General features: G+C 55.8%; 54 protein-coding genes (1 of these 54 running past the window's edge). 23 read left to right on the top strand and 31 right to left on the bottom strand.

Features of this window, described 5'->3' with window-relative positions:
* From SIK97_RS22620 to SIK97_RS22555, 13 genes are all read left to right on the top strand, one after another.
* A protein-coding gene (locus tag SIK97_RS22620) for a winged helix-turn-helix domain-containing protein (RefSeq protein ID WP_032751173.1) crosses the window boundary here: on the top strand, window positions 1–168 show its 3' end. 516 nt of this gene lie to the left of the window's left edge; 168 of the gene's 684 nt are visible here — the last part of the coding sequence; its start codon lies beyond the left edge, outside the window; its stop codon occupies window positions 166–168.
* A gap of 327 nt (window positions 169–495) precedes the next feature.
* Entirely contained in the window at window positions 496–972 is a 477-nt protein-coding gene (locus SIK97_RS22615) for a glycine zipper 2TM domain-containing protein (protein ID WP_032751172.1), read from the top strand.
* 121 nt (window positions 973–1,093) lie between these two features.
* Window positions 1,094–1,471, top strand: coding sequence for an SHOCT domain-containing protein (locus SIK97_RS22610; protein WP_032751171.1), 378 nt, complete (start codon window positions 1,094–1,096; stop codon window positions 1,469–1,471).
* 607 nt (window positions 1,472–2,078) lie between these two features.
* Window positions 2,079–2,675: a LuxR C-terminal-related transcriptional regulator gene (locus SIK97_RS22605; RefSeq protein ID WP_032751170.1), complete on the top strand. Its 597-nt coding sequence runs from the start codon at window positions 2,079–2,081 to the stop codon at window positions 2,673–2,675.
* Between the two features lie 89 nt (window positions 2,676–2,764).
* A complete protein-coding gene (locus tag SIK97_RS22600; RefSeq protein WP_049080510.1) occupies window positions 2,765–3,295 on the top strand; it encodes a fimbrial protein in 531 nt (176 codons plus the stop codon).
* A gap of 77 nt (window positions 3,296–3,372) precedes the next feature.
* Entirely contained in the window at window positions 3,373–4,107 is a 735-nt protein-coding gene (locus tag SIK97_RS22595) for a fimbria/pilus periplasmic chaperone (RefSeq protein WP_032751168.1), read from the top strand.
* A complete protein-coding gene (locus SIK97_RS22590) occupies window positions 4,088–6,676 on the top strand; it encodes a fimbrial outer membrane usher protein (RefSeq protein ID WP_057173446.1) in 2,589 nt (862 codons plus the stop codon). The genes SIK97_RS22595 and SIK97_RS22590 overlap by 20 nt, the downstream gene beginning before the upstream one ends.
* A gap of 5 nt (window positions 6,677–6,681) precedes the next feature.
* Window positions 6,682–8,070, top strand: a complete 1,389-nt coding sequence (gene stbD, locus SIK97_RS22585) for a fimbrial usher protein StbD (RefSeq protein ID WP_047722937.1) — start codon at window positions 6,682–6,684, stop codon at window positions 8,068–8,070.
* Window positions 8,036–8,776: a fimbria/pilus periplasmic chaperone gene (locus SIK97_RS22580; RefSeq protein WP_047722938.1), complete on the top strand. Its 741-nt coding sequence runs from the start codon at window positions 8,036–8,038 to the stop codon at window positions 8,774–8,776. The genes stbD and SIK97_RS22580 overlap by 35 nt, the downstream gene beginning before the upstream one ends.
* Window positions 8,777–8,984: 208 nt before the next feature.
* Window positions 8,985–9,335: a transcriptional regulator gene (locus tag SIK97_RS22575; RefSeq protein ID WP_032751164.1), complete on the top strand. Its 351-nt coding sequence runs from the start codon at window positions 8,985–8,987 to the stop codon at window positions 9,333–9,335.
* A gap of 53 nt (window positions 9,336–9,388) precedes the next feature.
* Window positions 9,389–10,681, top strand: coding sequence for an arsenite efflux transporter membrane subunit ArsB (gene arsB, locus SIK97_RS22570; protein WP_057173447.1), 1,293 nt, complete (start codon window positions 9,389–9,391; stop codon window positions 10,679–10,681).
* A 13-nt stretch (window positions 10,682–10,694) separates the two neighbouring features.
* Window positions 10,695–11,120, top strand: a complete 426-nt coding sequence (arsC, locus tag SIK97_RS22565; RefSeq protein WP_057173448.1) for a glutaredoxin-dependent arsenate reductase — start codon at window positions 10,695–10,697, stop codon at window positions 11,118–11,120.
* 216 nt (window positions 11,121–11,336) lie between these two features.
* The gene (locus tag SIK97_RS22555) at window positions 11,337–11,867 is read left to right on the top strand and encodes an AAA family ATPase (protein WP_057173449.1); all 531 of its coding nucleotides are present in this window, start codon (window positions 11,337–11,339) and stop codon (window positions 11,865–11,867) included.
* Window positions 11,868–11,895: 28 nt separating this feature from the next.
* Here the strand turns inward: SIK97_RS22555 and SIK97_RS22550 are convergent, their stop codons facing one another.
* The 15 genes from SIK97_RS22550 to SIK97_RS22480 all read right to left on the bottom strand — a co-directional run bounded on the left by SIK97_RS22550 (window position 11,896) and on the right by SIK97_RS22480 (window position 29,637).
* Window positions 11,896–13,545 (bottom strand): OFA family MFS transporter, encoded by a 1,650-nt coding sequence (locus SIK97_RS22550; RefSeq protein ID WP_057173450.1) that lies wholly within the window; start codon window positions 13,543–13,545, stop codon window positions 11,896–11,898.
* 280 nt (window positions 13,546–13,825) lie between these two features.
* On the bottom strand, window positions 13,826–14,983 hold the full coding sequence (locus SIK97_RS22545; protein WP_014226730.1) for a CdaR family transcriptional regulator: 1,158 nt from the start codon (window positions 14,981–14,983) through the stop codon (window positions 13,826–13,828).
* On the bottom strand, window positions 14,980–16,155 hold the full coding sequence (locus SIK97_RS22540; protein ID WP_032751158.1) for a glycerate kinase: 1,176 nt from the start codon (window positions 16,153–16,155) through the stop codon (window positions 14,980–14,982). Before SIK97_RS22540 ends, SIK97_RS22545 begins: the two co-directional genes overlap by 4 nt.
* Before the next feature lie 13 nt (window positions 16,156–16,168).
* Entirely contained in the window at window positions 16,169–17,539 is a 1,371-nt protein-coding gene (locus SIK97_RS22535) for an MFS transporter (protein ID WP_023321586.1), read from the bottom strand.
* 76 nt (window positions 17,540–17,615) lie between these two features.
* The gene (locus SIK97_RS22530) at window positions 17,616–18,494 is read right to left on the bottom strand and encodes an SMP-30/gluconolactonase/LRE family protein (protein ID WP_025106027.1); all 879 of its coding nucleotides are present in this window, start codon (window positions 18,492–18,494) and stop codon (window positions 17,616–17,618) included.
* A gap of 13 nt (window positions 18,495–18,507) precedes the next feature.
* Entirely contained in the window at window positions 18,508–19,845 is a 1,338-nt protein-coding gene (locus tag SIK97_RS22525; RefSeq protein WP_057173451.1) for an MFS transporter, read from the bottom strand.
* A 135-nt stretch (window positions 19,846–19,980) separates the two neighbouring features.
* Window positions 19,981–21,171 (bottom strand): thiolase family protein, encoded by a 1,191-nt coding sequence (locus SIK97_RS22520; protein ID WP_057173452.1) that lies wholly within the window; start codon window positions 21,169–21,171, stop codon window positions 19,981–19,983.
* An 11-nt stretch (window positions 21,172–21,182) separates the two neighbouring features.
* Window positions 21,183–21,917, bottom strand: a complete 735-nt coding sequence (gene fabG / locus SIK97_RS22515) for a 3-oxoacyl-ACP reductase FabG (RefSeq protein ID WP_057173453.1) — start codon at window positions 21,915–21,917, stop codon at window positions 21,183–21,185.
* A 2-nt stretch (window positions 21,918–21,919) separates the two neighbouring features.
* Entirely contained in the window at window positions 21,920–23,521 is a 1,602-nt protein-coding gene (locus SIK97_RS22510; RefSeq protein ID WP_057173454.1) for an acyl CoA:acetate/3-ketoacid CoA transferase, read from the bottom strand.
* A complete protein-coding gene (locus SIK97_RS22505) occupies window positions 23,518–25,074 on the bottom strand; it encodes a class I adenylate-forming enzyme family protein (RefSeq protein WP_032751151.1) in 1,557 nt (518 codons plus the stop codon). Before SIK97_RS22505 ends, SIK97_RS22510 begins: the two co-directional genes overlap by 4 nt.
* Window positions 25,075–25,322: 248 nt before the next feature.
* Complete coding sequence (locus SIK97_RS22500; protein ID WP_032694034.1) at window positions 25,323–25,712, bottom strand: VOC family protein; 390 nt, start codon at window positions 25,710–25,712, stop codon at window positions 25,323–25,325.
* Between the two features lies 1 nt (window position 25,713).
* Window positions 25,714–27,048 carry an L-fucose:H+ symporter permease gene (fucP, locus tag SIK97_RS22495; RefSeq protein WP_032751147.1) on the bottom strand — a complete coding sequence of 445 codons (1,335 nt, stop codon included), beginning with the start codon at window positions 27,046–27,048 and terminating at the stop codon, window positions 25,714–25,716.
* Window positions 27,049–27,084: 36 nt separating this feature from the next.
* A complete protein-coding gene (locus SIK97_RS22490; protein ID WP_016809705.1) occupies window positions 27,085–28,026 on the bottom strand; it encodes a ribokinase in 942 nt (313 codons plus the stop codon).
* Window positions 28,027–28,037: 11 nt separating this feature from the next.
* Window positions 28,038–28,727 (bottom strand): D-allulose 6-phosphate 3-epimerase, encoded by a 690-nt coding sequence (gene alsE / locus SIK97_RS22485; protein ID WP_057173455.1) that lies wholly within the window; start codon window positions 28,725–28,727, stop codon window positions 28,038–28,040.
* Window positions 28,728–28,836: 109 nt separating this feature from the next.
* Complete coding sequence (locus tag SIK97_RS22480) at window positions 28,837–29,637, bottom strand: DeoR/GlpR family DNA-binding transcription regulator (protein ID WP_025106034.1); 801 nt, start codon at window positions 29,635–29,637, stop codon at window positions 28,837–28,839.
* A 363-nt stretch (window positions 29,638–30,000) separates the two neighbouring features.
* On the opposite strand from SIK97_RS22480, the gene deoC reads away from it, so the two are divergent.
* The 6 genes from deoC to SIK97_RS22450 all read left to right on the top strand — a co-directional run bounded on the left by deoC (window position 30,001) and on the right by SIK97_RS22450 (window position 36,214).
* Window positions 30,001–30,750: a deoxyribose-phosphate aldolase gene (gene deoC, locus SIK97_RS22475; protein WP_046876706.1), complete on the top strand. Its 750-nt coding sequence runs from the start codon at window positions 30,001–30,003 to the stop codon at window positions 30,748–30,750.
* Between the two features lie 53 nt (window positions 30,751–30,803).
* The gene (locus tag SIK97_RS22470; RefSeq protein WP_032751138.1) at window positions 30,804–32,309 is read left to right on the top strand and encodes a xylulokinase; all 1,506 of its coding nucleotides are present in this window, start codon (window positions 30,804–30,806) and stop codon (window positions 32,307–32,309) included.
* A gap of 61 nt (window positions 32,310–32,370) precedes the next feature.
* On the top strand, window positions 32,371–33,144 hold the full coding sequence (locus tag SIK97_RS22465; RefSeq protein WP_009654966.1) for a DeoR/GlpR family DNA-binding transcription regulator: 774 nt from the start codon (window positions 32,371–32,373) through the stop codon (window positions 33,142–33,144).
* Window positions 33,125–33,319 (top strand): hypothetical protein, encoded by a 195-nt coding sequence (locus SIK97_RS22460; RefSeq protein WP_170873298.1) that lies wholly within the window; start codon window positions 33,125–33,127, stop codon window positions 33,317–33,319. Before SIK97_RS22465 ends, SIK97_RS22460 begins: the two co-directional genes overlap by 20 nt.
* 422 nt (window positions 33,320–33,741) lie before the next feature.
* Complete coding sequence (locus SIK97_RS22455) at window positions 33,742–34,164, top strand: hypothetical protein (RefSeq protein WP_009654947.1); 423 nt, start codon at window positions 33,742–33,744, stop codon at window positions 34,162–34,164.
* A 496-nt stretch (window positions 34,165–34,660) separates the two neighbouring features.
* Window positions 34,661–36,214, top strand: coding sequence for a peptide MFS transporter (locus SIK97_RS22450; protein WP_004124798.1), 1,554 nt, complete (start codon window positions 34,661–34,663; stop codon window positions 36,212–36,214).
* 40 nt (window positions 36,215–36,254) lie between these two features.
* On the opposite strand, the gene SIK97_RS22445 is transcribed toward SIK97_RS22450, so the two are convergent.
* Window positions 36,255–37,034 carry an acetoin reductase gene (locus SIK97_RS22445; RefSeq protein ID WP_025106038.1) on the bottom strand — a complete coding sequence of 260 codons (780 nt, stop codon included), beginning with the start codon at window positions 37,032–37,034 and terminating at the stop codon, window positions 36,255–36,257.
* Between the two features lie 167 nt (window positions 37,035–37,201).
* Here SIK97_RS22445 and SIK97_RS22440 point away from each other — a divergent pair, with 167 nt between their 5' ends.
* Window positions 37,202–39,913, top strand: coding sequence for a LuxR C-terminal-related transcriptional regulator (locus tag SIK97_RS22440; RefSeq protein ID WP_057173456.1), 2,712 nt, complete (start codon window positions 37,202–37,204; stop codon window positions 39,911–39,913).
* On the opposite strand, the gene SIK97_RS22435 is transcribed toward SIK97_RS22440, so the two are convergent.
* Genes SIK97_RS22435 through SIK97_RS22420 form a run of 4 tightly spaced genes read right to left on the bottom strand, consistent with a single transcriptional unit; the run spans window position 39,910 to window position 44,639 of the window.
* The gene (locus tag SIK97_RS22435; RefSeq protein ID WP_057173457.1) at window positions 39,910–41,388 is read right to left on the bottom strand and encodes an MdtP family multidrug efflux transporter outer membrane subunit; all 1,479 of its coding nucleotides are present in this window, start codon (window positions 41,386–41,388) and stop codon (window positions 39,910–39,912) included. The two genes, SIK97_RS22440 and SIK97_RS22435, sit on opposite strands and share 4 nt — an antisense overlap.
* Window positions 41,385–43,322: an FUSC family protein gene (locus tag SIK97_RS22430; RefSeq protein ID WP_057173458.1), complete on the bottom strand. Its 1,938-nt coding sequence runs from the start codon at window positions 43,320–43,322 to the stop codon at window positions 41,385–41,387. Before SIK97_RS22430 ends, SIK97_RS22435 begins: the two co-directional genes overlap by 4 nt.
* Before the next feature lie 9 nt (window positions 43,323–43,331).
* Complete coding sequence (gene mdtN / locus SIK97_RS22425; protein ID WP_057173459.1) at window positions 43,332–44,360, bottom strand: multidrug transporter subunit MdtN; 1,029 nt, start codon at window positions 44,358–44,360, stop codon at window positions 43,332–43,334.
* A 6-nt stretch (window positions 44,361–44,366) separates the two neighbouring features.
* On the bottom strand, window positions 44,367–44,639 hold the full coding sequence (locus SIK97_RS22420) for a YtcA family lipoprotein (protein ID WP_014226707.1): 273 nt from the start codon (window positions 44,637–44,639) through the stop codon (window positions 44,367–44,369).
* Between the two features lie 269 nt (window positions 44,640–44,908).
* Between SIK97_RS22420 and yjdI the strand changes: the two genes are divergently transcribed.
* Both yjdI and SIK97_RS22410 read left to right on the top strand, forming a co-directional pair.
* Entirely contained in the window at window positions 44,909–45,139 is a 231-nt protein-coding gene (yjdI, locus tag SIK97_RS22415; protein ID WP_004134525.1) for a 4Fe-4S mono-cluster protein YjdI, read from the top strand.
* A gap of 11 nt (window positions 45,140–45,150) precedes the next feature.
* A complete protein-coding gene (locus SIK97_RS22410; RefSeq protein ID WP_014226706.1) occupies window positions 45,151–45,423 on the top strand; it encodes a GNAT family N-acetyltransferase in 273 nt (90 codons plus the stop codon).
* Window positions 45,424–45,492: 69 nt separating this feature from the next.
* On the opposite strand, the gene SIK97_RS22405 is transcribed toward SIK97_RS22410, so the two are convergent.
* From SIK97_RS22405 to SIK97_RS22355, 11 genes are all read right to left on the bottom strand, one after another.
* Window positions 45,493–46,929 carry an EAL domain-containing protein gene (locus SIK97_RS22405; RefSeq protein WP_077254521.1) on the bottom strand — a complete coding sequence of 479 codons (1,437 nt, stop codon included), beginning with the start codon at window positions 46,927–46,929 and terminating at the stop codon, window positions 45,493–45,495.
* Between the two features lie 28 nt (window positions 46,930–46,957).
* A complete protein-coding gene (locus SIK97_RS22400; RefSeq protein WP_077254509.1) occupies window positions 46,958–47,920 on the bottom strand; it encodes a fimbrial protein in 963 nt (320 codons plus the stop codon).
* A gap of 14 nt (window positions 47,921–47,934) precedes the next feature.
* On the bottom strand, window positions 47,935–48,435 hold the full coding sequence (locus SIK97_RS22395; RefSeq protein WP_032751117.1) for a fimbrial protein: 501 nt from the start codon (window positions 48,433–48,435) through the stop codon (window positions 47,935–47,937).
* Window positions 48,436–48,447: 12 nt separating this feature from the next.
* Complete coding sequence (locus SIK97_RS22390) at window positions 48,448–48,978, bottom strand: fimbrial protein (protein ID WP_032751115.1); 531 nt, start codon at window positions 48,976–48,978, stop codon at window positions 48,448–48,450.
* A 10-nt stretch (window positions 48,979–48,988) separates the two neighbouring features.
* Window positions 48,989–51,625, bottom strand: coding sequence for a fimbrial biogenesis usher protein (locus SIK97_RS22385; protein ID WP_057173460.1), 2,637 nt, complete (start codon window positions 51,623–51,625; stop codon window positions 48,989–48,991).
* 73 nt (window positions 51,626–51,698) lie between these two features.
* Window positions 51,699–52,424, bottom strand: coding sequence for a fimbria/pilus periplasmic chaperone (locus SIK97_RS22380; RefSeq protein WP_032751947.1), 726 nt, complete (start codon window positions 52,422–52,424; stop codon window positions 51,699–51,701).
* Between the two features lie 35 nt (window positions 52,425–52,459).
* The gene (locus tag SIK97_RS22375; protein ID WP_057173461.1) at window positions 52,460–52,999 is read right to left on the bottom strand and encodes a fimbrial protein; all 540 of its coding nucleotides are present in this window, start codon (window positions 52,997–52,999) and stop codon (window positions 52,460–52,462) included.
* A 72-nt stretch (window positions 53,000–53,071) separates the two neighbouring features.
* Entirely contained in the window at window positions 53,072–53,617 is a 546-nt protein-coding gene (fimA, locus tag SIK97_RS22370; RefSeq protein ID WP_004105373.1) for a type 1 fimbrial major subunit FimA, read from the bottom strand.
* A 464-nt stretch (window positions 53,618–54,081) separates the two neighbouring features.
* On the bottom strand, window positions 54,082–54,708 hold the full coding sequence (locus tag SIK97_RS22365) for a tyrosine-type DNA invertase (protein ID WP_057173462.1): 627 nt from the start codon (window positions 54,706–54,708) through the stop codon (window positions 54,082–54,084).
* Window positions 54,709–55,148: 440 nt separating this feature from the next.
* Complete coding sequence (locus SIK97_RS22360) at window positions 55,149–55,754, bottom strand: tyrosine-type DNA invertase (protein WP_032751107.1); 606 nt, start codon at window positions 55,752–55,754, stop codon at window positions 55,149–55,151.
* Window positions 55,755–56,293: 539 nt separating this feature from the next.
* Window positions 56,294–56,905 carry a LysE family translocator gene (locus SIK97_RS22355; protein ID WP_032751106.1) on the bottom strand — a complete coding sequence of 204 codons (612 nt, stop codon included), beginning with the start codon at window positions 56,903–56,905 and terminating at the stop codon, window positions 56,294–56,296.
* A 149-nt stretch (window positions 56,906–57,054) separates the two neighbouring features.
* On the opposite strand from SIK97_RS22355, the gene SIK97_RS22350 reads away from it, so the two are divergent.
* Window positions 57,055–57,516, top strand: coding sequence for an Lrp/AsnC family transcriptional regulator (locus SIK97_RS22350; protein WP_014226704.1), 462 nt, complete (start codon window positions 57,055–57,057; stop codon window positions 57,514–57,516).
* Window positions 57,517–57,671: the final 155 nt, after the last annotated feature.

The raw sequence follows: 57,671 nt of genomic DNA, 5'->3' as shown, positions 1-57,671 counted from the left end.
GAAATCATGAAGCATTTGCATGATGATATATTTAATCAAAATAATAATACTGTCGAAGTGCTCATTGGACGGTTGCGGAAGAAAATCGCCCCCTATAAATGTGCCAGAATCGAAAATAAAAGAGGGGATGGATATTATCTGGATGCGAAAAACTTTATTGACCATTAAATATAAAAGCATCACTGCCTGTACCAGGTAGATGTGGAAATATCCTGTTCATAAATTATAGTGAGAAGTGGCAGTATGGATTAAAAGCAATGCCGGGGTTTTAAGAAAATAATGCATTCAGCGTGTATAGCAAACCATAGTTGTGTGGCCACAAATTCATGATCATTTTTATTATGGCCATATTTGGTTATATCAGTAACGTGAGAGCAATAATTGCTTACTGCACAAAAGCAGTGATAAAGATTAAAGTATGTATGTCAGGGCGCGACCACAGTGGCGATTCCTGTTAATTAAAGATGAACTACATTGTCAATATCAGGAGATGTTATGTTTTTGAAATTATTTTTAGTGTTTGTTGGCTCCTTATTTTTAGTGAGTTGTAGTGGAAATCCTGTGGGGTCGGCTGATAATATTAATATGGCTTTGACGGGGCAACCCATGGCTGTTACCCAGGGGACCGTCACCAGAGTAAGAAATATTACTATCCAGAATGACAGTGATAATAATATTGCCGGTGCGGCAGCAGGTGGGGTATTAGGTGGCGTTGCAGGTAATGCTATAGGCGGTGGAAGTGGCCGACGTATCGCTACGGCGGGCGGTGCCGTTGCCGGCGCTCTGACAGGGCAAGCGATTCAGCGCAATAGATCTCAAATAAACGGTGTGGAGCTTTTCATCCGACCAGTGAATGGTAATGAATTTGTCATTGTCCAGCCGATTGGAGAAACGCCTTTTTTTGTAGGGCAGCAGGTTAATATTACGTCACTAAGAGGTCAGGTTACCATTACTCCTGTCGCTCAATTGTAGAACTATTCTCATTGTATTTTCTTTGAATAATGTTGGTGTCTGGGGAGACAGGATTAATTAAACTGCTTTTAATTAACTCATTCCCCATTTCATACCGATTGCTTATGGAAGGGTATGCGTAATGAATTTACAATCAATGACATTCTCGGATATTGTTATGTCATTTTTTACGATTTTGTTCTTTTTTGCTTATTTAATGTTAATTTTTCAGATTCTAACGGATATTTTCCGTGATGATGATTTACATATTGTTTTTAAAGTAGTCTGGATCGTTTTATTACTCTTTATTCCTGTTGTTTGCTCAATTGTTTATCTATTGATTAGGGGGAAGGGAATGGCGGAAAGACAACGATATTATCACCATAAATATTCTTACCCCGGATACCACGGTGCAAGGAAGAGTATTACCGAACAAATAATTGAAGCTCATGAGCTAAAGGTCGCAGGCATTATCACTGACCGTGAGTATACTGAAATAAAGGAAAAGCTTCTGCGGTAGTAAATTTTATTTTCTGCATAGCTGAACAACGTCAGCCACGTGATACAGTATTTATTTGTTAAGTAAGAATATGCATTGCCATTTTTTTTCAGCAGAGCATTGCTCCATGATTGGTAGCATAAATTTTGTTTAAATGACTAATGAGTATTGTATAACACAATTTGCACAATGCGGAGTGATGTTTTTTTTAATTTTTGTCAGATTTTTTGATAAGGTGCTAAATCAACCCTTTTTTAAAAGGATAATGGTATTTCCTTTAGAGCGTTATTTTACTTTTTAACAAAATAACGCTGAAAAAGAAAAGTAATCGAGGGTTTTTTATTAGTAAGTATTTACATTTCACTTGTTTGTAGTGAAAAGCTCTGAATTTAACTTTTTTGCACCTTGACTTCAGCGCAAAATCCCTTATTTCGTAAGAATATTCTTAACCATAGGGGTTGGATTCCTAATTTTTAGGTTTATCAGGTAGGTTTAATCATGCCTGAATTAAGATTTTTCTTTTTTTGTGGGAGTTTATTAATTTCAAAAAATCAAGTTGTAAAATTTATATCTGAATATATCATATAGGAAAGTTCCTGGTGATTATTAGGATATTTCAAGGAGGGGTATGAAGCATGGAAATGTACTGTGCCAGAGTTGTAGTATTAAATGCCAAATCCTTCCTGAACAAGAGTTTAGCGCCTCTCAGTGCCTTAATCCTAAGGTTTGTATCTGGCCGGGAGTAAATGTTTTTTTTGAGGCGGGGGTGAGGTCTCTTATTAATTCAATAAGTGTTATCACCTCTTCTGAAGGGTTTGTTTTTGTGGATTTTTCCTGGCGGAATATTCATTTCTTTATGAATGACGAGTGGGTTGAATACCTCGCCAGTACCAATATGAAGATAATACTGCTGGCAGATGTAAAAATGGCAGCACTGGCCAATTATTACAAACAAAATGAAAAGAATGTAACAGAGGTACTCTACCTCTCTGAAGGTTTAGGTGCGACCTTAATTAACTTCAGAAAAGTGTTCATTGGATTACCTTTGTTTTGTCGATCTGGCAGATCATTAACAAAAAAAGAAAGGCAAGTTCTCTATTTAACGCTAAAGCATAAAGGCGTGGCTGATATTTCTACGGAAATGTCACTAGATGTCAAGTCTGTTTATAATATCAGGCAAAGAATTGAGAGTAAGATAGGAATGAAAATAAGGAGGTTTGCATAATATCAGAGTATTGTTCCATCACCAGGCAGGCTGAAATATAGCGATTTATAATATCGTTGCTATTAATAATGTACGTGGAGAATTTATTTATGAATAAAAAGATCATAGCCCTGAGTGTTTTTGTTGGTTTGTCATCCGCTGTTTCAGCTTTTGCTGCATCTGATAACACTATTACTTTCCAGGGTGAAGTCACTGACCAGACCTGCGCGGTGACCGTTAACGGAAATGCGGTATCACCGGTGGTTTTATTACCAACAGTGAGTATTTCTGATTTCGCAAGCTCGACAACTGCTGGTGCCACAAATTTTGAAGTAGGTGTCAGTGGCTGCGCGGTTGAAACGACCGATCGGGAAATTTCTACCGTTTTTGTAGGTAATCAGGTGACTACCTCTGGCAATCTGGGAAATACCGGTAGTGCAGGTGATGTGGAAATCCAGATCCTCGACACTGCGGGAACGGTTATTGATTTTACCAGCTATTTCACTGGTGATGCTGACCTGACGTTAACCGCAGGTGAAACATCGGCAAGTGCTAATTACACCGCTCAGTACTATTCAGCTGGTACGCCAACAGCGGGTGATGTTACCGCTTCATTACAGTATGCCGTGACCTACCTGTAAAACCATGGCCGGAAACTTTTTTCCGGCCATTTTTACCGGGGCCAGACTGTGTACTGGCTTAATTAATGGAGAGAAATATGAAGTTTCTATATAAATCCTTTTCGTTTTTTTGTTTTACTTTTTTAGCGTTATTTTCTCTTCAGCTTAATGCCAGCGTTATTATGACGGGAACTCGTATTATATATAATGAGGGAAGTCGTTCAGTTGATGTTAACCTTAAAAATCAGAGCGATTTCCCCTATGTTGTACAGACGTGGTTTGATGACGGGAAGATGTCTAGTGGGCCGGATGCCTCTGTCCGGGTTCCCTTTATCGCCTCACCCCCTGTTTTTCGAATTCAGCCTGGCGCAGGTCAGGTTGTTAAAGTGACATTCACAGGTGGTTTGAACCTTCCAGATGATAGAGAGTCTGTTTTTTATTTTAATTTTTTGCAGGTTCCTCCGGCAAATATTAACAAAAATGACGTGAAAAATAAAATGCTCGTCATGCTGCGTAACAGAGTTAAAGTTTTCTATCGCCCTGCATCTCTGGTGTCTGGTCCAGGCAGGGGGGTACCCAATATATCGGTAACGCCTGTTGCGGATAATGCCTCAGCAGTGATGATAAAAAACCACACGCCTTTCTATGTCACTGTCAGCAGCGTTGCGTTAACAGAGAGGCAACGGAGATTGTCTTCTGGGTCGGGAATGATTGAACCTTCAGGATCTCAGATTTTCAATATTTCTCGAGCAGGTTCAGTTAAGGGTAAAAAAATCACTGTTACAGTGGTAAACGATCAGGGAGCACGACTGAATGCGGAATTCAATTTATAACAATATCTGCATTAGTAATATCTGGTGGCGATTTAACAAAGTCTTATTAACAATATCGTTTGTTGTTACATATCTTCCTTCCGCCAGTGCCCAGGATTATTACTTCGACCCGGCACTGCTGAAAGGTTCTGCTCTTGGGCAGGATATGGAACGATTCAATAAAAAAATCACGCCTGTTCAATCCGGGAAATATGTTCTCGATGTCTATGTTAACAACACGCTAATTTCGATCAGCGAAACCATCAATATAATGGAGCGTGAAGATGGAAAAACAGAACCTTGCCTGACTCGGGAACTGATAGCTAAATTGGCCATCAGAATAAATGCTGTAGTGGCTGCAGAGAGTCATCAGTGTGTACCTGTATCCGACGCCGGGGCGACCATTCAGGCTGAGGTGGATTTATCACAGTCCCGCCTCAATCTGTCAGTACCCCAATCGAATATGTTTCAAAATCCCCGTGGTTTTATTCCTGTCGAAAGCTGGGATAGTGGTGTTATGGCGCTTTTTCTGCGCCATAACACCAATTTCACACGCACCGAAAATACAGGAACGAATTTTAAATATAATTATCTCTGGAGCAATATTAATGCAGGGACGAACCTGGGATTGTGGCAGCTCAGGCATACAGGAAATTTAAGATATGCTGACAGTAACCTTGGCGGTAGTGAATATAAATATAATGCGGCCAGGACATGGGGGCAACGTGCTATTCCTGCATTAGAAAGCGTATTCACTGTCGGTGATAGCTACACCAGCAACAGCCTGTTCGGGAGTCTGTCTTTTAATGGCGTAAAGATGGCTACCGATAAACGAATGTGGCCTCAGGGAAAGCGGGGATACGCACCAGAAGTCAGAGGCGTGGCAGCGACAACAGCTCGGGTTGTCATCCGTCAGCAGGGAACGGTGGTGTATGAGACTACCGTTTCGCCGGGGAGTTTTGTTATTAATGACCTTTATAACACGAAAAGCAAGGGAGACCTGCATGTAGAGGTTATTGAGGCTGGTGGCAACATTTCAACGTTTACCGTCCCCTACTCTTCTGTACCTGATTCTGTACGACCAGGTAACTGGGAGTATTCTGTATCGTTAGGACGGGTAAGAAATTATTACAGTGTTAACAATCGTTTTATTGAAGGAACACTGCAGCGGGGCATGTCGAACATGCTCACCGCTAACAGCGGTATTCGTCTTGCTGAAGATTATCAGGCCGCTTTGCTGGGAGGCGTTATTGCTACTGGAGCAGGGGCATTCGGATTAAACACGACTTTTTCTCATGCCCGAGTCGAAAATGAGCAGACCACCAGCGGCTGGCGTGCAGAAGCCAGCTACAGCAGAACCTTTGACACAGGAACCAATCTTGTTCTTGCTGCGTATCGCTATTCAACCAGTGGCTTCAGGGATTTACAGGATGTCCTTGGCGTCAGGCGTCAGTATCATAATGGCACTGAATACTGGTCAGAAACGTTAAGGCAAAAAAATAAGTTTTCAGCAACCGTCAGTCAGCCTATGGATGAATGGGGGATGCTTAACCTCTCAGGCAGTACAGCCGATTATTATGATGGGAGAGGCAGAATTAAACAATTGCAATTGGGATACAGTAATAACTGGGGACAGATCAGTTATAACCTGAGTATTGCTCGTCAGCAAACCATTATGACGAACGGCAGATACTTTTATAGTCTTAGGGATAGCGATTACGACACGGGAAACCGGCAAAGGTATACAGAAAATACCATCTCATTGGGTTTTTCTGTACCACTTGATTTTGGCAAAAATCGATCCAACCTGACTTTTGGCTTAAATAAAAATAGAGATACCCGAAGTGCGCAGGTAGGGATCAATGGCTCTGCCGGGGAACAGAGTAATTTTACTTATTCCCTATATGGCGGTGCTGAAAATTATCATAACAGCGGTAATGCCACCAGTTGGGGAGGGAGCGGTCAGCAGAACACGTCCGTGGGCGCTTTTCGCGCAAACCTCTCTGCAGGTAAAAACTATCGGCAGTTCGGCGCAGGATATTCTGGCACGCTGGTTGCTCACCGCGGCGGGCTCACGGTAGGACCCTATGCAAGCGATACGTTTGCAATTATCCATGCGCCGGGTGCCAGTGGGGCAATTGTCAAGAACGGCCAGGGGGCAACAATAGATCGCTTTGGCTACGCTATACATCCGTCGCTAACCCCTTACCAGTATAACAATGTTGGACTTGACTCGAGATTCATTAATTCTGACGTTGAGCTGCAGGGAGGCAGTAAGAAAGTGGTTCCATACGCAGGAGCCATGCCAATGGTTTCTTTCGAAACTCTGCATGGTAGAGCCATTTTAATCACCGCGAGCTTTGATGGTGAAATGCCTCCGATGGGCGCTGATGTTTTTGATTCTGCTGGTAACGAAATAGGAATGGTAGGTCAGGGCGGTCAAATTTATGCCCGCGTTGAAGATAATACAGGAAAACTGACGGTTAAATGGGGAAAGCAGGATGGCCAGCGTTGTGAAATCAAATATCGCCTACCGAAAGCAGATAATCAGCCGGTAACACAAATTCATCTGCCCTGCGAGAGGAGATAACAGAGATGATGACCTTCCTGAGAAAAAAAGAGAAGCAGCGGCTTTTTATTTTGCTGCTAGTTCCGGTTATTTTTTTCGGCTGGAGCCAGATGAGCTTTGCCGCAGGTACCTGCACAAAAGTAACGTCGACAAGTCAACTATCCACTGACGCGCTGAATGCGGGTTATACTGCCGCATCGTGGACCGGTGCCTCTGATGCTAATACGGTCACAAGTCTTGGGTTGCCCGGTATTATAACGATCAGTGGTTCCAGCAGTTTTCAGCCGTCTGGAACCCTTCTTGGCAGTTCAGCGGCCTCCTTTCTGACGTCTGGTCACAAGGAGACATACCCAGCAAATCAGATTTTATTTCGCTGCAATCAGACTGCGGTGGATGCGGGATTATATGAGTTTTATGCAACTAATGGCGATGAAAACTACAGTGGTAAAAATGCTGCCAGCGAAGTAGACGGCTCTTATTTTACGTATGTAAAAAATGTTGCTATCAGATTAACGAATATGAAGACAGGGGAATATTATTCACGATACTGGAAATCCCGCCAGCTTACCGCTGACGACTGGTATTCAGATGATACCTATACATATATACCCGCGAGTGCATTCGCTGATGTATTTGTTGAGCTGTTTAAGGTTGACGGAACTTACGGGAGCCAGAATAGCTCAAACTTCTACACCTATAACTGGTGGAGTACAGGGAGCGCTCAGCCTGCCGGTTATGTTGCATTTCAGGGGGGGAGCTTAAGCTCTGGACTTTATAACGGCGCTGATTCTGCCAGTAACTACTCGGGATGGTATGGATACTGGCCTGCCGGTTTTGGTCTGACGAACTATGTCACGTTCGTCAGAGGGGCGACATGCCTTGTTAAGGATTTCCCTTCGGTTGTACTGTTGCCAACTATTTCAGTTAGCGAACTTAATGCGGGAAATACCAGCCGCGCCGGATTCTCCATCAGTCTGGAATGTGAATCGGGGGCTGTTTCCAGTACATCGAATTCAACAAGTTCTTCGGCAAATGTTGCTATGGGCTTTATGGTGAATCAGGCAAATGCGGTCAGTAAAGCGCAAAGTCTGGGGCTGGTGACTTCCGGCGGTGGTCTCACCTGGCTGCTGGATACAAATTATGGGAACGGTGCCGGGGAAGCCTCAGGGGTCGGTATCCAAATTCTTAACAATGGTGGCAGCGCGCTTAATCTTTTACCCGCTAAATCATCATTTGGCTCAGGAAACAGCTACGGATGGTATGGTTTTAAAGATTTATTGTCGTTAACTGGGGCGGGAAGCGGCACCGATATTTATACGGGTGATTTCACTGCAGAGTTGAGTGCAATCACTGGTCAGACAGTTACCGCGGGGTCCGTGAATGCGCAGTTACAGGTTGTTGTTAGCTTTCAGTAAAAAAATTATCAAGGTGAAATGGTTATGCTGCGTACTATTCGTGCTGGCGCAGCCTGGTTTCGCCGTGGTGAATGTGGAAGGTACCCGGGTAATATTTAATGCCGGAGAAATGGTTTCATCGGTGAATCTGATAAATTCAGGGGGGGAGCCCTCCCTTGTTCAACTCTGGTTTGATGAGGGGGATCTATTTATATCTCCAGAAAACGCCAGAACACCGATTATTGCCGTCCCCCCGGTGTTTCGATTGCAGCCGGGTGAACTGCGCGATGTAAAGCTGCAGCTGATCTCCCGCAATAATATTCCGCAAGATAAGGAATCTCTTTACTGGCTGAATATTTATCAGGTTCCGCCAAATACGATCGGTCCGGCTAATGAGAAGCGCGTTATTCTGCCCCTGCGATTACGCCTGAAAGTTTTTGTACGACCCGTTAATGTCCCGCGGCCTCAGCAGACTGACGGAGAGCGACTGCAGTTCCAGATTAAAAATAGCAATCAACAGGTTGTCATTATGAGTAATCCAACGCCATGGTATATGACGATAGCGGCATTCGAGTCTGGTGATGTGAAAGTTGATAGCATCATGTTAGCGCCAGGAGAGAAAAAGGAAATCACCCTGAATAAAACGGTGAAAGCGGGGGAGGTGCAGTATGAAATTATCAATGATGATGGAACCAAATGGCGTTATCGTTCAATTTTGAGACAGTAATTCACACTGAACGCGCGATAGGCATGACTGACCTGACTTGCCGGAATGCTTATCCGTGCGGGAGTCTGCTCTCCTCAATACCACCCGTCCCTTCTAAATTGGCCTGATTAACCCGCCGGGCATGACTGCACCACATATGATTTTTCATATGTGGTGTTGAACTTATATCTCCGTGGAGTATCCTGTCCGTCGACGATTGGGAGGAATGATGTCATTAACACCCTTACAGCTTTTTAAAAATCTGTCCGATGAAACCCGTCTGGGTATTGTGCTGCTGCTTAAAGAGATGGGGGAGCTGTGCGTGTGCGATCTCTGCACGGCGTTGGATCAGTCGCAGCCCAAAATCTCCCGTCACCTTGCTATGCTGCGGGAAAGCGGATTGTTGCTGGATCGCAAGCAGGGTAAGTGGGTGCACTATCGCTTATCACCGCATATGCCTGCATGGGCGGCACAGGTAATAGAGCAGGCCTGGTTAAGCCAACAGGAGATCGTACAGGCCATCGCCCGCAAGCTGGCATCAGCAAACTGTTCTGGAAGCGGTAAAGCGTTCTGCCTTTAAAAATTTGCCTTAACATATATGTTTTTTCGAATGTGATTTTCAGGGGAGGGGGTATGCTACTGGCAGGTGCTATTTTTGTCCTGACCATTGTTCTGGTTATCTGGCAGCCGAAGGGGTTAGGCATCGGCTGGAGTGCGACGCTGGGCGCGGTACTGGCTTTAATTGCTGGCGTCGTACATGTAGGTGATATTCCGGTGGTGTGGAATATCGTCTGGAACGCGACGGCGACCTTTATTGCGGTGATTATTATCAGCCTGCTGCTCGATGAGTCCGGCTTTTTTGAATGGGCTGCGCTGCACGTATCTCGTTGGGGAAACGGTCGTGGCCGTTTGCTGTTTACGTATAGCGTTCTGCTCGGCGCAGCGGTGGCGGCGTTGTTTGCCAACGATGGTGCGGCATTAATATTGACGCCCATCGTGATTGCCATGCTGCTGGCACTAGGATTCAGCAAGGGTACGACGCTGGCCTTTGTGATGGCTGCCGGGTTTATTGCCGATACTGCCAGCCTGCCGCTTATTGTGTCGAATCTGGTGAACATCGTCTCGGCGGATTTCTTTGGGCTGGGATTCACCGAATATGCGTCGGTAATGGTACCGGTCGATATTGCCGCCATTGGCGCCACGCTAGTGATGCTGCACCTGTTCTTTCGCAAAGATATCCCGCCAGCCTACGATCTGGCCCTGCTTAAATCACCGGCAAACGCAATTAAAGATCCGGCTACGTTCCGCACCGGCTGGATAGTATTGATTCTGCTGCTGGTAGGTTTTTTCGTCCTCGAGCCGCTTGGCATTCCGGTCAGCGCGATTGCCGCGGTAGGGGCGGTAATACTGTTTACCGTGGCGAAACGAGGCCATGCCATTAACACCGGCAAAGTGTTACGCGGTGCGCCCTGGCAGATCGTGATTTTCTCGCTGGGAATGTATCTGGTGGTATATGGTCTGCGCAACGCCGGGCTAACCGAATACCTTTCAGGGGTGCTGAACGTGCTGGCGGATAAAGGACTCTGGGCCGCGACGCTGGGTACTGGCTTCCTGATGGCTTTCCTGTCTTCCATCATGAACAACATGCCTTCCGTGCTGGTTGGTGCGCTCTCTATCGATGGAAGCGCCGCAACCGGCGTTATTAAAGAGGCGATGATCTACGCCAACGTAATTGGCTGCGATCTGGGCCCGAAAATTACGCCAATCGGTAGCCTGGCAACGCTGCTCTGGCTGCACGTACTTTCACAGAAGAATATGACCATCACCTGGGGCTACTATTTCCGCACCGGGATCGTCATGACTCTGCCTGTGCTGTTTGTAACGCTGGCCGCGCTGGCGCTACGTCTCTCTTTCACTTTGTCATGAGATACTACTATCTATGAGCAACGTCACCATTTATCACAACCCGGCCTGCGGCACCTCGCGTAATACGCTGGAGATGATCCGCAATAGCGGTACTGAACCCACCGTTATTCATTACCTTGAAAATCCACCGTCACGCGATGAGCTGGTCAAACTCATTGCCGATATGGGGATCGAGGAGCGGGCGCTGCTGCGTAAAAATGTTGAGCCATATGAAGAACTGGGCCTGGCGGAAGATACATTTACCGATGACCAGTTAATCGACCTTATGCTGCAGCATCCGATCCTGATTAATCGCCCGATTGTGGTGACGCCGCTGGGAACGCGCCTGTGCCGTCCTTCTGAAGTTGTTCTGGATATTCTTCCCGATGCTCAGCAAGGAGCTTTCGCTAAGGAAGATGGCGAGAAAGTGGTGGATGATAAGGGCAAAAGGCTGAAGTAAATTTCCTGCGGGACGGTATCATTATCGCTGAACGATATTCTGGAGGGTGACTATGACTATTATCTGCAGACGCTTACTGATGCCGCTTATGCAGTTTCAGCCAGTATTGAATATTAATAATGCCTGGCTGAATAAGAACCCTGGTCAGGTAAGATGGAAAATCACCAATAATCATCGCCAGCGGCAATAACATGACGCTGCCGTAATGGGATATCGATGTTACTGATCTTTGGCGGTCTGCCCGGTACCGGAAAATCAACCATCGCTCGCCTGCTGGCGGCCAGGCTGGGTGCCGTCTGGTTACGGATTGATTCGATTGAACAGGCGCTGATTCGCGCTGAAACCGTCACCCGGCACGATATAGGGCCGGCCGGATATCTGGTGGCGTACGCCATTGCCGCGGATAACCTCAGGCAGGGCAACGTGGTGATTGCCGACTCAGTTAACCCTATAGCCATTACCCGCCAGGCATGGAGAGCGGTCGCGACCGAGAATGCCGCGCCTTATCTGGAGATAGAACTGACCTGCTCCGACCAAATGCAGCATCGGTATCGCGTGGAAAACCGAGTGGCGGATATTCGCGGTCATATCCTGCCGGACTGGCAAAAGGTTATTACCCGTGACTACGAACCCTGGCGCACCGCCAGCCTGACTCTGGATACCTCGGTGCTGACCGCCGAAGAGGCGGTAGAGCGGATCGGTGAGTATATTGCGTCACGCGGCCGCCACGCGCCGGTAGGTTCGTAGAAGCCGCCGGGCCATCGGCGGCAACAATCTACATAAAGAATTTCACGGCCTGCTGGAGGGTGGTGCCGACTCCCCATAACAGCGGCACGCTCACCGCTAACCAGCTTACGGTTAACAGCAGCGTGGACGGACGGGCCTCCCACGTGAGCTGGGCATCCTTATTGATAGTATACAGACCTTTCGCCTGCTGCTGCTGTTCCGCGGTCATCGCATGCTCTTCCGTCAGCGGACGCACCAGCTGATTACAGATAAAACCCATTACCAGCAGGCCGGTCAGGACCATCAGCGTAATATCATAGACGCGCTCGGGCGGAACCCCGTGCGTCAGCTGATACTCGCGCAGATAGTTCACCAGCACCGGGCCGCTGATCCCTGCCGCCGACCAGGCGGTTAACAAGCGCCCGTGAATAGCGCCCACCATTTGTGAACCAAAGACGTCGGCCAGATAGGCGGGAATACTGGCAAAGCCTCCGCCGTACATCGAAATGATAATGCACATCGCGCAGACATACAGCGCGATATAGCCGCCGTGATTCACCAGCGGCAACGTCCCGTACAGCACGGCGCCCAGGCAGAAAATAATCGCAAAGGTCATTTTGCGCCCGCACAGGTCGGACACCGATGCCCAGAAAAAACGTCCCAGGATGTTAAACAGGCTGAGCAGACCGGTAAATCCTGCGGCCATGGTAGCAATGCGTTTCAGCTGCTCGCCGTTCAGCTCATGCCAGCTGAGATCGAGCGACAGCAGTTTGCCGGCAAAGATCTCCTGCAGCATCGGCGAAGCCATACCGAGAATGCCGATCCCCGCGGTGACGTTGAGCCACAGCACCATCCACAGCAGCCAGAACTGCGGAGTGCGGCAGGCAACGCGGACGTGCACCTGGATCGTGGGATTATTGCGGATCGTTTTTTGCGCCTTCTCACCCGAAGGATGCCAGCCCATGGGCGGCAGGCGATAGCCAAAGGTACCGGCGAGCATAAACAGCGCATAAATCGCCGCCAGCGCCAGAATGCTTTGCCATACCCCGTTGCCGGCCGGACCGGCGAAGTAATTCATCAGACCGTTTGCCAGCGGCGCCCCCACCAGCGCTCCCCCGCCAAAACCCATGATCGCCATCCCGGCCGCCATTCCGCGCTTGTCAGGAAACCAGCGCAGCAGCGTCGATACCGGTGAAATATAGCCCAGTCCGAGACCGATTCCGCCGATGACCCCGGCCCCCAGCCACAGCAGCCACAGCTGATGGAAATAGATAGCGACGCTGGATAGCAGCAGGCCGCCGCACCAGCATAAGGTGGCAATAAAGCTCACCAGCCGCGGTCCAACCTTCTCAAGCCAGCTGCCCCACAGCGCCGCCGAACAGCCGAGAAAAACAAAAAACAGCGTGTAGGTCCAGCCCAGCATGGAGATTTTCCAGTCGCAATCGCGGGTAAACAGCTGCTGCCAGAACGACATCGTGACGGGGCATTGCAAGGACGCGCTTCCTCCTATGAGCTGCGACATAGGCAGCCAGTAAACGGAAAATCCATAGGCCATACCTATGCAGAGATGAACCGCCAGCGCGGCCGGTGGCACCAGCCAGCGGTTAAAGCCGGGCCTGGCGATGATACGGGGTTTCGCGAAAAAATCGCGGAGGGGAGAGACCGGTGCGGTCGCGATGTTTTCATTCATTTGCGCCATTTTCCTGTCCTTTTTATCGATATTGGCCGACGAATGCTGCGGTCGGGGAACGTAGATAAAAGGCAAGAACGGTGCCATTTGATTAAATTGTGTACAAAAATGGCGACTGAAGCGAGCAAGCTTCGCCGAACGGCTGAGGCGAAAAGCCCGCCATCGGCGAAGGAGGCACCGCCCGCGATAAAATCGCCGGGCGCGCTATTATTTTGATAAACGGCGATCTCAGAGTGATACGCGGTACCAGGTGGCGAGGGCGCGTACCGGCCTGCTCGCCCGCCGCTCGTTAGCTTAAGGTATCAATCCATTCGCTCTGGCGCGGGTTCTGCCGACGATAGCAGTGTACCGACACCGCCAGCTGCGTCAGGTCGGTGAAGACCATCGGATCGAGCTGAATATGCTTTTTAATCTGCTGTAGCCGGTAGGTGAGCGTATTGCGATGAATCCCCAACAGCAGCGACGTTTTGCCCGGCTCGGCGTTATTGGCAATAAAGCTGCTGAGGGTATCCAGCAGCACTTCGCCGGAATCATGCTCAAGCAGCTGGCGTACGTTATTGATGAAAAAATTGACCATATAGCTGTCTTCCAGCACCCGGAACAGGCAGAGCATCGCCATTTCACGAAAGTAGTAGATCTGCCGCTGCGGCTGCACTTTGCTCCCCACCTCAATCACCGAACGGGCGAATCGGATGGCCTCGCGAATATCAGGAGCGCTGTCCGCCTGCACGCCAATACCGATATGGTAATGGCTGATCTGATTGCTGAGGACAAACTCGATGCCCCGCAGCAGCGTTTCCTGGGATTCGCTCAGCGTATTGAGGAGCAATATTTCATTGCTGCCCAGCAAAATCACGTCTCTTACCCCGGACAGCTGCGAGAATTCCCGCAGCAGCGTACTCAGTATTTCGCTTAGCTGGTGCTGTTCGACCTGGACGGTTACCACGACCGGCACCAGCGGCGCATCAAAAGCGAAGCCAAGCTCCACCAGGCGATGCAGCGCTTCCTGTCCGGCGGGCGAAGCGCCTTGATCAAGATATTGACCAAACAGGGTATCGCGCAGACGCTGTCGCCAGTTGGTTTCCCGCATCTCTATGGCCTGGCGGACCAGCAGCTCGGCGGTGAGTACCGCCAGTTCAGCATAGCGGCTGATCGCCGCGGGATCGCCGCTGATGCCCACCACCATCACCACGCGATCGTCATAGATAATGGGATGATTAATACCGGGATGCACATTCTGGAAACGCGCGGCTTCCGCGGTGTTGTTAATACAAATGCGTTTACCGGTGCGTATCACCTCACGGGCGATCTCATGCTGCTCGCCGATACGATGCCGTTCACCTGAGGCAATGATCTGTCCATGATGGTCAATCACGTTCACATTATGATGAATTATCGCCATTGCCCGGGCGACAATTTCATTAGCCAGCGCCGTCGTAATAATCATACAGTTATCCGCTTATGTGCCTCTCCGCGCCGCCCGCTCAGAAAGGTTCGTAGAACATTCTCCGCTGCGTCGGCGAGGAGCTGTTCGCATGTGTTCATCGACTCCGCCAGCGGCATAGGGCGCTGGCAGATAGACCACATCGCGTCAATATGGTGTTGATACAATTGCCGACTGCTCTCATCGCGTCCGCCGCAAAGGGCCACAACCGGTACGCCGTGGCGCGCCGCTTTGCCCGCCACGCCCACCGGGGCTTTACCAAAGGCGCTCTGACGATCGAGCCAGCCTTCCCCGACGATGGTCAGCGCGGCATCGCTAAGATGACGGTCGGCGTTAAGCAGTTCGAGCACCAGGTCAATGCCCGGGCGCAGCGTGGCGCCCGCATAGGCGATTAGCGCGGCCCCCATACCGCCCGCAGCCCCGGCGCCGGGCCGTTCGCTGACGTCGTAGCCGAGCGTTTGCTTAAGCTGCCGACTGTAGTGCGCCATACCCGCCTCCAGCTCCCTGAGCGCCGCCTCGTCCGCGCCTTTCTGCGCGCCATACACCCGGGTGGCGCCATCTTCACCAAGCAGAGGATTTGTGACGTCGCAGGAGGCCTGTATTTCGGCCTGTCGTAAGCGCGGGTCCATGGCGCTTAAATCGATGCGCTGAATATGCGCTAGGTCCTTGCCCGCCGCGGGAACCGGCAGCAGCGTGCCGTCCTCGCGCCAGAAGCGGGCGCCAAGCGCTTGGGCAAAACCGATGCCGCCATCGTTGGTCGCGCTGCCGCCCAGCCCGATAATCAAACGCCGACACCCGGCATCCAGCGCCGCTTTTACCTGCTCACCCAGCCCAAAGCTGCTGGCCAGGCGCACATCCCGCTGCGCTTTCGGCGTGAGCTCCAGCCCACAGCTTTGCGCCATCTCGATAATGGCCCGTTCGCCGGGCAGGATCAGAAACGCGGCCTGTACGGAGAGACCGTAAGGCGAGGCGCAACGCTGCTGCTGCCACCTTGCGCCCTTCAGCTGCGGACTTTCCGCAAGGGCCGAGAGCAGCCCCTCTCCGCCGTCCGACACGGGCATTTCGACCAGCTCCAGCTCCTCGTCAACCCGGCGCAACCCCTGTGCTACCGCTGCGCAAGCGGCCTGCGCGCTACAGCTACCCTTAAACGAATCCAGCGCGATAACAATCTTCATGCGTTCTCCTGCGTTAATGCGCTTTGCGCGGCGTTTTATCGGTGGTCATAAGCTGCAATAACATCCCCAGCAGCGCGCATCCCGCCATGGTAAAGAAGGCGTAGATATAACCCGCCGGATTTTCCCACCCCCCACCGAACTGGATGAGCCAGCCCATAAGCAATGGCGAAATGCCGCCGCCGATAAACATCGCCGTGGTGATAATGCCGTTGGCGGTAGAGGTGGCGCGTTCTTCGGCGGAGTCCGAAGCCATGGCGTAGTAGATAGGCCACACGGCGTTGGCCACCAGGCCAAAAAATAGCTGAATGGCGATAAGGCGCGGCATATTGGTGGCGAAATAGAACAGCGCAATGCCGATACTCATCCACAGACCGCAGACGATCAGAGTACGTTTACGGCCAAAGCTATCGGACAGCCAGGGCCAAATTATCTGGCCCAGGGTTCCGGTAAGCGTGAAGATAATACTTAGCCCGGCGGATGCTGCCAGCGACAGGCCGGAGACGTGATAAAGATACGGCGGCAGCACAACGTTAATGCCCATATAGACAATTTGCGTCAGCAGGGTATTGCCCGCCGTTAGCGAAATATTGCGGTTGCGCAGGGTGCGTAAAAAGGTCTTCATCCCTTCGCCTTTGGCAACATGGCTGCTTTCCTGGGTCGCCGGGCGCGTCATCCCCTGGCTATCGATATGCAGATAAAGCGTGTTGATGCGATCGGCGGTGGAATATTTCGCCCAGAAAATCATCAGCGGGATGGCGACGATCAGCGCCAGCAGGAAGCAGTAGCGCCAGCTGCCTTCGCCAAATGCGGAAAGCACCAGACTTGCCACCACGCCGCTCAGCAGCGCGCCAATCGGATAGCCGGTATGATGCACCCCCAGCGCGAAGCCGCGTTTCTCTTTCGGCCACCACTCTGCGGTGTTGCTGACGCCGACGGGCTCGCCCCAGCCGGCCCCGAGGTTGACGCCAACGCGCAGCAGCACAAAAGCCGTCAGCCCGTGGCTGATCGCTTTAATTCCGGAAAGAAAAGAGAGGGCGGTATAGCCCAGCACCAGCGGTACCTGAAAGCGCGCTCGCTTCCAGCCTGAACCGTAGCGATCGCTCCAGATGGAGCCGGGGATATCCAGCACCGCAAGGGCAACCATAATCAGGGCGACGACGTTGCCCCACTGTTCCGGCGAGAGCGAAAACTCTTTAGATATGACCGGGCCAAGGCGCAGGATCATCTCGCGATCGTAGGCGTTAAGCACCCAGATTAGCCAGCAAACCAGCAGCGAAACCCAGGAGAAACGATGTATCAGCCGCTTTTTTCCACCTTGTTCGCCGGCAGGCGTGTGATTGATTGTTGTCATAGTCGTGTTTACTCCGCGGCGTCGCGACAGCATGATGCGCGCCGCCTGGTGTCAGGGTCAGAGTCAGTTCGCCGGGTATTATTGTTATCGCGGCGAGCCGGAGGTTGGCTTAGCCGGCAAAACGCCGTTCCGCTACGCCGGTCACGCCCAGGTCGTATAGGGCGAACAGGCTGCCGCGCAGCTGATTATCTTCCGGGAAGCGCGGGAGGGGCGGCTGCGCCATTGAGGTGACGTACAGCACGTCGAGGTTTTCGCCGCCGAACATGACGCTGGTCACTTTTTTCACCGGCATCTCAATGATGCGATCGACCTTGCCTTCCGGCGTGTAGCGCACCAGCTTGCCCGCGTAGACCAGCGCGTTCCACAGATAGCCTTCGCTGTCCACGGTGGCGCCATCCGCCGCGCCGCCTTCGCTGCGATCGACACGGCAAAAGACTCGTTCTCCGGAGAGATCGCCGGTCGCGGTGTTGTAGTCCCAGGCGCAGATTTCGCCCGTCCAGGTATCGGCAAAATAGAACGTCTCGCCGGAGGGGCTCCAGCAGGGGGCGTTAGAGACGATGATATTTTTCTTCAGCACGTGCAGTGACAGATCGGCGTCCAGGCGATATAGCGCGCCGCTCGGCTCCTCTTCACGCATATCCATCGATCCGAACAGAAAACGTCCCTGACGATCGACTTTGCCGTCGTTGAGCCGGTTAAAGGGCCGGTCCGCTTCCGGATGGTGCAGTAGCGTCAGCTCGCCGCTGGCGAAGTCGAGCAGATGCACGCCATTCTGTAGCGCCACCACCGCGCCTTCGCCGTTCTGGCGCAGGGCGAAAGAGCCAATTTTCTGCCGCACGTCCCAGCTCTTAATCGCGCCGCCCTGCGCGTTACAGGCGAACAGGCGCCCGTCGAGGCTGTCCACCCACCAAAGACGCTGCTGTTCGACATCCCAGACCGGGCTTTCGCCGAGTCGAGTTTTTAAATCCAGTAAGACTTCGATGCGCATAAGAACCTCCTGATTACGCTTTTTCGCCGTCGGCCCGTTTTGCCGATGCACTGCCGGGGGATGACGAACTTTTGATGAACACAGACACCAGCGCGCCGACGATCAGTAGCGCGACGGCGAACCATAAGCCGGACGTTGCCGCGCCGGTGCGGTCCTCAAACGCGCCGAGAATAAACGGCCCGAGAAAGCCGCCGCACAGCCCGAGGCAGTTAAGCAGGCCGAAGCTGCCCGCCAGCATATGCCCGCTCATGATCGAGGGGAGCCAGTTAAAGATGATGGATTGCATGGCGAAGAACATGAAGGCGGCCAGCGAGAAGCCAAGCAGCGCCACGCCGTGACCGGCAATTGCGCCAATGGCCATGCCGGTCGCCATGACCAGATATCCGGCCATCAGCATGCTGCGCGAACGCTGCTCCGTCCGGGCGAAGCGCGGCAGCAGGATCCCGCCAGCGGCGGCTGCGATCCACGGGATGGCGGTCAGCAGACCGATCTGCAGCGGGGTAAGCTGGCCCCAGCTACCGATGATCCCCGGCAGGAAATAACTCAGGCCGTAAACCGAAAACTGGTGAGTAAAGTAAATCAGCACCAGCAACAAAAATACGCGGGTGGTGAGCGCTGTTTTCAGGGAAAAACGGCTCGGCGTATGGCGCGTCTCCTCGGCTTCTTTCTCCAGTACCGCGTTGATTGCCTGCACGTCGTTGCTGTCCAGCCAGCGGGCGTCAGCCGGTTTATCCGGCAGTCTGCGCCAGACGACGAACGCCAGCGCTATCGCGGGCAGCCCTTCGATAAAGAACATCCACTGCCAGCCGTGCCAGCCGGACATTCCATCAAGGCTTAATAACAATCCGCCCAGCGGCGCGCCGATAATATTGGCCAGGCAGACTCCCAGCAGGAACAGACCGGTGGCTTTAGCGCGCTCTTCGCGGCCAAACCAGAGGGTCAGGTAGTAAATAATGCCCGGATAGAGCCCCGCTTCGGCGGCGCCGAGCAAAAGGCGCATCACGTAAAAGGACGTAGGCCCGGTGACAAACGCCATGCCGCAGGAGATGATCCCCCAGGTGATCATGATGCGGGCGATCCAGCGCCGCGCGCCAATCCGGGTTAAAAACAGGTTGCTGGGGATCTCCAGCACCGCGTAGGTGAGAAAAAACAACCCGGCCCCGAGGCCGAATGCGGTTGCGGAAAGGCCGATATCCACCGACATGGTCGCTTTCGCCATGCCAATATTGGTACGATCAATAAAGCTGATGATGTACGCCACGATAAGCAGCGGCATCAAATGGCGGTAGATCTTTTTATGGGTGCGCTGTAGCTGCGCCCCGTTTACCGCCTTTTCATTTATTGCGGACATGGTTATTATTTCCCCGTATTCGTGGTCAGAAGCCTTGCCGGGATCGCGTCGATCCCGTTCGTCAGCTCACAGGTTGTCGCCGGGTGCTGACCCGAACGACGCCCGGCCCGAAGCCCCACTTCGGGCCGTCTTTTCCTAAGCGCCTTCGCGCTCGAACAGCATAGAAATCCCCTGGCCGCCGCCGATGCACATGGTGACCAGACCGGTGCGCGCGCCGCTGCGCGCCATTTCATACATCAGTTTGACCGGCAGGATCGCACCGCTGGCGCCCACCGGGTGGCCGAGGGCGATCGCGCCGCCGTTGACGTTAACGCGGGCTGGATCGAGACGCAGATCGTTCATCACCGCCAGCGCCTGGGCGGCGAAGGCCTCATTGAGTTCAATTAAATCGATGGCGTGAACATCCATATTGAGACGGTTCATCAGGCGTCGGGTAGCGGGAGAGGGGCCAAACCCCATAATCTCCGCGCCGCAGCCGGCGACCGCCCAGCCGCGAATCCGCATGCGCGGGGTTAAGCCGCGCTGTTCCGCCTGCTGGCGGGTCATCATCACCAGTGCGGCCGCGCCGTCGTTAATGCCGGAGGAGTTGGCCGCCGTCACCACGCCGTCGGCTTTAAATGCCGGACGCAGCGCGGCGAGCTTTTCGCGCGGGGTGTCGCGCGGGTGTTCATCGGTCGCGAACAGGCGGGTCGCTTTTTTGCCGTCCGGCACCTCAAGGGCCAGAATCTGCTCGCGGAAGCGATCCTCAGCGATCGCCTTCAGCGCCTTCTGCTGGCTCGACCAGGCGAAATCGTCCATCGCTTCGCGGGTAATACCGAAGCGTTGCGCGACGTTTTCCGCCGTGACGCCGTTGTGATAAGGTCCTTCTGGCCAGGTAAGGATGGAGATCAGTCCATCTTCCAGCTCGCCGTGGCCCATGCGATAGCCATCGCGCGCTTTGCGCAGGTAGTAGGGCAACTGGGTCATATTTTCCGTTCCGCAGGCGACGACCACCTCGGCCTGGCCGCTTTGCAGCTGCATCATGCCGTCCGCCAGGGCCTGAAGCCCGGAGCCGCACTGGCGGTTAACCGAATACGCGGTGCTCTCCTGCGGGATCCCCGCCCGCAGCTGGCAGATGCGGGCGATAAAACCGCTTTCGGCGATTTGCCCGACGTTGCCGACGATCGTTTCATCGATATCCTGTGGCGCAAGCCCGGCGCGGGCGATCGCTTCGCGAATAACCGCTGCCCCGAGATCGTGCTGGTGGGTATGCTTAAGACTGCCGTTAAACGTGCCAATAGCGGTACGAACGCCGCTGACAACCACAATATCATTAGCCTGTGTCATCGTTTTTCTCCTTACAGCACCATGCCGCCGCCGACGTTAATCACTTCCCCGTTGATATAGCGCGCGCCGTCGGACGCCAGAAACGCCACGCACTCGCCAACGTCTTTCGCCTCCCCGGCGTAGCCCGCAGGGATCTTGTTAATCATGATTTGCCAGACGTTTTCCGGGACGCCGCGCGTCATATCGGTATCGATAAAGCCCGGGCAGATGGCGTTAACCGTGACGCCTTTTTTCGCCAGTTCGCGGCAGGCGGTTTTGGTCATCCCCACCACGCCGGCTTTTGACGCCGAATAGTTGGTTTGCCCGACGTTGCCAAGCCAGCTGGCGGAAGCGATATTGATAATGCGGCCCGCGCCGCGCTCGCGCATGCGGATGGCGGCCTGCTGCATACAGAGAAAAGTGCCCTTCAGATTGACAGCGATCACCGTGTCCCAGTCCGCTTCGGAGAGTTTGTGCAGCATGGCGTCGCGGTTGATTCCGGCGTTATTCACCACAATATCCACCGGGCCAAACGCCTCTTCGGCCTGGGAAAACAGCGCTTCGACCTGCGCTTTTTCACCGATATTGCAGTTGATAAACAGCGCCTGTGCGCCCGATTCGCGCAGGGACGCGGCGGCGGCTTCGGCGTGCGCGTCGCGATCGGCGATGATCACTCGCGCGCCTTCCCGCGCAAGCACCTGAGCAATGCCAAAGCCGATACCGCGCGCGGCGCCGGTAACAATGGCGGTTTTACTGGCAAGTTTCATAGCTAATTTCCTTGTGAGTCAGAGGATGAATTCCGGGACAGATGTTCCGCGAGGCCGCAGGGCTGCGGGGTGAACAAGCGACTGTCCATAATCTGAAGATCCGCGGCGATCGCCGGGCGAAAATCCATATGCGCCAGGATGTCGCGCTCAAGATCGATACCGGGGGCGATTTCCGTCAGCACCGGCCCCTCCGGGCGCAGTTCGAAAACCGCCCGTTCGGTGACGTAATGCATGGTTTGTCCTTTGGCGCGGGCCAGCTCGCCGTTGTAGGAAACCTGATTCACCCCGGCGACGAATTTGCGTACCTCGCCTTCGCGGCGGATATGCAGGGCCCCTTGTTCACAGGCGATCTCCAGCCCTTTGGCGGTAAAAGAGGAGCAGAACACGACGTGGCGGGCATTCTGGGTGATATCGATAAAACCGCCCGCGCCGGGGCAGGATGCGCCGAGCCGCGTGGCGTTGACGTGGCCGTGCGGGTCCATCTCGCCGGCGCCCATAAAGGTGATATCGACCCCCGCGCCGTTGTAATAGAGCATTTGATCCTGGTGGCTTATCATCGCGCTCAGGTTACGACCGATGCCGAAATCAACGCCGCCCGCCTGCTGCCCGCCGTAGATCCCTGACTCCACGGTGATGGTGACCTGCTCGCCGAGCCGTTCTTCGTGAATGATGGCGCCAATAACATCGTTAGGAATGCCGGTGCCGAGATTGATGACGCAGCCGGGCGTCAGATAGCGGCAGGCAATCCGCCCGATAAGCTTGCGCAGGTCGAGCGGCAGCGGTGCGTTCTGCGCGGCAGGCAGCTGGATATCGCCGCACAGCGCCGGATCGAAGTCCCAGCTGGAGGTCTGGCGGTGATCCATCTGCGGCTCTTCGCATACCACAATGGCGTCGATCAGGTTGCCGGGAACGGTGATGCTTTTCGGATGCAGCGAGCCTTTCGCCACGCGATATTTCACCTGCGCCAGCACCTTCGCCCCATAGCGTCTGGCGGCGAGAACCGCGTGCAGAACTTCCAGCTTCATCACCTCTTCATCGGTCGTGAGGTTGCCCTCTTCATCAGCATGGGTGCCGCGCACAATGACCACGTCCAGAGGAATGGCCGGGTAGAACAGATATTCGTCGCCGCGAAACGTCACGTGCTCGATCAGATCGGGCCGTTCGCGGGTGCGGGCGTTCATCCGCCCGCCTTCCATGCGCGGATCGACAAAGGTACCGAGCCCGACGGGGGAAAGCCGCCCGGTAAGCCCGGCGGCCATCGCGCTATAGAGATGGACGATCTGCCCCTGCGGCAGACACCAGGCTTCCACTTCGTTGTTGTTGATCATCGCCATCCAGCGCGGCGCCAGGCCCCAGTGCGAGCCGATAAGCCGCGTTACCATACCCGGGTGGGCGAAGTGCTGGATGCCGCGCTGGCGATCGCTTTGCCCAGCGGCATGCAGCAGCGTCAGGTCGCGCGGTTCGCCCGCGGTCAGAAAGCGCGCTTCGATAGCGCTTAAAATGGACTCCGCCGCGCCGATAAGCGTCATCCCGACGGTGCAGACGGTGTCGCCGCTGGCGACCCGCTGGGCCGCTTGATGGGCGTCGATAAATTTGCTGCTCACTTTTTATCCTCCGTTGATAGCGTGATGATGGATTCCGCGAGGCGCGTTTTGAGCTGTTGTTTGCTCACTTTTCCGTTATGGGTGCGCGGTAAAACGCGGGTGAAAATAATGCGCGCCGGCAGCTTAAAGCGGGCGATTTTGACCTTCAGCCAGCCGAGGATCTCTTCGCTGGTCAGGTGGTGCTGGCCGTCCGGCACGATAAACGCCACCGGCTCTTCGCCATAGATCGGGCTGGGGGTCGGGATGACGGCAACTTCCCGCACTCCCCGATAGGTAGAGAGAATGTTTTCCAGCTCCAGCGAGTAAATCTTCTCTCCGCCGCGATTGATCATGTCCTTGCTGCGGTCTTTTATGTACAACCAGCCTTCATCGTCGAGATAGCCCAGGTCGCCGGTACAAAACCAGCCCTGTGCATCGCAGCTCGGGCGTCGTTCGCTGTGCTGCCAGTACTCGCGGATCACCACGTCGCCTTTTAGCCAGATATGCCCGATTTGCCCGGCGGGGAGGAGCTGCTGGCGATCGTTGCGGATCGTAATGGCGAGGCCGGGGATCGCCTGGCCCGAACTGCCGCATTTATCGCTGCCCCAGACGTCGCCCGGAAAAATCGTCGCGGGTGAGGTCGTTTCGGTGAGACCGTAGATCGGCTGAATCGCCGTATGCGGAAACAGGGTTTTTAACTCGTTGATCAGTCCATCGCTCAGATGGCCCGCGCCGCAGGCAATCGTGCGTAACGCGGGGAAATCGCCTGGATGACTGGCGCTCTGCTCGCGTGCCGCCTGGCAGAGAAGGATAAAGATGGTTGGCGAGCCGTGCAGAAAGGTAATGTTCTGTTCGCGCAGGGTGCCGATCACCTGCGGGGCGTTGAACCGGTGCTGCAGCCAGATGCTCGCGCCGAGGCTAATAAACAGCGCCAGCAGCGCCGACAGGCCGGTGATGTGATAGATAGGTACCGCCAGAATGGTGCTATCCGCGGCGGTGAGATTCAGTTTTTGCGTATAGGCGTCAATCGCGCAGAGCAGGTTATTGTGCGTGATAATCGCCCCTTTCGGCTCTCCGGTGGTACCGGAGGTGAACATCATCACCGCCGTATCGTCGCGGTTAACCGGGACCGGCTGGCGGGTCAGCGGTTCGGGAAGTGAGATCGCCTGCCATTCGCTGAGCGAAACCGCGCGCGCGTCGGGGGTGTTTTTCAGCCAGTCCTGTACGGTCGCATCGAACAGCACGACCCGCGGGGCGATATGGCCCACCAGCTCCTCGCTTTCGGCCTGCTTAAGCTTAGTGCTGAAAGGCACCACTTCGATGCCCAGACCAAGCGCGGCAAAAAGGACTTCGCAAAAAGCGGGATGATTCCCCCAGGCCAGCAGGATTCGATCGCCTTTGCGCAGCGACCAGACCTGGTCAAGCTGCGCCATCGCTCGCTGTACCCGCAGGTGAAAATCGCGGTACAGATAGCGCCGATCCTCAAACGCCAGCGCCAGGGCATCCGGGCTGCGGGCGGCGCTGTGTCTCAGGGCCTGGTACAGATTCTGGAAGTCGGCGGAGGTGCTGCTCATTTGTCTCTCCTGATATTGCGTATTGACTGGAAGTAGTCTGGGGAAATTCAGGAGAGGAAATTGCCGAATGGCTCACAATAGAAAATCAACAAAACAGAAGCAATTTTGTAACATTGCACAATAGGCAGGAGAGGTCAGGCGGGGGGCGAAAATCTGGAAGCAGGCAGGCTTTTGTAAAGCCTGAGGAAGCCCACTTTTAGACCCGTGTTAACCGGGCCTAAAAGGGAGAAGGGGATCAGCCCGGCCGTTTAGCGTTTAAAGGCATCGAACTCGAGCCGTTCGCCATCGGGGCCGCGAATAAGCAGGAAGCGCACATTTTCTTCCTCAATCGGCCCTTCATCGAGCGGATAACCGAGCGCCGCCAGCCGCTGCTGCACCGCATCCAGGTCGCTGACTTCCAGCGCCAGATGATCGATACCGCAGCGAGGGGCGTCAAAAGGCGTTCCTTCGGGAAGCTGGTACAGCTCGAGGACGGCGCCCGCCATTTCAAGAAACGCGACTTCAATAGCGCCCTGCGGCGACGGTTTGCTAAACCGCTGCTGGCGCTGAAAGCCCAGCGGTTCATAGAAGGCAAGCGAACGCGTTAAGTCGCTGACCTGATAGCCAATATGAGCAATCGTGTTGATCAGTTCGCGCATGTTATACCCCCTTACGCACGCACCAGAAACCGTAGAAAGCGACATACACAAAGCACACAAGTGGGGCGATAAAAGCGATTTGCATATTGCCGCCGTTCATATCCGAGATAATGCCCATCACCAGCGGAATAACGGCCCCGCCGATAATCGACATCACCACGATCGAGCCTGCGGTCTGGGTATCTTTCCCCATCCCTTTGATGACCAGACCAAAGTTTGTCGGCCAGCATGGCGCCATACAGAAGCTGACCAGAATGAGCGCATAGACCGCCAGCATTGAACTGCTGAATACGGCAACCAGTAAAAGGGCGGTGGCGGCCAGGGCAAAGGTACCGAGCAGCAGCGCCGGATTCAGGCGGTTCATCAACCAGGTGGCCACGGTTTTACCCACGGCGTAAATCACCAGAGAAGCCAGCAGCCAGTAAGTCGCGGAGTGCTCGCTGGTGCCCTGCTGCACGAGCTGCACAAAGCGAATCGTGAAGCTCCATACGCCAACCTGGGCGCCGACGTACAAAAACTGCGACAGGATCCCGAGGCGAAAGCGCGGGATGGCAAAAAGGCGTTTCAGCGTAGGCCCCATGCTTTCCGTCGGGAGCTGCTGCTGCTGAGAGGGCGTGCCCTTGCACGACGGGAATTTAATAAACACGAACACCAGCGCCAGCACCACCAGCACGGAGCCGATAATCAGATAGGGCCCGACCACCTGGCCGACCATCTGATGGCGCGCGGCGTCCGCGGCGGCGGCGGGCATCGCCAGCAGCTGTTCATGGCTCGGATCGTTTTCGCCGAAGACCATCACCTGGCCAATCAGCACGCCGGAAATCACGCCCAGCGAGTTGAAGATCTGCGAAAAGTTAATGCGCTGGGTGGAGGAGTGGATCGGGCCCAGCAGGCTGGAGTAGGTGTTTGCCGAGGTTTCCAGAAAAGAGAGTCCGCAGGCGATCACCCCCAGGCAGGCGAGGAACGCGCCGTAGGTCATGATCTGCGCGGCCGGGACGAACAGGAAACAGCCGAGGGCGTACAGGCACAGCCCAATAATAATCGCCGCTTTATAGGAATAACGCTTAATCAGCGCCGCCGCAGGCAGGGCGACAAAGAAGTAGCCGAGGAAAAAAATCGACTGCACCAGCGCCGTCTGGGTATCCGTTAAATCGAAGCCCTTTTTAAACTGGGCGATCAAAATATCATTCAGGTTGCCCGCCATCCCCCACAGCGCAAACAGGCAACAGACCAGTAAAAATTGCAGCCAGGGGGTGTGCGGTAAATACGCGCTGGTGTCCAGTTTTTCATTGTGGACCGCCGCTTTATCGACCTTATCCGTGATTAGCGTACTCATTGAGCTATCCTCTTAATGGTTTTTATACAGTAGGGTTTATGCCATTTCATAATCAGAGGCGGCACGCAAAAGCCGTTCTCGTGCCTCCTGGTACTCAGGTAAAGATGATGCGCCCTGCTTTTCGACGCTGACGGCGGCGTATGCCGCCGCAAATCGGGCTGCGGCATGCAGCGGCTCGCCGCAGGCCAGTCGCGCCGCCAGCGCGCCGTTGAAGGCATCGCCCGCGCCGGTGGTATCGCGGGGATGAGAAGGAAAGCACGGAATAGGGGATTTCACGCCCTGCTCGCTCAGCAGGGCGCCCTTTGCGCCGAGGGTGATAATGACGTTGCGCGCGCCCTGAGCATGCAGCGCATCGGCGGCCTCGGCCGCGGCCGCCAGAGAGTCAACCCGGCGCCCGGTCATTAACCCGGCCTCCGTGGCGTTCGGCGTGAGCAGATCCACTTTGCTTAGAAAGGCGTGCTCAACGGGCTGCCAGGGCGCAGGATTGAGCACCACGAAGGCCCCGGCCTCTTTGCCGGCGTCAACGACCTGCTCAATGGCGGAAAGATTGTTCTCCAGCTGAACCAGCACCACATCCGCGCAGCCGATAGCGGGAATGCAGCCGGCGATTTCATCATCGGTCACCGTCATATTCGCGCCGGGGTCGACGGCAATCATGTTTTCGGCATCATTGCCGGCCACATAAATCAGCGCGTTGCCGGTGGGGACGTCTTCGGCGACCAGCAGCGTCACGGCATTGAAGCCCACGCCTTTCAGATGACGGCGGGCAAAATGGCCGAAGGTATCATTGCCAATCTTGCCGATATAGTGGACATTCGCCCCCGCTTTTAGCGCGGCGGTGGCCTGGTTCGCCCCTTTCCCCCCGGCGCTGGTCATACTCCCGCAGGCCACTAACGACTCGCCCGGCACCGGAAAGCGCTCCACTCTGGCAACCATGTCGAAATTGAATGAACCAAAAACACAGACTTTTCCTGACATCATTCGCTCCTTTATACGAGCTCGGGGGAGTGCAGCACGGCGGACAGATCGCGGGACATTTTTTCCCAGGCCTGCTCAAGCGGCATATCCGGGCGGAATAAACCGCTGCTGCCCATGACCAATATCTGCGCCCCGGCTCCCAGCAGCTCGCGGTAGGTGTTGCGATTACATGAGCCGTCGACTTCCAGCAAGAAGTTGAGGCTGCGGCTCTCTTTTAGCTGATGAAGCTGCGCGATTTTGGCGGTCATTTCGGGAATAAACGGCTGACCGGCATAGCCCGGATCGACGGTCATCACCGTGACCTTATCGAGCAGATGCAGATAGTGCTGGATGCTCTCAACCGGCGTGGCGGGATTGAGCACCATCCCCACCTCTTTCCCCGCCTGGCGAAGCATATTGATGACCCGAAAAGCTTCGCGGCAGATGGTTTCCGGATGCAGTGAAATGGCGTCTGCTCCGGCTTCTATCAGCGCCGGGATAAACGGGGCGGGCTCTTCGACCATCAGGTGGACATCAATGGGAAGCGACGTATAGGGCCGAATCTGCGCCACAAAGCTGGCCGATAGCGCCAGGTTTTTCACATAGTGCCCGTCCATCACGTCGACGTGCAGCCTGTCGGCTTTGCCGTTTAAAAAGTGCAGCTGTTCCGCCAGCTTCATCATGTCCATACACATGAGCGAGGGAGAAAGGTAATAACGCATAAGGCCTCTTTTATTCCGGTAGTGGCTGATTTCAGGCAAAGTCTGGCCCTGCCGCGGGAAGCAGCGTTTCGACAATGCGCGTAGTCACCGTCACGTCATGACGGCGTACTCAGGCGATCTGTAGCCCGACGTTATGCCAGGTCATCTCTTTTTCCAGCAGCGGATCGACAAACTTTTCGGTGATTAAACAGTCCAGCTCGCCCAATCCGCCGATCCGCGCGACGCCTGTTCGCCCCAGCTTGCTGCCGTCGACCAATGCCACGGTCTGACGGGCGGCCAGCATCATCTGTTTCAACAGGGCGGCGTGGGCTTCCGTACCCGCATATAAGCCGCTATCGCGCTCCAGTCCCTGGCAGGAGAAAAAGAGCGTATCGACGGCGTACTCCCGCAGCGTTCGTGAGGCGGTTTCACCGAAGAACGCCTCCTCGGTCGGGGAAAAATCGCCTCCCAGTCCCACGAGATGCAACGAGCGTCTGCTCATCAGCGTTTGCAAGATGCGGATAGAGGGCGTGATAACCGTTAGCGCCATCTCCGGCATCTGCCGGGCCAAAAACCAGCTGGTGCTGCTGCCGTCCAGGACGATGGTCTGTCCCGGCTGGAGACACTGCAGCGCTTTGCGGGCAACGCGCATTTTTCCTTCGCTGTGCAGCAGCGTTCTCTGCTGAAAGCTTCCCTGGCTATCTTCGACCGGCAGGGCGGGCGACGCCGCTCGGATCGCCGGCAGCGGGTTCTCCGCCGCCAGCGCTCCGCCATGGCTCCGATTTAAGATCCCTTTCCGTTCCAGCTCGCTCAGATCGCGGCGAATCGTTTCCCTGGAGACCCGAGTCGCTTGCGCAATCTCATTCACCCGCATCACGCCGCGTTGGCCCAGCAGTTCAACAATCAAACGATGACGTTCCAGCGGCAACATAGCTCTCTCCTGAAGTACATAATCAGATTACCTTTCCCTTGCGTAGGGCGTTGAGACCTCCGGAATATCCGGCGAAGGCGACCGTTTTGTCGCCGGTCAATGTGACAGCGTACGCATTTTGGCGTCATATCCGGCTGCGGTTTCGCTCTCTCGCCCGTTATTCAGGCATAAACAAAAGCAAACAAAAATAAATGCAAGATTGCCTTTGTGCCCGTTTATGCCCGTTTACGCCCGTTCATCAAGGGCATCGCTCATTTCTCGTCTGCTAATTAAAAGCAAATGAAAATAAAAAAATGCTAATTTGATCACGTTATTTTCATTTGATGCGTTTTTAAATGGATTTAAGCCGATTAAGAGCATTAAATGAAAGCAACTAAAAACAAAGAGCAGGATAAAACCATGAATGAAACAACCCGTCGTTTTGCACGTTTAGTCGACCTGAGCGCAGTCCAGGCCACCAGTACCGAAGCGGACGTTCGCGCCTGCGCCGAGCTGGCAACCCGATACAACATTATTTCCGTCCACGTTCTGCCCTGCTGGACGCGTTTTCTCAGTACGTTGCTGCCGCAGCAGGGGACGGGAGAGGTGATGATTGGCGGGCCGGTCGGCTTTCCCGGCGGCGGGCATGCGACTGACACCAAGGTTCAGGAAGTGCGGCAGCTGATTGCCGATGGCGCCCGCGAAGTGGATATGGTGGTGAATATCGGCAAAGTGTTATCCGGCGATTATGACTATGTGCGCGAAGATTTGCGCCGCGTGGTGGAGGCCGCCGCGCCGGTACCGGCGAAGGTGATCCTCGAAACGCACTATCTCAATGAGGAGCAGATTCGCCGCGTGTGCGATATCGCCGTAGAGGTGGGGATGAAGTGGGTCAAAACCTCCACCGGCTGGGCGCCGACCGGCGCGACGGTGGAAAAAGTCAGCATTATTGCCGACCAGCTTAAAGGACGAATCGATATCAAAGGTGCCGGGGGGATTCGCGATCTGGCAACGGTGCGCGCCCTGTACCAGCTTGGCGTCCGCCGCTTTGGCATGAGCCATGGCGCGGTCACAAAGGTGCTGGCTGAACTGGAGCAGCACCCGGAACGCTTTCCCGAGCTGAACGCCGATTAAACTGAGAGACCGCGGGCCTGATGGCCCGCCTTAAGACGTCACCGGAGTCAGTGATGAAAGATAAAATACTCACGATTGATGTTGGCACTGGCAGTACCCGCGCCGCTCTTTTGCGCGTTGACGGCACGATGGTCGGCTTTGCGCAAAGAGAGTATGAACAGACCACGCCGCGTGCGGGTTGGTCAGAACAGGCCCCGTCTTTATGGTGGCAGGCCGCCTGCGACTGTATACGCGAGGTGCTTTACCGCTATCCTGAAACGGCTGCGCAGATTGCGGTTATTGGCGCCTGCGGGCAGATGCACGGCACCGTCCTGCTGGACGATCGCGGCGAGCTGGTGGAGGACAGGGCGCTGCTGTGGAATGACAAGCGCAGCCAGCCGCAGGTGGAAGCTTTTACCGCGCGCGAAGGGCGGGAAAAGTGGCTGGCGCATTTAAATAATCCACCCGCGGCGGCGTGGCCCGCTTTCAAATTAGCCTGGTGGCGTGAACATCATCCGGAGCGCTGGTCAAAGCTCGCCAAGGTGTTAATGCCGAAGGACTATATTAATTTCATGCTGACCGGCGCCCTGGCGACCGACTATAGCGAGGCGTCCTGCTATTTCCTGATGGACAGCGAAACCCGCGCCTGGTCTTCGCAAGCCTGCGAAACGTTTGGCCTGCGGGTCGATCAGCTACCGGACCTCAAACTTTCCAGCGACATTATCGGCCAGGTAACCCCACGCGCCGCCGGCCTGACGGGCCTGCCTCCAGGGATCCCGGTGGTTGCCGGTACGTCGGACATGGCGGCCTCTCTGCTGGGCTCGGGAGTATATGAGCCGGGGATGGCGTCCGACTCCACCGGCACGTCGACGCTGATCACCGTAGTGTCGCCGCGGCCGTTACGCCACCCGCTGGTCAATAACCTTCATCTGGCTAACGCGGCCTGGGGCGGATTTACGATTCTCGACGCCGGCGGCGATGCCGTCCGCTGGGCGCGGCTGGCGCTTGCCGATAACCAGATTACCCACCCGCAGCTTTTGCAGGAAGCTGCGGCGGTGCCGGCCGGTGCGGAAGGGCTGCTCTTTCTTCCCTATCTGACGGGAGAGCGTCTGGCCGAACACACGAACTCGCGGGCGCAGTTCTTCGGCCTGCAGCGCAAGCATCGCCGCGGTCATTTATTCCGCGCGGTCCTGGAAGGGGTGGCCTTTGCGTCCTGGCGCAATCTGCGCCAGCTGCAGGCGTGCGGGCAATATCCGCAACAAATGATCGCTTCCGGCGGCGGCGCGCGCAGCCCGCTGTGGCTTGAAATCAAAGCCGCGGCGTACAATCTTCCGATATTATCTACGCGCAATCAGGAGAATGGCGTCACCGGATGCGGTATTATCGCCGGGGTTGGCGCGGGGCTGTACGCGGATTTTGCCAGCGGCGTGAGGCAGACGGTGCAGTTCGATAAGCTGATTTCGCCGGATCCCCGTCTGCGGGATTATTACCACGCCTGCAGCGAGCTTTTTGATACGCTCTACCGGCAATCCGCCGCCTTATACGACAGGCTGGATGCCCTGAGCGCAGGACCCGACTGATAAGCAACGGTAAGCCAGCGCCGCGTCGCGCGTAACGTGCCGTAAATAAGAGAGAGGCAGAATGTTTGCAGAAGAAAGACAGGAGAAGTTGCTCAGTATTCTCAGGGAAAAACGCAAAGTGGCTGTTTCTGAGATGTGTGACGTCTTTAATGTATCTGGCGCCACCATTCGTGCCGATCTCCGCCAGCTGGAAGAGGAGGGACTGCTGACCCGTACCCACGGCGGCGCCGTCCTTCGCACGCGGGCGAGCTTTGAACAGGCATCGGACGCGCGTGAAATTGTCAACCTCAGCGCGAAAGAGCGGATCGGCCAGCGCGCGGCGGCGCTGGTTGAGGATGGCGACATTATCGTGCTGGATACCGGCACAACGACCCTGCATATCGCGCGCAATATTCGCGACCGACAAAACGTCACGGTGGTCACCAACGATTACCAAATCGCCCGCGAGCTGGAAGCCAGCCCCTCGATTCAAACCATTCTGCTGGGCGGGATCGTGAAGAAGGGGTACCACTGCGTGGTGGCGATCAACGGACGCTCTATTCTTGATACCCTGAACGTCGATAAAGCGTTTATGGGCGCCAATTCGCTGTCGCTGAAACACGGCGCCTGCGTGGCCGATATCATGCTGGCAGAAACGAAACGTGGCATGGTTGAACACGCCAGCCAGGTGATTATCGTCTGCGACTACAGCAAGCTGAATAATACCTCGCTTGCCCAGTTTACCGCCGCGGATCGGATTGATACCGTGGTGGTCGATCGTCTGCCCGATGACGTTCAGGCGTATCGTAATGCCGGCATTCAGGTGATCTCCCTGGATGAAGAGGCGCACCTCTAGCGTTCTGTTCCGGCAGCGGCGTACCGATCCGGAGTACTACGGTAAAGGGCTCGGTATTGCGCCGCGTATCAACCCGGCGCTGGAGAAAGTGACGGCTTCTCCCGAATATAGCGCAATTAAAGCGCGCTGGATTAAAGCGTCGTTGATAGTGGCGTACAGGAAAGATACCCCCTGAAGGGTATAGCCCCTAAACGTTTCTGTATGCCATCGGGAGCATCGGCTTATCCGTCAACGAACAAACGGTTACTGGTTCTCTCCCTTTTTAAAAGTTTTCAATACATTATGCGCGTAGCTAATATAATTCTTAGCGCGCGGACATTTAAAATGTAACGCGAAACTTCTGAAAAACATGTCCAATGAAATAAAAAGTGGATTTTATTTCAATCTTTATGTCAGAATCGCGTTATGGCAGTAAAAACCATATTTTATATATTGTCATTATGCAAGCCATAATGAGCGGATACTAACGAACGCTACAGAAATAACATTCTGAGGCGTTGTCTGATTATTCGCATGGAGAATTATCGTGATGCTATCCTGTCTTAAAAACCTCGCTGGTGATTATATAGGATATAAATCATATGGCAGGAAGAATAAATGAGTTCGATGACAAATAGCCTGGAAAGATTAAGGAAGGAAAAGGAGGAGATAAAGCGACAGCGGCGTGAGTTTAAAATAAAATTCGTGTGCTTATATGTCTCAATATTGTCACATCTAAAAGCAAATCCTGATAATAAAGTTACCAAGGGTTCTTTTGGTGATGCTAAAAAAATCACCGTGGCAAACGATGGTTTCTTTTTTGATATTAGTTTCAAATATGACTACGCAAGAAATAAAGTGCGGATTATTGTATCTGAAGAAAGCCTGTCGCTGAAAGTCAGGCTCACCCTGCGGCTGACGGCATCAAAAGCGAAATGGCGCATTGTAAAAATATCCCATAAAAAGTTTAAGTATATTTTTAGAGTCATGAAGCCACAGCTGATTGAGGAGCTTATCGTCTTTTTGATCCGCTATCTGTAGATATCTCCTCTCCGCCAATGGGCCAATGAGCCGGGATGCTCGCTTCGATCGTTCTTCCGGCTGCAGGTTGGATATTTCCTGCCGCGAGTTCCTCCTGGTTTGAGTCGATGAGAATGTCATTAAATGGCATTACTCAATAAAGCCCCCATTAATGCTGTTTTTTCCCGCTTTTACCCCTTTTATCGCCCGGGTTTTCTGGTGGGATGAAGTTGCCAGGGTGATTTCTTAACTCCTTGTAAATAAATGAAAAAGTATCATTTTTGTCATGAATGCCTCTGTCAATCACATTTCCTCTGTCGCCAACTTTAAATCTGTAAAAGTAGACGTTTGTCGACTTTTCATCTAAAAAGTTGGGGGAAGGGACTAGACAGGACCATTATTAGGTTATCAAATGGTTAAATTACGTCACATTAAATGTGAATGATTGGCCTTGTGTATAAAAGGCCAACACGCTTTCCGCTGCGTTAAAGCGCTGCGGACATCTTTGGGAGAAGTTATGCATTCCTCTGTTAATAAAAATGAAACTCGGACCTTTTTTGGTCATCCTTACCCCCTCGGTTCGCTGTTTTTCACCGAAATGTGGGAACGGTTCTCGTTTTACGGTATTCGACCATTACTGATCCTGTTTATGGCGGCCACCGTCTATGACGGCGGGATGGGGCTGGCGCGCGAGAACGCGTCGGCCATTGTCGGGATCTTTGCCGGGACCATGTATCTTGCCGCGCTGCCCGGCGGCTGGCTGGCGGATAACTGGCTCGGGCAACAAAAGGCGGTCTGGTACGGCTCGATTCTGATCGCCCTCGGCCATCTCTCCATCGCGCTGTCGGCGGTGATGGGGGATAGCCTGTTCTTTATCGGCCTGATGTTTATCGTGCTCGGTTCCGGCCTGTTCAAAACCTGTATTTCGGTGATGGTCGGTACGCTGTACAAGAAAGGCGATGCGCGCCGGGACGGCGGCTTCTCGCTGTTCTATATGGGCATCAACATGGGGTCGTTTATCGCCCCGCTGATCTCCGGCTGGCTGATTAAATCTCACGGCTGGCACTGGGGCTTCGGCATCGGCGGCATCGGGATGCTGGTCGCGCTGATTATCTTCCGCGTCTTTGCCGTTCCGGCGATGAAACGCTACGACAGCGAAGTCGGCCTCGACTCCACCTGGAACAGCCCGGTAGTGAAACGAAACGGCGTCGGCGCATGGCTGCTGGCGCTGACGGTCGGCGTGGCGGTTATCATCGCGTTGATTGCCCAGGGCGTTATCGTGATTAACCCGGTGGCGGTCGCCAGCGTGCTGGTCTACGTGATTGCGGCGTCGGTGGTGCTCTATTTTATCTACCTGTTCGTCTTCGCCGGACTGAGCCGCAAAGAGCGCGCCCGCCTGCTGGTATGCTTTATCCTGCTCATCTCCGCCGCCTTTTTCTGGTCGGCGTTTGAGCAGAAACCGACCTCGTTTAACCTGTTCGCTAACGACTATACCAACCGTATGCTCGGCTCCTTCGAGATCCCGGCGGTGTGGTTCCAGTCGATCAACGCCCTGTTTATTATTTTGCTGGCGCCGGTATTCAGCTGGGCATGGCCTGCGCTGGCGCGCAAAAACGTCCGTCCGAGCAGCATCACTAAGTTTGTTATCGGTATTTTATGCGCGGCGGCGGGCTTTGGCCTGATGATGCTGGCGGCGCAAAACGTCCTGAGCAACAACGGCGCGGGCGTTTCGCCGATGTGGCTGGTGGGCAGCATTCTGATGCTGACGCTGGGGGAGCTGTGCCTTAGCCCGATTGGCCTGGCGACCATGACCCTGCTGGCGCCGGAAAGAATGCGCGGCCAGATGATGGGGCTGTGGTTCTGCGCCAGCGCCCTGGGTAACCTGGCGGCGGGCCTGATTGGCGGGCACGTGAAGGCCGATCAGCTGGATATGCTGCCTGACCTGTTCGCACGCTGCTCCATTGCGCTGCTGATCTGCGCCGCGGTGCTGTGCCTGCTGATTGTTCCGGTTCGCCGGATGCTGGAAAACACCCGCAGCGACAAGCCGCAGGAGCCCGCGGCTAACGCGTAATCCCGCAAAAACCCGGCGCGTTCTGCGCCGGGTTTATCCCTTAACGGTAAACAATACCGCCATCGATCAGAATCGACTGACCGGTAACATAATCGGAGTCCGGGCCTGCCAGATAAGAGACCAGGCTTGCCACATCGTCCGGCGTTTCGGCGCGGCCAAGGGCGATGCCTTCCACGTATTTTTTATAGGTTTCGCCCACCGGCGCACCGGTAATGTCGGCGAAGCGCTTATCGATCTCGGTCCACATTCCGGTTCCCACAATCCCCGGACAGTAGGCGTTTACCGTGATGCCGCGGCTGGCGTACTCTTTCGCCGCTGCCTGCGTCAGGGCGCGTACGGCAAATTTCGTGGCGGAATAGACGCCCAGCAGCGCGAAACCATCATGACCGGCGATAGAGCAGGCGTTGATGATTTTCCCTTTCTGCTGACGATCGATGAATTTTTTCGCCGCCGCCTGAATGCCCCACAGGGTACCCTGAACGTTGATGCGCATGATGCGGTCCACTTCTTCAGGCGTCACATCGGCCAGCGCCTGAACCTGGGCGATCCCGGCGTTGTTCACGATAATATCAAAGCCGCCCAGCTGTTTTTCCGCTTCATCAATAGCGGCGTATACCTGCGTGCGGTCGGCGATGTTAGCGACGAAGGTGGCCGCTTTACGCCCCAGCGCTTCCACTTCGGCGGCGACGGCGGCAATCCCTTCCGGGTTCACGTCGACCAGCATCACCGACGCGCCGTCTTTAGCCAGACGCAACGCGATACCGCGACCAATGCCCTGACCGGCGCCGGTCACCAGCGCAACTTTATTTTCGATAGCCATGTCTGTACTCACCTTGTACTGATTAATAAACCAGGGAGGCCCGCGGCCGATGTCGTCGTAGCCGCTGCGGCGAATGGCACTACTCTATCGGGCGCAATAAGCGTGGCCTACCCCCCTGATGGGGGGGATAATGAGCGTACGGACTGGATTTAAGGAGTAATCGCGGTATGGCTTTTTTACCCTCGGCGGATGATTCACTGACAGCGTTTGTTCATCAGGAACCTTTACGTTTCACCGGGACGCTGCCGCTTATTTCCACGCGCTTTACGCCGCCCCGTACGCCGGAAAGCCTGCTGTCGCGGGAGCGCCTGCTGCAGCGCCTCGACGGCGCCGTCTCCCGCCGTTTAACCCTGCTGCGCGCGCCCGCCGGGTTTGGCAAAACCACCCTGCTGGCGCAGTGGTATCGGCACCGCCTTCGACAAGGGGACGCGCTGGCCTGGCTGAGCCTTGAAGAGGACGACAACGCGCCGCTGCTGTTTATGCGTTATCTACAGGAGGCGCTGCGGCCGCTGTGGCAGGGGTGGAGCCCGTCGTTTCTGCATCTGTTACAAGGCGAGCTTCCGGCCGAGCTCCCCCTGTTCTTTGCTGAACTCGTTAATCAGCTTAATCAGTGTCCGCACCCGCTGTACCTGATCCTCGACGACTATCAGTGGATCAGCGACCCGGCGATTCATCAGGGAATGAGCTGGCTGCTGCACCATGCGCCGCCGGCGCTGCATCTGCTTATCGGTAGCCGTAGTCAGCCGCCTTTAGCCCTGAGCCGTCTGCATATGCAGGATCAGCTGCTGGAGGTCGACGACCCGGAGCTGCGCTTTAACCCCAGCGAAGCCCGCGCTTATTTCGCTGGCGCGTCGGGGCTGGATCCGCAGGCGATCCCCCGGCTTATCGCGCTCACACAAGGGTGGGTCGCGGGAATGAAAATGGCCGCGCTCTCCCCGGACGCGTCTACGGCGATGGGCTTCGGCGTCGGCTCGCGGTCAATCTCCCGCTATCTGGATGAAGTGATTTTCGCGCCGCTGCCGCCCGAAGTATTCGACTTCCTGCTGCATACCTCCGTGCTTAATCGCCTGCATCCGGATCTGTGCGATGCCGTCTGCGGCCGCCATAACGGCGGCGAGATGCTGAGGTGGATAGCGCAGCACAATCTGTTTCTTTCCGCGCTGGACGACAGCGGCCGCTGGTTTCGCTATCACCCGCTGATGCGCGACGCGCTGCTGCATCGCCTGCGCCACGGCGGGGATATTGATATTCGCCAGCTGCACGATCGCGCCAGCGCCTGGTTCGCCTCGCAGCAGCTGTGGGCCGAGGCGATACGTCATGCGCTGGCCGCCGGAAAATCGGCGGCCAGGGATGCGGAAGCGGGCGCGCAGTCTCTGGCGGAGGAGGGGGATATCGATACCCTGGTGCAGTGGATACGCTACCTGCCAGCCAATCTCGACCCGTCGCGCATCGAGCTTCAGCTTAACCTGGCCTGGGCGTTAGCCCACCGCTTCCGGTTTAGCGACGCTCGCCAGCTGCTCGACGCCATTGAGACGCAATCGGCGGCGCATGGCGGGGCGCTGGCCCACAGCTCGTGGGTGAAGCTGCGGGTCGTTCGCGCGATCTGCGAAGCCTTTGCTGACAATATTGCCCGCAGTATCGCTATTGTCGAACCGCTGCTGCGCGAGGTGCCCTGCGGCGATATCTGGGTTGATGGCCTGGTGTGCAACATCCTCAGCTACTGCCATCTTGCGGACTCCCGGCCGCAGCAGGCGCTGGAGGTACAGCAGCGGGTATCCGGCGTCAGCGTTGCTAACCGCAACCTGTTCGTGACGGTCTACCGGGCCTTTGTCATGGCGCAGAGCTATTTGCGCCAGGGGAATCTCGCCGAAGCGGAACGTCAGGCCGCGGGGGCGCTGCGCTATGCGGAGCAGCATACTGGCGAGAACGCCAGCAGCGGCGCTACCCTGGCGCCCATTCTCGCCGAGATCGCCTGGGAGCAGGGGAAGGGCGAGCAGGCGCAAAGCCTGCTGGTTCCGCGTCTGGAGACCATCGACAACTTCTGTCCGCCCGACGGCCTTAGCCGCGGCTATATCATCCTGGCCCGTCAGGCCCGTGAAATGGGGAGACTGGCGGAAGCCGAATCACTATTACTGCACGCCGAAGGGCTGGCGGCCCAGCGCGGCTGGCTGCGGGCACAGGCTCCGCTGCTGGCGGAGCGGATTGCCGTTGCCCTTCACGCGGGCGACAAACTGGCCGCCGACGCGCTGCTGCTTCGCCTGCAGACCCTTAGCCAGACGGAGGCTGCCGGCGGATATATCGCGCTCAGCCAGAGCCGTCTCCTTATCGCCGCCGGCGAACCGCAGGCCGCCGCCCGGCTGTTGGATACGCTGGCCGGCGTGCGGGAAACCAGCGGCGAGTGGCTGTTCGCCGTGCGTTTGCGGCTCAAACAGGCGCTTGCCCTCTGGCGTGCCGGCGAGCGGGAGCAGGCGATGGCTGTCTGCCGACCGGCGCTTGCGCGCGCGCTGCGTCAGGGGCTGTGGCGCAGCCTGCTGGAGGGGAGGGAAGAGATGGCTGCGCTGCTGGCGGAGATGCACAAGCGCGGCGCGGCGGATGATGCGCTGACCGCCGATATCGTCGCTTTGCTGTCCCGCTTCGCCGCCGCCGGGATCGTGATTGATACGGCGCGTCCGCAGCCGCCCGCGCTGCGGCTGACTGAACGGGAGCAGCAGACCCTGCGTTTGATTGCCAGCGGCCATTCCAACAAGGGCGTCGCGCGCGAGCTGGGCATTTCGGCGGAAACCGTCAAATGGCACCTTAAGCAGCTGTATGAAAAGCTGCAGGTGAAGGGGCGCATCCAGGCGGTAAACCAGGCGCGCGAATGGCGCCTGTTAAGCTAGCGCGATGGGGCGTTCTCGCTCAGCGCCGGGCCGCGATAATCGCCGCCCAGCGCTTTAATCAAGGTGATATCGGTACTGAGCCGCTGGGCCTGGATATCCAGCAGCAAAAGCTGCTGCGCGATGGCCGGGCGACGCGCCTCCTGCGCCGCATAGTAGCTGACCAGCCCGCGCTGATGGTGCGCGCTGGCGCTGCGGGTGGTCACCATCGCCGCCGTCACTTTCTGCTGCTGCAGGGCGGCCTGCTGGTTCAAATCGTTCAGCTGGCTCGAGCTAATCGCCACGTCGCGCACCGCGTCCAGCACCGCCTGGTTGTACTGCTTAATCAAAATATTGCTCGCCGTACGCGTCGATTTCAGGTTGGCGTTTAAGCGCCCGCCGTCAAACAGCGGTAAATAGAGCCCCGGCAGTATATTGATCTGCTGGAATGAGGACTTAAACAGATCGCCGACGCTCAGCGCGTTGTAGCCCCAGAAGGCCTTGATATCAAAGTGCGGGTAAAAGGCCGCTTTTGCCGCGTCCACCTGGCTCATGGAAGCGCTAACGTAGCCGCGCAGCGCCTGCAGGTCCGGGCGGCGGGCCAGCAGCTCAAACGAGAGCGAGTCCGGGAGCGTTTCCTGCAGCGTCGGCAGCGCCACGGGGTGAATCTCCGGCATGCTATGCGCATCGGCGCCGATCAGCGCCCGCAGGGTTTCCCGGTACTGCGTCAGCGTCCCCTGCGCCGTAATCACCTGCTGCTGCGCCGCCAGCAGCTCCGCCTGGGCATTGGCGACATCGACGCTATCCTCGACGCCGCGCGCGGTACGATGCTCGTGCGCCTGCACCGAGAGGCGGGCGATAGCCTCCAGCTGGTTGAGTAATTCGATTTTCTGAAAAGTTGCCTGCATCGCGAAATAGAGCTGAGCCACACTGCTGGCGAGATCCAGCTTGATACCGGCGGTCTCCGCCTGGCGGGCGTTCTTTTCGCCAATCGCGGCGGCGACGCGGGCGCGGTCGGCGCCCCATAAATCGATATTCAGCGTCGCTCCGACGCCGACCGTATTCAGCGTGTACCAGGGGCCGTTTTTATCCACCGGCAGGGAGAAGGAGTAGGGCCAGGTAAACTGTTTATTGGTCACCCGCAGGCGGTTTTGCGCCGCCACGGCGGTGGCCTGAACGCCCATTGCCGACTGCGCCAGCTCAACCGTGGACTGCGATTGCGAAATACGCAGCCGCGCCGCCTGCATGGTAGGAGAGTTCTGCAGCGCGCGATTAACCAGCATATTGAGCTGGGGATCCTGATAGCCTTCCCACCACCGTGCCGTCGGCCAGCCGCTGTTCGCCAGGTGGATCACCTGCGCCAGCTCGGCCTGCTGCGGGTTGACCAGCGGTACCTGGCCAGGATCGTCCTGAATTAACGCGCAGCCGGCTAATTGCGTGAGGGCGAAGGCAAGCGCCAGGGAGCGCCAGACGCGCGGAAGAGGAGTGGTTTTCGTCATGATCGGGTTGCCTGTCGCGGAATAACGGAAGACGCAAGCGGCCACGTGGGCAGCGCGGCCAGCGCATTGACCAGCGGCGCGCCGAACGGATTCGCCGGATCCGGCTGCTGCGCCTGAACGCGCTCAACGGTATTTTGCTGCGCATCGATATCGCTGGCGTAGGCTTCAAGCCGCCGGGCGCAGCGGGCTAAAAAGGTATCTTCCGGCGCGGCGTAGAGGCGATAGCCTTCGCTGAGGCGCAGGATCTCCTCTGCCTGACGAAAGGTTGCCCGCGCCGGCCAGCTTTTGGCTTCCGGCCACGGGTGCGCATAGGTTCCCAGCGGCTCGGCGGCCACCCGGTTGATTAAGGTTTCGCTCTCGGTCAGCGCGGCAAACAGCGGTACCTGCTGAACCTCATCGTCGCGGGCGGCGAGGGTTTGCGCCAACTGGCGATACAGCTGGGCCAGACGCGCTTTCAGCTGCGGCGCTTCGCTATCGGGCCATAAATAGAGATGCACAATGGAGGAAACCAGCACGCCGAGCAGGATGCCGATAACCCGGTCGCGCAGCTCGGTAAGGTTGCTGAGCGGGCCAAACCAGCTCAGGAACGCCAGCGCGAAGGTAAAGCCTATCTGAATGCCGGCGTAGGCGATGCGCTCTGACCCCGCCGCAATCCACGCCGCCAGCGCGAAGACCGGTAGGGTCATCGCCAGCAGGCCGCTCAGCGAATCGGTCCAGGGCTGCACAAAGACGATCAGAAGCAGCGCAATCAGCGTGGCCAGCAGCGCGCCGCCGATGCGTAGCCACGTTTTCTGCATGGTGGCGCCCAGGCCCGGCTGGGCGACGATCACGCAGCTCAGCATGATGGTGTGGATGCCCTGCCAGTCGGCGGCGGTGTAAAAAACGTAGCACAGCAGCGTCGCCAGCAGCGTTTTCAGGGCAAAGTGCAGATAGGCCGGATTGGACCACGCGTCCGGCAAAAGCAGCGGCGCTTTTTCTACTTCGCCCTGCGGCAGCGGGATGGTTTCGCCGCGCGCCAGCCGCGCCAGAACCTCGGCGATTTCCTGCAAAATGGCGCTGTTGGCGCCGTCGCGCGGGACAATCAGCGGCTGGACCTCCGCCGCCGCGGGCAGATTATCCGCCAGCGCGTTAAGCTGGCTGGCTATCCGCCGACGCGCATCGGGATGGTCGTCGCCCGGCTGGAGCAGCGCCGTCAAATGAGAGCAGCTCAGCGCGGCGGCCATCAGCGACTGCCAGGCCTGCGGGCTGGCGGCAATCTCCGGCGTGGCGCGCGCGGCCTGCTGATACAGGGACCGCAGTTGGTTAAACTGCCCGGCAATCTCGGTAACGGTGGGCGGCGGCGTGCCATCGTCCGGCTGGCTCAGGCGCCGCGCCGTCTGGCGGAGCATCACCACCAGCCGGGCTTTAAACTGATAGCCGGGAAAGGCCTGCTGGAAACAGGCGTTGACCAGCAGGGTCACCAGAATGGCTGTGTTGATCGCCACCCATAGCCACAGCAGCAGGCGCACCAGAATTTCGCTCTGGCTGGTCATCGACGGGAAGGTCTGGGCGTAGATGACCGCCAGCGCCACCACGAAAAACGCCAGCCCGATCTTGCCGAGCACCCGCATCAGGTAAATGGCGCAGAAGAACAGGATCACCGAGGCGACCAGGCGGATCAGCGGATAGTCATAGGTCCACTTGATAATCAGCAGCACGCCGCCCAGCGCGACGCTGACGGTCACCACGAAAACCACGCTTACCAGTTTGATCATCAGGACGTTCGGCTGGCTGACGTAAAACACCACGATCAGCGCGACGGCGAGGAAGGGAATATGCAGCGTCATAAACAGCACAATCAGCACCGCGCAGCTGAGCGTCAGGCGCAGGGTGTAGTTCGCCCGCCCCGGCGCATCGCGGAGTTCCCGGGTCAGAAAGGGCCACAAGCTCTGCATGCCGTCTCCTTATTGCGGCTGCAGAACGGCGCTGGCGGAGGCGCCCATACGAAACAGGTTCGGGTCGGGGTCTTTAACGGCGATTTTGACCGGGAAGCGCTGGGAGACGTGGACCCAGTTGATACTCTTCTGGATCAACGGCAGGCCTTCAATCACGCTGCCGCCGTCGGGCAGAACGCCGGTGCCGACCGAGTCGACCACGCCCTCGAAGGCGCGACTGTGGTTGGTCATCACGGTGATTCTGGCCGGAACGCCGGGCCGCACGTTTTTTAAATCGGTTTCGCGGAAGTTCGCCACCACGTACCAGTGGTCGCCATCAAGCAGGGTAAAGACCGGCTTCAGGGCCGAGGCGTACTGGCCGATCGTGGTTTTCAGCGCCACCACCACGCCGTTAAACGGCGCGCGGACTTCGGTAAATTCGAGGTGCAGCTCGGCCAGCGCAATTTGCGCGAGGATGCCCGCCCGCTGCGCCACCATGGCATCGACGCCGGTCACGGCGGCGGAAGCCTGTTTGGCCTGCAGCAGGGTGGCTTCCAGCTCGGCGCGCGCCGCTTTTTCTGCCGTTCGCGCCTGATCAAGATCCTCCTGGGAGGCAAACCCTTGCGGTACCAGCGGCTCAAGGCGAATGCGTGAAGAGGTGGTTTGTTTAACCAGCGCCTTAGCCCGTTCAACGGCGGCGCTGACCGACTGCGCGTTATATTCCTGCGCTTTAATCGTGCGCTGGGTCAGCACGATCTGCGCATCAAGCGTGGTCAGGCGGGCTTTGGCATCATCAAGCATCGCCTGGTAGGGGCGCGGGTCGATGCGGAACAGCAGGTCGCCTTTTTTTACCCGCTGATTGTCGCGAATCGGCATCTCGACGATCCGCCCGCTCACTTCCGGCACCACGTCGATGGTGTCGGCATAGACATAGGCATCGTTGGTTTCCGGCGAGGTTTGCAGCTGCCAGATAACCAGAATCAGCGCCACGATAGCGGCGAGAACGAGCGCCAGCAGGGGCCATTTTTTGCGGATAACGCTTGAGCGGGATGAGGTCATAGGTATCTAGTTTACGAAGAGCAGGAACCACAGAATCGTGGCGAACAGGAACATCAGCGCCAGATAGCTGAAGACCAGCGGAGAAAATCGCGACTGCCATCCTTTACGCACAATCAGGATATGGCAGGGAATAAGTAACAGCGCGGCGCCTGTTAAGCAGAAAAACCAGCCCGGGAATGCGGCGCCTAATACCGGAATCGCCGGGGATAATGAGCAGCCGGAGAGCGTAAATAGCAAGAATAAGAGCGTAGGGCGCGGCAGCTTTACAATGCGATTCAAGACTGAATACCTGAGTGCTCGGGTTAAGGTGAAATGAGTGTAATCTCCCTACTGGGGAAATAAAAGATAGATATAACCGAAGCGTCTGTATTTCATCGATAAACAGAACATTTTCTTTGGATAACGAGTGCATAGAAAATCATTCATTCTGCATTAATGGCGTGAGGCCGCTGGAATATAAATTTCGCCCGTCGCCGATAGTCAGCGGTTGTTGGCAGGGCTATGCTTAGAGCCAAAGCTAAAAAAATAGTCAGAACTGAGGCAATGTCATGGATAAAGAACTACTGGAAGCGGGCTATCGCGCCTATACCGGCGAGAAAATCGATGTCTACTTTAACACCGATATCTGTCAGCACTCGGGTAACTGCGTGCGCGGTAGCGCGAAGCTTTTCAACCTGAAACGCAAACCGTGGATCGTCCCGGATGAAGTGGACGTGGCCACGGTGGTTAAGGTTATTGATACCTGCCCGAGCGGCGCACTAAAGTATCGTCAAAAATAAGCGAGGAAATGATGGAAATACTGGAAGGTCATAACAAGTTTTACGTCAATGACGCCGACGGGAAGCAGGTGGCGGAAATTGTTTTTGTACCCACGGGCGAGCACCTCAGCATTATTGAACACACCGACGTCGACCCCAGCCTGAAAGGTCAGGGGGTGGGGAAAAAGCTGGTGGCGAAAGTGGTGGAAAAAATGCGCGGCGAGCAGCGTAAAATTATACCGCTATGCCCGTTTGCTAAACATGAATTTGATAATACTCGCGAGTACGACGATATTCGCGCCTGAATAAATGCGCCAGCATGCTGGCGCAACAATTTTATCCTGTTGCGGTCGGCGACGTATTCTGGCGACTTTTCATCCGTCGATAAGGCTCAGGCCGCGGCCAGATAAAAGCCGATGGATAAGATCGTTTACGTTTTCTCGCTCCACCGGCGGCGAGATGAGATAACCCTGAAAACGGTCGATCCCCAGCGCTTTCAGCCGGTTGAATTTATCCAGACTGTCCACGCCTTCGGCAACACAGCGGCTACCGGTTAGCTGACAGTAGTAGAGCAGGCTTTTGATCAGGGCCAGGGCATGAGGATCGCGCTGCATGTCGTTGACGATGCTCATATCCAGCTTATAGGCGCTAAACCTGACCGATCGCACCGGAAACATGACGCTGCTTTGTGAAAAGCAGTCATCCAGCATAATGGTAAAGCCCTGCTTGCGTAGCCGGGAAATATTGTCGGCAATTTTACTCTGCAGGTTGAGATCCAGGGTTTCAGCAAATTCCAGTACCAGCCTCGAGGATAGATGGGGCTGACGCAGCTGCTGGCGCGCGGTCTCCACCATCCGGATCAGGTTGTCATTGCTGGCGATAGCGGCGGGAATATTGACCGAGAAATAAAACTCCCCGGAATGCTGATTGATATTCTCCACGGCCTCGCGAAGCACAAAGGCGGTCAACACCAGCCAGGCGTACGCGGAACGTATCTGCGGTAAAAACTCGCCCGGCAGCAGAACCTGTCCTTTTTGCCGCCAGCGACAGAGGATCTCTAATCCTTTTAGCTGCATCCGACCATCGGTGATGGGCTGGAATACCGGGAAAATTTGCCGACAGTGAATGGCGTGGACAAACTCGCGCTCGAAGGCGGAAAGCGCAGCATCCGGTTGGATATTCTGCCCTTTGGTCTGACTGCCGGGGAATCGGTTTGCCAGATGAGGATGATGTTCCACCATTTTTTTCAGTCCTGCCGTTCGCTGGTTATAAAGCGTTTTGTGGCTAATGCCGCGGCGCTTTGCCTGAGCGTTGACGCTGTATCCGCTGAGTAGACCGAGAATGGCATTCAGCTCCGGCCGGGTGAGCCCGCCAGGGATCTTTCCACCGAGGTGTATCTCTTCGTCGGCCAGCTGCTTAAGTGAAGGATATCTTTGCAAAATATAGTCCTGCAGCACTGCGGTCAGGCTGGGGACGGGTAGGTCCGAGGCGGCGGTGCGCACTTCGGCAAGCAAACGGTGATCGATGACCTGATGCAGCAGCGTATGCCACAGCCAGCTGGCCGGGCTGCGGCTGAGGATCAGCATTGGCAGCGGCGTCGCGGAATGTTCAAGAAACGCAGCGGCCTGCTGCAGGGTGGTGAGCAGCCTGGCCGGGGTTTCCGGCAGAAAAACGATAAGGCGGCGAATGCCCGCGTCGCCGGGAAGCGTCTGCGTATCCGACGGCAGCACAACGGGCCGCATGCCGCTGGCCATCATCACTTTGACTAACCCATCGGCGACTAGCGAGCAGGGCGAAAGGATATAGTCCACTCCCGCTCTGCCGCGCGCCGCGGGCGCGTTACTGGTAAACAAAGGTCACCCCAATAATGGATTGTACGTTGCCCGCAGTGACCTGGCCGCTGGTTCGCGCATAGGTTGCGGTGAGTCCGAGGTTGACCGCGGAGGTGCCCACGGTTCCCATAGAGACGGTACTGTTTGAGCGCAGAATGGTGCCATTGCGCAATAGCTGGACGCCTATCCCCTGGGCCGGTGAGGCGGAAGAGGTATTGGTGAAAACGCTGTTGGCGCTATCCGCCGTGGTGCCGGAGAGGTAAAAACCTATCTTTTGATTTTGCCCGCAGCGTACCGTGAGCGGAACAGCGGTCGAACCCGGGTACTCAGGCAGCGTTACCGTGACGTTGCGAGCGGAAACATCGCAGCCGCCCGTCGGGATAATCACGCTATTGTTGGCATAGATGTTCCAGGTAAATTTAGAGGTACGAACGTTACCGCCGCCGTTGATATCGGAACCCACCTGATACATCACCAGCGTGGCGATATGCGAGCCGGCGCTTATCGCCAGCCCGGAGGCGGTGGATATTGGCGTCAGGTAGAGCTGGGTATTCCAGCTGGTGTAGTTGCCGGAAGTAAAATTATGGCTGGCGGTCGGGGAGTTTAGCGGGAAGCTATAGCTAACCCCGTAGTACTTTAAAGAACCGGTAAAATTGGTCAGCAGGCCGCTATAGGCCGAGCCCTGTAGCATGCTTACCATGTCGTTGCGCCGGTCCGGCGCGTCATTTTTACAAAAAATCGAGCTGGATAAGTCGACGACCAGGTTCTGCCCCGCTCCGAGGCTTGGCTGCAGGTTAACGTAGACGTTGGATACTTTCCCACCGGTATCGCTGTTTAATATGGTGCCGGTGGAGTCGTAGCAGGTATAGGCCCTGACGCTGGTGGAAAAGCCCGCTAACACAAGCGCCAGCCACAGCGCCTTGACCAGCGCCATACGACATCTACGGGGAGCGGTAATCCGCTGATTCATAACGTTCTCCTGCCTTATAGCCAGGTGTAGGTGACGTTAATCACCGCCTGGATTGTTCCTTGCGTTGGTCCGCCGTTAACCGTCAGCGCCCTGACGCGCAATGGAAAGCGGGTGGATTGCGTGGCATCGTTGACGGCCACCGTTTTGCTTGTGCCGTTGTTAAACCGGGCGCCGCTGGTATCCTGCAGCTCCAGCTGGAGGTTGCCCGCGGTTCCCTGATTTTTGTAATAGCCCGTGCTGTCCGCCGTTCCGCTGAAGGTGGCGGTGACCCGCGAGGTGCCGACCGGACAGTTGCTGAGATCGAGGGTGACGTCATGCCAGCCTGATGCCGAGCCGGGTGAAAGCATGTTAAAGGTGTATAAATCACCAAGGTCAACGGTGGCCTTCGGCGTGGCGATGGTACAGGGTTTGGCCACCACTTTGCCGTTAACGGTAATGGTCACGTCGGCGGCGCGGGGGGCGCTGGCGAAGGCCATTATTACCGCCAGCAGCCAGGGTGCATGAGTCCATTTCATTTCAGCCTCCGGTTACTGAAATTCAAGCGTGAAGGTTGCGGTGGCATTAACGTGTCCTGCCGTAATCGGGACGCGCGCGGTCATCAGCCGGGCGTAAAAGTTAAGGGTGTTGGTCTGCCCGGGTTTCAGCGTTGTCCATGCGACGTTTGACGAGGGGGCGTTGAGTACCAGGGGCGCCCGGCTGCCGTTAAGGATCTGCACGCCGATGCCGGACGCTGCCGATACGCCACTGTCCAGCTTAAGCAGGCTGGTGTTGTCGCTATCCGCTATGCCGGTAAAGCCGACTTTGACCGCGGTGACGGAACCGCCGCAGGGCGACAGCACGATGCGAAACGGCACCAGCGGCGTGGTCGTGCCGACGGCATTAAACTGTTTGGCGGCGTTATTCATCAGATCGACGGTAAAATCTTTTGACTCGCCTGCGACGGCGCAGGTGTTATCCCTGACATATCCGCTAATCGTGATGGTGCTATCGGCGGCAGGGGTGCTGAAGGAGACCAGAGAGAGTATGGCGCCCAGCAAATACAGGTTTTTTCTCATCATCATGATTTCCTTAGCGGCACGCTGCCGACAGCTGGCTTAACGCCTTGTTCTGGCTTTCCGGCGGCAGGCTGTAGCTGGCCTCACAGCTGGCGTTCGGACCTTCGCCCCATTTCGCCCGCACCTTGCCCGCCAGCGGCATCCCGCTCAGATAGACCTGGCCGTTATCGGCGACGATGCTGCTGGTCTGGCTATCGACAGCGGCGGCTATGGCGCCAAAAGGAACCGGTTTACCGTTGTGGGTCAGCGTCATCAGCAGCTTCATGCCGACGCTGGCCTTAAATTCGGCGCGCGCAATCGCCCCGTGGGTGGGCACAATACTGACCACCGCATCATCAAGGTCGACGTTGTTGGCCAGCGTATTGGTGTCCAGCGCCACCCGGTTTTCCCGGTATTCGGTGGCGTAGGGCAGCACGGCGTAGCCGCGCCAGTCGGTCCGTACCCCGGTCTGGTTTTCTACCTTTACGCCATCCGCGCCGGGGGCTTTGATCAGCACGACCGTGTCGTTCATCGGCTGGCTCAGGGTGATGCCGTCAGCGTGGGCCAGCACGCCGCCGCTCAGGCCGTAGTAGAGCTGTTTGATACCGTCGCTGCGGCTGTAGCCGACGTTGGCGTTACCGTAGCCGCCGCGGTAGTTCAGCGCCGCGTATCCGGTGCCGCCGCTGTTGCCATCGCCGCCGCCGGCGTAGCCGGTCTGCATGCTGTAGCTCAGGTTGTTATCCTCCAGCAGCGTGCCGTACAGGCCGGCAAGGCTGGTGGTCCTGCCGTTCAGATCGTTGGACATGCTGTAGCTGGCGTTACCGTTTCTCCAGGCGGAGGTGCTGTCGGAGCGCATCCAGTGGCTGAATGGGATACTGATGTTGAGCGCCAGCATCTGGTCGCGCCCCTGCTGCCAGGCGTTTTTGGTCAGGCTGTAGCTCAGGGTCCAGTTGATATCGTCGACGGCAGCGTTAAGCCCGGCCTGGAGCTGCTGGTCGGCGCTGCTGGTTCCCCAGTAGGTCTGGTGGCTACCGCTCAGATAGAGCGTGGCGGTACGCCCCAGCTGCTGGGTGACGCTGAGCTGTATCTTGCCGCGCTTGTTGTACGCGAGGTTGTAGTAATCGGTGAACTTCGGCTTCATCTGCACCACGCCGTCCTGGGTCTCGACGTTGTAGCCGCTCATCCGGCTGTAGGTGGTGTCGGCGAAGCTGAAATAGCCGCGCGTCGAGTAGCGGTAGCCCACCAGCTGAATGTTGGTGCCGGTATCCGTCAGCGACTTGTTATAGAGGAAACGCACCGACTGCCCCTGATGCTCGCTGTCATCGGGCAGGGTGGCGTTGGCCTGGGTGATATCCAGCGACAGCGCCCCCAGTTGGCCCAGATTTTTGCCGACGCCGAGGTTAAAGGCGCGGTAGCGGTCCGCCAGCTGAGTGCCGCCGTACAGGGTCCAGCCCGCGGGAAGACCGCGCATTACGGTGCTCTGGAAGAACTTCGGTTTGTCCTGCCGATCGTTACCGCTGCGGTACTCTCCGGCGGTGACGGCATAGCGGGTATGGCCCTCGCGCTGGAGTACCGGAACGGACGAGTAAGGGACGGTGAAGACCTGGCTGCTGCCGTCGGCCTCTTTGATGGTCACCTGCAGGTCGCCGCCGTTGCCGGCAGAGTAGAGATCGTTGATGGTGAACGGGCCGGGCGGCACCGTGCTCTGGTAGATCTCATAGCCGTTCTGTTTGACCGATACCTGAGCGGTGCCGCGGGCAATGCCGTGGATAACCGGGGCAAACCCCTTCTGGCTGTCCGGCAGCATGTTGTCATCGGAGGCGAGCTGCGCGCCGCGGAAGTTAATGCCGTCGAAGACGTCGCCGTTGGTGTAGCTGTCGCCCAAGGTCAGACGCGAGCGCAACGCGGTGATGTCGCGCTCCAGCCAGGTATTGACGTGCTGCCACTTGTTTTCATTGGTCGACGAACTGCCGCTGCTGCTGTAGCTCCAGGTGGTGTTGTCGCGCAGGCGCCAGGCGCCGAGGTTCAGCCCGCTCTGCAGATTCAGGTACGCGTAGTTGCTGCTGCCGCCGATGTCGTTGTGGACGTTGTTGCCGGTGAAGTTGTAGTTCAGCAGCCCGGCGTTAATCCCGTGGTCCCAGAGCTCAGGCGGAATATAGCCGCGGGCGCGGTTGCCCATAAACGCCTGGGGTACGGTCAGGTACAGCCGCTGCAAGCCGACATCGAAGCGGGTAGTGGCGTCCTTAATGGTTTCGGTTAACGGTACGCAGGCATCGGATGCCAGAGCGCCGATCCCTTCAATGGATGTCGTGTTGACGCCCATCCCGGCCAGCTGCCCGCGCGTCAGGCAGGGGACCAGCGAGCGATCGTTTTCGCTGCTATTAAAAGTGATATCGCGGGTGGTCATAAACCCGTCATTGAGGTAAATATCGACGCGATAGGTTCCCGGAGGGACCTCCTGGCCGTTGGCAAATCCTGATAAGTCCGCCACGGCGGCAGGGTCATCCGCTAAAAAACGCGGATTAAAATAGAGCTCCGCCTGCACAGAAAAGATCGGTGCGGCAAGTAACAGAGCCAGCGAGATTTGAGCGAAAGCGCGCGCATTCCCCGACCCGTGGCTGCTTTTACGCCCGGAGCCCAGATCGTCGAGTCCATATTTCAGATGTGACATAGTCCCTCCGGTCCAAAGTCGCCCGGCTGTCAGTTCTTATTTTTATTTCCGGGAGAACGCGGTCTCCCGTCAGTTATTGCGTAGCGCCCTGCATCCGAGGAGTCAGCGCGCCGTAGTCGTTAATCGTCCGGTATGTAATCTCGCGACCGGCATCGGCGGGCAATTTAACGCTGGCTTCACCCATCGGCGGAACCAGCGCATTTTCCAGCACCCGGGTACCGGCGTTGAGTTCGGTGACCGTCAGGTAGTAGGGGGTGGGGTTGATCAGCGTAAGCGTCCCTGTGCCGCGGCGAAATTTCAACTTTTCCGCAGCCTGATCCGGCGGCAGCGCCAGCTTTGCCGGACGGTAATAGAGCTTGATGCGGCTGATGATCGCCAGCTGGAGAGTGTTGTCGCTGAGCTTTGATTTATCCATCGACGGGATCGCTTTGACGTTCATCCAGAACAGCGTTTCCCGATCCTGCGGCAGCTGGCCGTTGGTGGCATCAATGATGCGCAGGGTATTCTCTTTTTTTCCCTGCATGGCGAACAGCGGCGGGGTGATGACAAAGCGGCCGTCCTTCGCGCCGTCGGCATTCTCCACCCATGACTGAATCAAATAAGTGCTCTTTTCGTCGTTGTTGGTGACCGCCAGCTGAACCTGCTTTTGCCCGGCAGGATAGATGACGCGGGTCGCCCCCAGCGCCACGCCAGCCTCGGCGCGAGCGGTAAATCCCATGGCGGCTATCATCAGTGCTCCCGCCAGTAAACCGCGCGTTATCGCCAGTGTTGTTCTCACGTTTACCCCTTTTATCGTCACCGTCGTTTCCTGTTTTCGGTTCGTCTGCTGATTCATTACTGATAGGTCAGGGAGAACCAGGCCTGAGCGTTGGCCGCGCCTCCGGTGACCTGATGCCCTGTTGCCCGGTATTTCGCGACAAAATGCAATGTGGTTGGCCCGGTATACAATCTTGTCCAGGCGGCGGGAGGGCCGTTCAGTGGGATTGGATGGTCGTCTCTATCAAACAGAGCGACGCCCACGCCGGTCGCTATCCCCGGTCCTTCGCCCACCGAGAGCACGTCCGGGTTTTTACCATCGGCGACGCCGTGAAAGGCCACGCCAACGCGCTGGCTGACGGCGGTACTGCACTCCTGCAGGTGGATATTGAAGGGGACGGGGTTGGTGTCTTCTCCGACCGAATGAAACCGATTGCTGCTGATCTGCCCCATGTTGACCGTCATTTGCCGGTCGCCCGCTTCAACGCGGCAGGACTCGGCAATAATGATCCCCTGAAAGCGCATGTTTCCACCGGGCAGCGTGACGTTCCACTGGTTACCGGCCAGCGCCAGCGGCGGGAGCAAAAATATCAACAGACCTGACTTCATCCTTTGCATCGTTATCACCCGAATTCCGTTATGGATAACGGGCCTTCCTGGCCCGGCGCGCTTCCCTGCCTGATGAAAAAATTACTGGTACTGCACTTTAAAGGTGGCGTCAGCGTTAGCGGTACCGGCAGTGGCAGCGGCAGTCGCGTAGTAGCGAGCCTGGAACGGAATGATGTTAGTGCCATCGTTCAGGGTGGAAGCTGCGCCGAAGGTTGCGCCATCCAGCGCCAGCGGCGTACCGGTACGGTCAAGGATCTGCACGCCGACGTTAGTCGCGCTGCCTGCCGCAGAGCTTTGCAGCGCCAGTACGGTGGTGTTGGTGCTGTCAATCGCGGTGCCGGTGAAGGCGACGGAGGCCTTGGTGGCAACGGTGGTGTCACAATCGTTCAACTGGATATTGAAGCCGACAGCCGTGCTGGTGCTGCCCGCAGTCGCCAGTTTCGCCGAACGTACCTGGCCCATTGGAACGGTCTGATCGATTGAACCCGCGTCAATAGCGCAGGCTGCGTTGACGACTTCCCCTTTAAAATGCACCGTGCCGCCATTTACCGTGGTGTCGGCCAGCGCCGCCGCGGAGCTCAGAGACAGGGCTGACAGAACAACGATTGCCAGTGATTTGATTTTCATGTTGTTTTCCTTTGAACAATATCGGGATTACGAACCGATCTGGCCGTCATCATGACCTCCAGGTATTTCATGTTTCAGCCGATATATTCGGCTGCGGTTCTGCATGTTTTTCACCCAAAAAATGAGACATTTGGGGCCATTTTGACTCGTTGACGTAATTGACTGAAATTATGATTAGTTGATGGTTTATTTGGTTTTTTAATCTGTTTTTTCATTGTTTAACGACATAAAAAATCGATATCGTTAAGGCTTAATAAGCCATGGATGGCTATCGGCAACGCGTGGCCGGGAAGGTTGGGCAGCGGAAAGAAGGACGTTTCTGGAAAAGATTAAAAATAAAAAAACATTGTTAATCAATGTGATATTGGTTTTTACCCCCTGTTTGATGCATTCAATGGTTGCAAAAGGTTACGGAATATTTTTATGATGCACACAGTTTGGCCCCAATTGACCTGTTCGGTAAGCTATTTTCCCTTATTTATCAAATGCTTATTTTGCATTCTCTGATTTTGTAAATTCCACTCCATCAGGTTGTTGCGCTCCCAGAGTCCGGCGAATCGCGCGGCGTTGCTGGCCGTATAGCGTACGGTATGGCGAATGTTTCGATGGCCGAGGTAGTCCTGAATAAGGCGGGTGTCGGCCCCTCTCTCCGCCAGTTCGTAACCGCAGGCATGGCGCAGCATATGCGGGTGAGTATGGGTAGCCGTGCCAGCGTCTACGCCAGCGGTGCGGATGATGCGGTAAGCCTGCTGACGCGAAAGCGGAGTACCGCGTCGCGATATAAACAGCGCATCGGTTTTTTGCGCGCCTTTCCAGGCGCCGCGTACCTGACTCCAGCGCCTGATGGCGTCACATTCATCGGCCATCAGAGGATGTACGGTGGAGAATCCATTCTTCAGCCGTCGAATATTGATGCGGCCTTCGACAAGATCGAGGTCGCGATAGTGCAGATCGAGTAATTCGCTAATGCGCATACCATGACGAAAAGCGAGCAGGATTAGACAGTAATCCCGCTCTCCCGTTTGCCCGTGGCGGGCTGCCAGCATCATCGCCTGAACTTCTTTACCGGTAAGAAAACGACGTCGGTTCACAATAAATAACTCCTGATATGATCTTGAAAATTAACACGACCCTGCTGACCGCAGGGGGCGCTCACAAATAATCCGCAAGGTTAATCGCGTATTATATGAAGGGGCTTAAGCATAGTTGAATAATGACATTGTAGCGGCTGTGGGGCAGAATATTGCAGATGATAAATCTTATTCTTATAGATTTTATTGATGGCGACAACCTCTGCGCTGCGGTTCTTTTTCAGGTGCATAAAATTAAAAGGAAAAAAGCATGGTTGTGGTTATTTTAAACGGGAGGGAGTTGATGCATTTATATGCAGGGCCATGCCCGGGGTAATAAGATAAATCATCGTTGCGCTGTGAACTTGCCGGAACAATAATCATAAACACCGTATGGTTAATTTTTTTTAATGTTTACCGCTGCCTGACGGTTATTTTGACGCCCTCCCTGGCATCGAGCATTACGGCAGAACAGGGCTCCGCTGTCTATCTCTGCTTTCGTCCCAGATACCATAGAAACGGCCAGCGTTACTGGCGGTATACCATACGGTATGGCGAATGTTGCGGTGGCCCAGGTAGTCCTGGATAAGGCGGGTATCAATGCCCATATTGGCCAGGGCGAAGCCGCATGAATGACGGAGCATATGCGGATGAATTTCGAGCGATAGCCCGGCATTATCACCAGAGGCGGAAATAATCTGATAGAACTGCTGGCGAGACAAAGGATTACCTTTTCGTGATAGAAATAACCATTCGCTGTCGGACTGTGGGTACGAGGCGCGGATCTGTAGCCAGTTTTTTAATGCGCGGATTTCTTTATTTAGCAAAGGATGCGTTGTCGAGAATCCATTTTTAAGACGGTGAATATAGATGCATTTAGAACTAAGGTCGATATCGGAAATTTGCAGGCGGCATATTTCACTGGCGCGTAATCCGTGAATAAAACACAATAATGTCAGGCAATAATTGCGCGTGGCATGTGCACCACTGTTGGCCGCTTTGAGCAATGACTCTATTTCATTGTGAGTCAGGAAGTTCCTTTTTTTTAAAATAGCATTGCTTTTCATTGAGTTCCCTTTATTATACAGCCGGCGAGCGCACTTTTTGGCCATCATAAGATAATGATAAGATTCGGCTGCATGTACATTATTTATTGCTGCTGCTGGCAATATTTAAGCGATATGACTTCTTTTGGACAGGCAGTTCTTATTTTTATATATATATTCGGCATTGCGGTTTTGGGTAGGGCCCATATCCTGCTCATTCTTTTTCTCCTTAACTGGGTATGTAGCAGTATATAACTTCTAATAATGTTAACCATACTGCAAAAACCATCTTATGAATAGGGAAAACAGGAAGCGCAACAATTGTGGCGAGCGTTAAGAATTGTTTTATTTCATATGAGATAAACCTTAGCTGCCGCTAAGAGGGGGTATATCGGAGGGTTGCGTAGCCAAAAAATCTGGCTGATAAGGAAGCGAGAGACGCGCATTGGCTAATTTAGAGTGAGGTGATGACTAATGTAAAATAACCGTACAGCAATGCGTTTTTGCCGTAATAATGCCGTGGCGCGAACAGGACACGCGCTCGCGCCTTATATGGCAGGCTACCTCAGCTGCTCCAGAAACAGCAGGGCGGCTATGGCGACCATCATCACCCCGGAACCGATGCTGACCTTTTGCGCTATTTGAGGCCGGGTCGCTAACAGCGCTTTGGCGCCGTATCCGACCAGTAAATAGACCAGTGTGCAGGTGATAAGGTGAATACCGCCCAGCGCCGACATCTGCTGTGCGACCGACCAGCTTCCCTGGGGGTCGGTAAACTGCGGCAGGAGGGCCAGAAACAGAAGAAAGACTTTTGGATTCAGGCCGCTAATGCATAACCCCTTAATCGCCCAGCGATTCCAGCTGCCCGCGCTGTGCTGCTGGGTATCAGGCATCGGCGGATGGCGTAAAATAGCGATCCCCAGCCACATCAGATAGCCCGCGCCCAGCAGCGTGAGCGTCGATAGCGCCAGCGGATGATTGGCGATTAACACGCCGATTCCGGCGATGACGATCAGCGTGGCCAGCAGGTGGCCAGACATGAGCCCGGCGACGGCGGGTATCACGCGCCGTCCGTTGATCCCCGCGCTGATGGTATAGGCCCAGTCAGCGCCCGGCGTGATGATCAGCAGAAAGGAGACCAGCCAAAAGCTGACGATAAAGCTCATTTCCATGGACGGCTCACCTCTGCGTGCTGACGGCAATTTCTCATCATTTTCCCTCGTTAAGCGGCGGTTATTTGAGGGAAAGAATATCGAGTTTATTGCGCAATGAGCTTTCAATGTTATGCTTTAAGACGTTCTTCTGAGGGAAAATCTTCCAAATGGATAGCATCGATCGAAAAATTCTTGCTGAGCTACAGGCTGACGGACGGCTGTCGATAACCGAGCTGGCCGAGCGGGTGAATCTCAGCCTTTCGCCCTGTCATCGACGGCTGCGGACGCTGGAGCAAGAAGGGGTGATTACCGGCTATCGGGCTAATCTGGATCCGGCCAAAATGGGCTTTAACTTTTTGGCGATCGTCTTCGCGACGCTAAAAGAGGGCGATAAGAAAGCGGTAAGCGCGTTTGAGGAGGCGGTGGAAGAGATACCGCAAATCGTGCTGGCGCAGCGCCTGTTTGGCGATCCGGACTACCTGATGCACGTGGTAACCCGCGATCTCCCGGCGTTCCAGAAACTGTATGATGACAAACTCTCGGCAATGCCCGGCGTGCAGCACCTGCGGTCGACGCTGGTGATGAAAACGGTTGTGCAGGATCGCCCGTTTCCGCTCGGTAAGGGGTGATTATGCTACTCTGCGCTTTGCTCCCGGGGGCGGCGCAAAGCGCCTGCCCGGGCTACAGGTTAACAGCCGTCCACGGGCCGTTAGCCCGGACAGATGCGTAAGCATCGCCTCCGGGAAATTCAGCTACTCTGCGCTCTGCTCCCCGGTCGCGGCTA

The organism is Klebsiella sp. JN_Kp126, assembly GCF_033843325.1.
GTDB classification, from domain to species: Bacteria; Pseudomonadota; Gammaproteobacteria; order Enterobacterales; family Enterobacteriaceae; genus Klebsiella; species Klebsiella michiganensis.
This window is presented reverse-complemented; position numbering and strand designations above follow the sequence as displayed.

Coding starts and splice junctions, on each gene's coding strand:
- SIK97_RS22390 (WP_032751115.1), bottom strand. CDS start 48,978: ATGATGAGAAAAAACCTGTATTTGCTGGGCGCCATACTCTCTCTGGTC.
- SIK97_RS22385 (WP_057173460.1), bottom strand. CDS start 51,625: ATGTCACATCTGAAATATGGACTCGACGATCTGGGCTCCGGGCGTAAA.
- deoC (WP_046876706.1), top strand. CDS start 30,001: ATGAAAGCAACTAAAAACAAAGAGCAGGATAAAACCATGAATGAAACA.
- SIK97_RS22580 (WP_047722938.1), top strand. CDS start 8,036: ATGCGCAGTTACAGGTTGTTGTTAGCTTTCAGTAAAAAAATTATCAAG.
- SIK97_RS22440 (WP_057173456.1), top strand. CDS start 37,202: ATGGCTTTTTTACCCTCGGCGGATGATTCACTGACAGCGTTTGTTCAT.
- SIK97_RS22505 (WP_032751151.1), bottom strand. CDS start 25,074: ATGAGCAGCACCTCCGCCGACTTCCAGAATCTGTACCAGGCCCTGAGA.
- SIK97_RS22455 (WP_009654947.1), top strand. CDS start 33,742: ATGAGTTCGATGACAAATAGCCTGGAAAGATTAAGGAAGGAAAAGGAG.
- SIK97_RS22605 (WP_032751170.1), top strand. CDS start 2,079: ATGAAGCATGGAAATGTACTGTGCCAGAGTTGTAGTATTAAATGCCAA.
- SIK97_RS22450 (WP_004124798.1), top strand. CDS start 34,661: ATGCATTCCTCTGTTAATAAAAATGAAACTCGGACCTTTTTTGGTCAT.
- mdtN (WP_057173459.1), bottom strand. CDS start 44,360: ATGACCTCATCCCGCTCAAGCGTTATCCGCAAAAAATGGCCCCTGCTG.
- SIK97_RS22540 (WP_032751158.1), bottom strand. CDS start 16,155: ATGAAGATTGTTATCGCGCTGGATTCGTTTAAGGGTAGCTGTAGCGCG.
- SIK97_RS22530 (WP_025106027.1), bottom strand. CDS start 18,494: ATGCGCATCGAAGTCTTACTGGATTTAAAAACTCGACTCGGCGAAAGC.
- SIK97_RS22400 (WP_077254509.1), bottom strand. CDS start 47,920: ATGAATCAGCGGATTACCGCTCCCCGTAGATGTCGTATGGCGCTGGTC.
- SIK97_RS22525 (WP_057173451.1), bottom strand. CDS start 19,845: ATGTCCGCAATAAATGAAAAGGCGGTAAACGGGGCGCAGCTACAGCGC.
- SIK97_RS22555 (WP_057173449.1), top strand. CDS start 11,337: ATGTTACTGATCTTTGGCGGTCTGCCCGGTACCGGAAAATCAACCATC.
- SIK97_RS22445 (WP_025106038.1), bottom strand. CDS start 37,034: ATGGCTATCGAAAATAAAGTTGCGCTGGTGACCGGCGCCGGTCAGGGC.
- stbD (WP_047722937.1), top strand. CDS start 6,682: ATGATGACCTTCCTGAGAAAAAAAGAGAAGCAGCGGCTTTTTATTTTG.
- yjdI (WP_004134525.1), top strand. CDS start 44,909: ATGGATAAAGAACTACTGGAAGCGGGCTATCGCGCCTATACCGGCGAG.
- SIK97_RS22600 (WP_049080510.1), top strand. CDS start 2,765: ATGAATAAAAAGATCATAGCCCTGAGTGTTTTTGTTGGTTTGTCATCC.
- SIK97_RS22550 (WP_057173450.1), bottom strand. CDS start 13,545: ATGGCGCAAATGAATGAAAACATCGCGACCGCACCGGTCTCTCCCCTC.
- SIK97_RS22615 (WP_032751172.1), top strand. CDS start 496: ATGTTTTTGAAATTATTTTTAGTGTTTGTTGGCTCCTTATTTTTAGTG.
- SIK97_RS22360 (WP_032751107.1), bottom strand. CDS start 55,754: ATGAAAAGCAATGCTATTTTAAAAAAAAGGAACTTCCTGACTCACAAT.
- SIK97_RS22410 (WP_014226706.1), top strand. CDS start 45,151: ATGGAAATACTGGAAGGTCATAACAAGTTTTACGTCAATGACGCCGAC.
- SIK97_RS22375 (WP_057173461.1), bottom strand. CDS start 52,999: ATGCAAAGGATGAAGTCAGGTCTGTTGATATTTTTGCTCCCGCCGCTG.
- SIK97_RS22460 (WP_170873298.1), top strand. CDS start 33,125: ATGAAGAGGCGCACCTCTAGCGTTCTGTTCCGGCAGCGGCGTACCGAT.
- SIK97_RS22435 (WP_057173457.1), bottom strand. CDS start 41,388: ATGACGAAAACCACTCCTCTTCCGCGCGTCTGGCGCTCCCTGGCGCTT.
- fabG (WP_057173453.1), bottom strand. CDS start 21,917: ATGAAACTTGCCAGTAAAACCGCCATTGTTACCGGCGCCGCGCGCGGT.
- SIK97_RS22595 (WP_032751168.1), top strand. CDS start 3,373: ATGAAGTTTCTATATAAATCCTTTTCGTTTTTTTGTTTTACTTTTTTA.
- arsC (WP_057173448.1), top strand. CDS start 10,695: ATGAGCAACGTCACCATTTATCACAACCCGGCCTGCGGCACCTCGCGT.
- fimA (WP_004105373.1), bottom strand. CDS start 53,617: ATGAAAATCAAATCACTGGCAATCGTTGTTCTGTCAGCCCTGTCTCTG.
- SIK97_RS22430 (WP_057173458.1), bottom strand. CDS start 43,322: ATGCAGAGCTTGTGGCCCTTTCTGACCCGGGAACTCCGCGATGCGCCG.
- SIK97_RS22545 (WP_014226730.1), bottom strand. CDS start 14,983: ATGATTATTACGACGGCGCTGGCTAATGAAATTGTCGCCCGGGCAATG.
- SIK97_RS22590 (WP_057173446.1), top strand. CDS start 4,088: ATGCGGAATTCAATTTATAACAATATCTGCATTAGTAATATCTGGTGG.
- SIK97_RS22350 (WP_014226704.1), top strand. CDS start 57,055: ATGGATAGCATCGATCGAAAAATTCTTGCTGAGCTACAGGCTGACGGA.
- SIK97_RS22480 (WP_025106034.1), bottom strand. CDS start 29,637: ATGTTGCCGCTGGAACGTCATCGTTTGATTGTTGAACTGCTGGGCCAA.
- SIK97_RS22520 (WP_057173452.1), bottom strand. CDS start 21,171: ATGACACAGGCTAATGATATTGTGGTTGTCAGCGGCGTTCGTACCGCT.
- fucP (WP_032751147.1), bottom strand. CDS start 27,048: ATGAGTACGCTAATCACGGATAAGGTCGATAAAGCGGCGGTCCACAAT.
- SIK97_RS22465 (WP_009654966.1), top strand. CDS start 32,371: ATGTTTGCAGAAGAAAGACAGGAGAAGTTGCTCAGTATTCTCAGGGAA.
- SIK97_RS22575 (WP_032751164.1), top strand. CDS start 8,985: ATGTCATTAACACCCTTACAGCTTTTTAAAAATCTGTCCGATGAAACC.
- arsB (WP_057173447.1), top strand. CDS start 9,389: ATGCTACTGGCAGGTGCTATTTTTGTCCTGACCATTGTTCTGGTTATC.
- alsE (WP_057173455.1), bottom strand. CDS start 28,727: ATGCGTTATTACCTTTCTCCCTCGCTCATGTGTATGGACATGATGAAG.
- SIK97_RS22535 (WP_023321586.1), bottom strand. CDS start 17,539: ATGCTGTCGCGACGCCGCGGAGTAAACACGACTATGACAACAATCAAT.
- SIK97_RS22500 (WP_032694034.1), bottom strand. CDS start 25,712: ATGCGCGAACTGATCAACACGATTGCTCATATTGGCTATCAGGTCAGC.
- SIK97_RS22355 (WP_032751106.1), bottom strand. CDS start 56,905: ATGGAAATGAGCTTTATCGTCAGCTTTTGGCTGGTCTCCTTTCTGCTG.
- SIK97_RS22610 (WP_032751171.1), top strand. CDS start 1,094: ATGAATTTACAATCAATGACATTCTCGGATATTGTTATGTCATTTTTT.
- SIK97_RS22490 (WP_016809705.1), bottom strand. CDS start 28,026: ATGTCAGGAAAAGTCTGTGTTTTTGGTTCATTCAATTTCGACATGGTT.
- SIK97_RS22395 (WP_032751117.1), bottom strand. CDS start 48,435: ATGAAATGGACTCATGCACCCTGGCTGCTGGCGGTAATAATGGCCTTC.
- SIK97_RS22470 (WP_032751138.1), top strand. CDS start 30,804: ATGAAAGATAAAATACTCACGATTGATGTTGGCACTGGCAGTACCCGC.